The sequence below is a fragment of the Amycolatopsis sp. NPDC004772 genome (assembly GCF_053601215.1).
In genome coordinates this window covers 1-56,323 of sequence record NZ_JBSGBK010000055.1, presented here as the reverse complement: position 1 = coordinate 56,323, position 56,323 = coordinate 1, and the positions used below count along the sequence as shown (strand labels likewise).

The window sequence follows — 56,323 nt, the reverse complement described above, 5'->3', positions numbered from 1 at the left end:
CGGCGCCGTCGTGCACGGCCCGACGCTGCAGGCCGCGGTGGACAACGCACTGCTGCTCGAGTGGGCCTGCGAGCTCTACCGGAACGCCGCCACGATCGGCACCCCCCGGACCCTGGACGCCGCCCAGCAGACCGCGGTGGTCGAAGCCGCGCTGCGACGCGGTTACGGCAGCACCAAACGGATCGAGGAGGATCTGTGACGCAAACGGTGATCACGCTCGGCGCGCACGTGTTCGACGTGCAGGTCCGGCCGGTCGAGGCCATCCCGGACGGGCAGGGTGCCGCCCTGGTCGAGCAGATCCGCTTCAGCCCGGCCGGCACCGCCGCCGGCACCGCGCTGACGCTGGCCAAGCTCGGCGCGGCCGTCCGCACCGCCGGCGCGATCGGCACCGACCCCATCGGCGACCTGCTGCTGGCCATGCTGGCCAAGTTCGGGATCGACACCTCCCTGGTCGTCCGCCGCGAAGCCGTGCAGACCTCGGCGTCGGTGCTGCCCATCCGCCCCGACGGCAGCCGTCCCGCCTTCCACGTCCCCGGCGCCAACCTCACCTACGGCCCCGACGACATCGCCGAAGCCGAAGTCGCCCGCGCGACCCACCTGCACCTCGGCGCGCCCGAGCTGATGGGCGGGGACAACGCGGCGAAGATCCTCTCCCCCGCGCGGGCGGCCGGCGTGGTCACCTCGGCCGACCTGCTCGCCCCGGGCGACCCCGGCGTCCTCGCCTGGATCGCGCCCGCCCTGCCGCACCTCGACTACCTGCTGCCCAACGAACAGCAGGTCCTCGGGCTCACCGGCGCCGAGACCCTCGAAGACGGCGCCCGCGCGCTGATCGGCCAGGGCGTCGGCTGTGTCGCCGTCACCCGGGACGCCCGCGGCGCCCTGGTGATCACCGCGGACGAGGTGATCGCCGTCTCCGCGTTCGCGGTCGACGTCGTCGACACCACCGGCTGCGGGGACGCCTTCTCCGCCGGTTTCCTCCGCGGCGTCGGCCTCGGCCGGTCCCCGCGGGACGCCGCCGTGCTCGGCTCCGCCGCCGCGGCCCTGGTCGCCCAGGGCCTGGGCAGCGACCACGGCGAGTTCGACCTGGCCGCCGCCGACGCCTTCGCCGCGGCCACGCCGACGCTGGAGGCCGCCGATGCGCCGCACTGACGTCGTCGTGGTCGGCGCGGGCCTGGCCGGGCTCACCACCGCCCGCGAGCTGACCGCGGCCGGCCGGGACGTCGTCGTCCTGGAAGCCCGCGACCGGGTCGGCGGCCGCACCGTCAACCACGCCCTCGGCGACGGCAAGGTGGTCGAGGCGGGCGGGCAGTTCGCCGGTCCCACCCAGGACCACGTCCTCGCGCTGGCCAAGCAGGTCGGCGTCGAGACGTTCCCGGCCTACACCCGGGGAGCGTCGGTCTACGTCCACGGCGACCGGGCCCGCCGGTACCGCGGCGACATCCCGCCCGACCCCCTGGCCCTGCCCGACCTCGGCATCGCCATGCGGCGGATCGACCAGCTGGCCCGGAAGATCCCCCTCGACGCGCCGTGGCGCGCCCCCAAGGCACGGGCGTGGGACAGCGTGACGTTCGAAAGCTGGCTCCGGCACACCACGGCCGGCACCGGCGCGCTCGACCTGGTCAACGTGCTGCTCGGCTCGGCCTTCGGCGGCAGTGCCGCCGACACCTCGCTGCTCTACAGCCTCTGGTACATCGCGGGGTTCGGCAACGAGACCACACCCGGCACGCTGGAACGCGGCATCGGCGTCACCGGCGGCGCGCAGGAATCCCGCTTCGCCGGCGGATCCCAGCTGATCTCGCAGCGCATCGCCGAAGAGCTCGACGGCCGCGTGGTGCTCCGCGCCCCGGTGCGGGCGATCGAGCAGGACGCCGGCTCGGTGACCGTCCAGTCCGATGTGGACACCTGGCACGCGCGGCACGTCGTCGTCGCCGTCCCGCCCGCGCTGGCCGCCCGGATCTCCTGGCGCCCGCTGCTGCCGCCGCAGCAGGACGCGCTGTTCTCCCGGATGGCCTTCGGCGCGCTGATGAAGTGCGAAGCCGTCTACCCCGAGCCGTTCTGGCGCGCCGACGGGCTCAACGGCCAGGCCGTGTTCCGGCACCCGTCCCCGATCTGCTCGATGTTCGACAACTCCCCGCCCGACGGCGAACCCGGTGTCCTCATGGGTTTCCTCGGCGGCCCGCAGTGGCACCTCTGGGCGGCCCGGCCGCCCCGCGAACGACGTGCCGCCGTCCTGCGCGCCTTCGCCGCCGCGGTCGGGAAGCCCGCGCTGCGGCCGGTGGAGTACTTCGAACAGGACTGGGTCGGCGAGGAGTGGACCCGCGGCGGGCCGACGTCCGTGCCCGGGACCGGCGTGCTGACCGAGCTCGGCCCCTGGCGCGACCGGCCGTTCGGCCGGGTGCACTGGGCGGGCGCCGAGCACTCCGACCACTGGAACGGGTACCTGGACGGCGCGGTCCGCTCCGGCGAGACCGCCGCCCGCGCCGTCCTCGGCCACGAGTGAAGGGGACGATGGTGCGCGACTACACCGTTTCCGAGCAGGCGATCATCCCCCACCCGGTCCGGCGGGTGTGGGACGTGATCTCCGCGACCCACCGCTACGCCGAGTGGGTCCCGACGGTCCTGGAGGTGACCGACCACCACGGCACCGCGGAGCTCGGCCGGACCTACCGCGAGCACAACAAGTCGCTCGGCCCGCTGACCACCCGGTCCGTCTGGACGGTCCGCGAGATCGAGCCCCTGGCCCGCCGCGTCGACACGGGCACCGGCTTCGCGCCGCTGCAGGACCTGACCAACGTGTTCGAGTTCGAGCCGATCACCCGCGGCGACGGGTCGGAGAGCACGCTGATGACGTACGCGGTCCAGTACCGCCTCGGCCTGGGGCCGCTCGGGCCGCTGGTGCACCGCATCGTCGCGGCGGGCCTGCGAGCCGACATGAAGCGGGCGATGGACAACCTCGCCGACGTCATCCTCGCCGAGGGGGTGCCCTCCTAGGCCCGGCCGTGCAACCCGGGGGCCGGGTCGTTCCGTCTTCGGGGCAACGGACCGAAGGAGGCATCCCATGCGAAGGCTGTCCGCGCTCTCCGGCGTGCTCGTCGTCGCCCTGAGCGGCGTGGCCTGCGGCGCCAACGCCCGGCCCGCGTCGGCCGATCCGCTGTGCTCCGCCTCCTACGAACCCCGCGAACTCGTCGTCAGCGGGCCGCTGTACCCGCCGTTGCCCGGCCCGGCGGACGGCACGCGCGGTGAAGACCGCAGCACCGACGCGGCCGCGATCAAGAAGGTCGCCGCCGCGGCGTGCGATCTGCCGGAAGCGCCGTCCGACCCGGTCTGCACGGCGGACCTGGGACCCAGCTACCGGCTGCGGTTCGCCGACACCCGGAACCGGACCACGACCCTCACCGCGGCCGCGTTCGGCTGCCGGTTCGTCGAAGGGCTCGGCACCAAGCGGGTCGACGCGCGGCCGCTCTGGGACGCGCTGGCCGCGGCCGGCCTGCCCGCGCCGCGGGCCCGCTGACCCACCGTCCACATCGGACATACGCCGGACATTCACCGGACCACCGCGGACAGTGGTCCGGCTACGAAAGGGCACCGTCGAGGGCCGTCCGTACCCGACCCGGCCCGCGGGATGTTGACCCCGCCGCACCGCGTACCTACCGTCCGGGCACCGTTTCCGCTTTCGAGGAGGTGCCATGCTGTCGAGGCGTACGTTCGTCACCAGCCTGGTCGCCGCCGCGGCGAGCACGCCGCTGTGGTCCGCCGTCACCGCGCCGGGCGCCCGCGCCGCCGCGGCCCTGCCGTTGACGCTCAAGAACAATTCGGGCAGCGGCACCGTCTACGCCTACATCAGCGGCGCGGACACCGCGGGCCGCCCCGGTTTCGTGACCGCCGACGGGCGGTTCCAGCCGCTGGCCAACCCGTCGGCGCCGGTGACGCCGATCCCCGACTACGCCATTCCCCTCGGTGGATCGGGTTCCCAGCTCACCGTGACGCTGACCGACTACCTCATCGGCGGCCGGGTGTGGTTCTCGGTCGGCAAGAAGCTCCAGTTCTTCGTCAACCCCGGCCCCGGCCTGGTGCAGCCCGGGTTCGCCACCGCGGACCCGAACTGGCAGACGAACTGGACGTTCTGCGAGTTCACCTACAACAGCGCGAACCTCTACGCGAACATCAGCTACGTCGACATGGTGGCGCTGCCGGTGTCGATGGCCACCACCGGCGCGGCCGGTGCGCAGTCGGTCAGCCCGCTGCCCAACGGCGCCCTCGGCAGCATCGCGGACGGCCTGCGCGCGCAGCACAACGCCGACGGCGCGCCGTGGGACCGGCTGGTCGTCACCGACGCCTCCGGCCAGGTCGTGCGCGTGCTCGCCCCCGGCCACTCCCCGGTCGACTTCGGCGGCTACTGGACCAGCTACCTCAACGCCGTCTGGGACCACTACCGCACGACGCCGCTGACGATCAACGGCCAGGGCGGCATCGGCTCCTACACCGGCACGGTCAGCGGGGACGCGATCGTGTTCGCCGGCCTGAACACCAACGGCGTGCCGTTCACCAAGCCGAGCGCGGCGGACATCTTCGGCTGCGCGAGCGGGCCGCTGTACAACTCCGGCAGCGACGCCCGCGGCGCGGTCGCCGCCCGGCTGGCCGCCGCCCTGAACCGCAGCAGCCTGCTGGTGGCCGGCGGCAACAATCAGCCCGACGGCGTCCCGCCTTCGCAGTACTACCGCGACGCCACCACGAACCACTACGCGCGCCTGGTGCACCAGTACGCGTCGATCGGCTACGCCTTCCCGTACGACGACGTCGGCCCGACCGGCGCCCAGCCGGTCGACGGCCACCTCCAGGACCCGGCCCCGACGTCCTGGACGGTCGCGCTCGGCCCGGGCGCGGGCGGCGGCACCACCCCGCCCGGCTCGGGCGGCACGAGCGCGTACTCGACCATCCAGGCGGAGGCCTACAACGCGCAGAACGGCACCCAGAACGAGTCGTGCGCCGACACCGGCGGCGGCGTCGACGTCGGCTGGATCGCCGACGGCGACTGGCTGAAGTACGCCCGCGTCGACTTCGGCTCGAGCGCGCCGCACCAGTTCGTCGCCCGCCTCGCGTCGGGCGCGGCGGCCGGCGTCAGCGGCGCCATCCGGGCCCGCCTGGACAGCGTGACGGGCCCGGTGATCGCGGAAATCGACTTCGCGAACAACGGCGGCTGGCAGCAGTGGCAGACGGTGCCGGCCAACATCGTCGCGTCCGCCACCGGCGTCCACGACCTCTACCTGACGTTCTCCGGAAGCTCGGCGGACTTCGTCAACGTCAATTGGTTCACCTTCACCCGCTAGGCGGGCTCCGGGACGACGACGACCTTGCCGTGCACCCCGCCTTCGGCCGCGCGGGCGTGCAGGGCGGGCAAGCCGGCCAGGGGCACCCGTTCGGCGACGTCGATCCGCAGCTCGCCGTGGTCGACCAGGTCCACCAGCCGGGACAGCTGCTCGGCGTCGCTGCGGACGAACAGGTCGATGCCGCGGATGCCGCGCTCCTCGTCGGACGGGGCCGGCATCCACACCGTCGTGTTCACCAGGGCACCGCCCGGGCGGATCAGCGTCAGCAGGGCCGCCAGCCGCTCCGGGGTGATCGGGGCGAGGTTCAGCACGAGGTCGACCGGCTCGGTCACCGCTGCCGCCACGTCGCCGGTGGTGCGGCCGACGGCGATCACCTCGGCACCGGCGTGCCCGGCCAGCTGCACCGCATACCCGCCGACCGCGCCCCGGGCGCCGTTGACCAGCACGCGCTGCCCGGCCGTCAGCTTGCCGTGGTCGAACAGGGCCTGGTGCGCGGTGAGCCCCACCAGCGGCAACGCGGCGGCGTCGGCCAGCGGGACGTTCTCGGGCGCCCGGGTCAGCACGTCGGCCGGGGCGAGGACGTACTCCGCGGCCGCGCCGGGCTTGTCCATCGGCAGGAAGCCGATGACCTCGGTGCCGGTCTCCGGGCCGGCCACGCCCTCGCCCAGCGCGTCGACCGTGCCGGCGACGTCGATGCCGGGCGTGTGGGGCAGCACGACCGGGATCGGGCCCTGCATGAACCCGCCGCGGATGTTGCCGTCGACGGGGTTGAACGACGTCGCCGCGACCCGGATCCGGACCTGCCCGGCCCCGGGGACGGGCCGGTCCACGTCCTCGTAGCGCAGGACGCCGGGATCGCCGTACTCGTGGAACCGCACTGCCTTCATCGGGTTGCTCGCCTTCGTCCGTGATCCACTTCGCCCCCAGGATCGCGGCCGCCGACCGGTTCAGCCTGGGCCGGTTTGGCCCACCCTGACGACGGACGGCGGCCCGGCGGCGGCGACGACCTCGCCGAGCAGGGCCGCGTCGCGCGACCCGGGTGCCGCGGTGAGGACCACCGCCATCAGGCCGTCGCCCGGGACTTCCAGGAGGTTGCCGTCGAGGGTGAGGTCGGCGCCGTCGGGATGCCGGAACACGGCCCGGTTTTCGTACGTGCGCACCGGTTCGGGCGTCCGCCACAGGGTGTCGAACGACCGGCTGGTCGTGCGCAGCTCGTCGACGAGCCCGGCGAGCGAGGCGTCCGCGGGGTAGCGCAGGGCGGTGTCCCGCAGCCGGTCGGCGAGCATCGCCCGGAACCCGGCCGCGCCGTCGTCGTCCCGGCTGATCCCGCGGGGTGCGTTGCGGAAGGTGCGCCAGGCGACGTTCCAGTCCCGGTCGTGCCCGGTCGGGCCGCCGGCCTGCAACGCGAACCACGCGCTGTTGACGGCGAGCACGTTCCACGCCGCGTCGGCCAGGAAGGCGGGGGTGTCGGGGAACCGCTGCAGCAGCCGCACGGCGGCCGTCCCGGCCTCGCGCGGGACCTGGCCGTCGACCGCGGCGTACCCGGCCAGCGCGCAGAGCCGCTCGTAGTCCGCCCGCCCGAGCCGCAACGCCCCGGCGATGGCGGCCACCACCCCGGCCGACGGGTGGCGGCGCCCCTGCTCCAGCCGCCGCACGTAGTCCGCCGACACGCCGGCCAGCTCGGCGAGCTCCTCCCGCCGCAGCCCGCGGGTCCGCCGCCGCCCGGACGGCAACCCCGCGGCGGCGGGATCGGTGTTCTCGCGCAGCCGCCGCACCGCCGCGCCGAGTTCGTGCAAAGCCATGGCGCCAGCGTATCCGGTCTCCGGGCTCCTTTGTGGACAGTGCGGCGCGTGACCCACCGCGCCGGGCCGGTGACGGCCGACCGGCCACGCGTGGCCGGTCCACGACCTGGTCTCCCGCCGCTTCCCCGGTCATCATGGAACTCGCGGCCGCGCAGGGACGGACGGGGAGGGCGATTGACCGAGCACTGGGGCGCACGGCTCCGCCGGCACCGGACCCGCGCGGGCTTCACCCAGGAACACCTGGCCGAAGCCGCCGGGGTGTCGATCCGGACCCTGCGGCGGTGGGAGACCGGCGACCGGGGGCACCCGCACGGGCCGTCCGTGCGGCGCGTCGCCCAGGTCCTGGACCTGTCGGCGAGCGAACGCGACCAGCTGCTCGCCCTGGCGGACGGCCCGGAGCCGGCCCAGGGGCGCGCCTTCGCCCCGCCGCGGCTTCGCCCCTTCGACGCCGGGCTGTTCGTCGGCCGGACCGCGGAACTCGACACCCTGACGGCGAAGCTGACCGGGCCCCGCAGCACCGGCATCGTCGTCGTCGACGGCCCGCGCGGCATCGGCAAGTCGTTCCTGGCGCTGCGGTGGGCCGCCGCGCACACCACGGACTTCCCGGACGGCCTGCTCTACGCCGACCTGTGGGGCTCGCGCACCGACCTCGGTGCACAGGCCCCGTCCGACGTGCTGCGCGACTTCCTCCTCTCGCTGGGCGTCCCGCCCGGCGAGGTGCCGGGCGGCAGCGACGAGCGGGCCGCCCTCTACCGGAATCTGGTGGCGGGCACGCAGCTGCTCGTCGTGCTCGACGACGCCCGGGACTCCAACCAGGTGCAGCCGCTGCTGCCGGGGACCGGCGCCGTCCTGATCACCAGCCGGCACCGGCTCAACAGCCTGGTCGTCGGGTCCGGCGCGGACAGCGTCACGCTCGCGCCGATGCCGGACACCGACGCGCGGCAGCTGCTCGCCGGCTCGATCGGGGCGCGCAGCGACGGCGTGGCCGAGCTCCTGGAGTTCTGCGCCGGGCAGCCCCTGGTGCTCAGTGCCGTCGCCGCCCGCGCGGCCGCGCACCCCGAACGTGATCTGCACGCGCTGACCGAAGAACTCCGCGAGCTGGCGGCGGCGTCCCCGGCGCCGCACGACCGGACGTCCGGCCTCGCCGCCGTCCTGGGCGAGTACCACCCGGACGTCGAGCTGATGGAGCTGGGCTCCGACCTGATGACCCAGGCCCACCAGCTCAACGAACTGGGCCGGCCCGAGGAAGCGCTGTCGGCGCTCACCGACGCGGAGGCCGTCTTCCGGCAGCTGGACCGCCAGACCCCGCGGTACTACCAGGCCGGGATGCTGGCCGAATGCCTCATCACCAAGTCACTGCAGCTGCTCGGCCTGGGCTTCGCCGAGGCCGGGGTCGAGGCCAGTGCCGAGGCCGTGGCGCTGCGCCGCCCCCGGGACGACGGCCCCGGGCCCTCGATCCCGACCGGAGCCGCGCTGCGGATGCTGGCGAACAGCCTGAGCAACCACGCCGTGCTGCTGTGCACCGTGGGCCGCCCGGAGGAAGCCCTGGCGGCGCTGTCCGAGGTGGTCGAGCTGCGCAAGCGGTTCATCACCGGGAAACAGGCCGGGCGGGCCGTGTCGGCGAGGGGGTGACACGGCCCGTCCGGCCACCGTGGACGGTGTCCCGGCTCAGCTCACCTGCAGGTCGATGCAGGCGTAGAAGGCGTTCGACGTGTCGGCGATGTTCCACACCGCCAGCACCGTCTGGCGGCCCGTGTGGCTGCCCAGGTTCACCTGGTGCGCGACCGTCGACGGCGGCTGCTGGTCGTTGCCGCTCACCTCCGCGATCTTCTGGCCGCCGATGAAGTATTGGTAGTTCGACGTGCGGTGGCGGGCGGTGAACGTCCAGTTGAAGGTCACCGTGCGGCCGACGTTCGCGGCGCGCCAGCCCTTGCCGTTGTCGTTGAGCTCGGCGAACTGGGCCACGCCGCCGTTGCAGGACCGCAGGCCCTTGGGCCCTTCGACGCTCTGGGGTTCGTACTGGATCTGCCCGCACTGCACGATGTGCTGGGCGCACTGCGCCTGCCGGCTCGCCGGCGAATTCACGTAGCCGTGCGCGCTGGCGATCCCGGCGGGGTTGAGCACCACCAGCACCGGGGCCAGCAGGGTGCCCACGGCGGCCGCGACCAGTTTGCGATTCATTCCAAGCTCCTTCGGGGACAGGCTCGCCTTCCCGCCGCCGGGCACGGCGAAACCGCGGCCCCGGCCTCGCTGGGAGGTCCGCCGCGACGGGAAGGGTTACGAGCGAAGGAAAATTGTGGTCTAGACCATACGTCGAAACGGTACTCAGGTCAACGGCTGGCAAAGTCGGGAACAATGTTGGTAAGGCGCCAACTGTCACCCGGTGTTCCGTTGAGCGGGACCGCGACCGCCGGACCGGCGGCGGGCCGCGAGGCGCGTGCCTCTAGGATCACGCCGGTGACCACCTACGACGACACCTTCGAGCACCTCGACCCCTCGGCCCTGCCGGAGCGGCAGCAGCGGATCCTGGTCGCGATCCGGGACTGGGTGGTCCAGCACGGCTACTCCCCCAGCACGCGCGAGATCGGCGAGGCCGTCGGCCTGCAGTCGACGTCGTCGGTGTCCAAGCACCTGGCCAGTCTCGAAGACAAGGGCTTCCTGCGCCGCGGTGCCACGGTCTCACGCCCGATCGACGTGCGCGCGTTCCTGAACGGCACGGCCGCCGCCGAAGACGGCGATTCGGTGCCGGTGCCCGTCGTCGGCGACATCGCGGCCGGCACGCCGATCTCGGCGGTCGAGCACACCGACGACGTCCTCAAGCTGCCCCGCGACCTCACCGGCCGCGGCACGGTGTTCGGCCTGCGCGTCCGCGGCGACTCGATGATCGACGCGGCCATCTGCGACGGCGACATCGTCGTGGTCAAGCAGCAGTCCGAGGCCCACTCCGGCCAGATCGTCGCGGCGATGATCGACGAAGAGGCGACGGTCAAGGTCTACCGCCGCCGCGACGGCCACGTGTACCTCGAGCCCCGCAACCCGGCCTACGACGTCATCGACGGCGACCGCGCGGTGATCCTCGGCGCGGTGGTGTCGGTGCTGCGGAGCGTCTGACTCACCAGGTGACGGGCAGCTCGTACACGCCGTACACCGACCCGTCGTGCTTGAACGGGATCTGTTCGACGTCGGTGGCCAGCGCCAGCGTCGGGATCCGCCGGTACAGCGTGCTGTAGACGACCTGCAGCTCCAACCGGGCCAGCGGCTGGCCGAGGCACTGGTGGACGCCGAAGCCGAAGGCCACGTGGCGGTGCGCGTCGCGGGTCAGGTCCAGCCGGTCGCCGTCCGGGAAGGCCTCCGGGTCGCGGTTGGCGATGTCGTTCGCCATGATCAGGCCCTCACCCGCGCGGACGGTCTGCCCGCCGATCTCGATGTCCTCCAGCGCGACGCGGCGGCGTCCGTTGTGCGTGATGTTCAGGTAGCGCAGCAGTTCCTCGACCGCCGAAGCGACCAGCGCCGGGTCGTCGGACTCGCGCAGCAGCGCCAGCTGGTCCGGGTGCTCCAGCAGAGCCAGGGTGCCGAGCGCGATCATGTTCGCCGTCGTTTCGTGGCCGGCGATCAGCAGCAGGACACCCATCTGCGCCGCTTCGACCCGGGTCAGCTCCCCCGCCGCGACGCGCGCGGCCAGTCCGGACAGCAGGTCGTCGCCCGGGTTGCCGAGCTTCGACCCCACCAGCTCGTCGAGGTAGCCGATCAGCGCCCGGTGGCCGGCGGCCCGCTCCTCGGGCCGGGCGTCCCGGTGGACGATGACCTTGCTGTTCTCCTGGAAGAAGTCGTGATCGGCGTACGGGACACCCAGCAGCTCGCAGATCACCAGTGAGGGCACCGGCAGCGCGAACGCCTCGACCAGGTCCACCGGCTTCGGCCCGGCCAGCAGCTCGTCGATCCGGTCGTCGACGATCTTCTGCACGGCCGGGCGCATCGCGGCGACCCGGCGGATGGTGAACGGCGCCGTCACCATCTTGCGCAGCCGCGCGTGCTCGGGGTTGTCCATCAGGATGAAGCTGATGCCGGTGCCGCCCTTCGGCAGCGGCGCGGGGCTCGGATACCCGGGCCGGGTGATGTCGGCGCTGATCCGGGGATCGGCGAGCAGCGCCCGCTGGTCGGCGTAGCGGGTCACCAGCCACGGCGTGCTGCCGTCCCACAGCCGGACGCGGGCGAGCGGGCCCTCCTCCTGCAGCGCGCGGGCGGCGGGCGGCGGGTCGAACGGGCAGCCCGCGGCCCGGGTCATCGGGAACTCGGGGATCTCGGTCGTCGTCATCGTTCCTCCGCCGTCGCCGTCGGTTCGTGATCAGTCAACCGAAGACTGCTAGGCTAAGTCAAGCGACTGATTTAATTCAACGTTCTTGGAGGACCCACCCGTGTCCGATCCGTCCAGAGCCGCCGGGGAGGCGTCGCCGCGCGCGAACCTCGTCGTCGCGGTCCTCGCCCTCGCGGGCATCACCGTCTCGCTGATGCAGACGCTGGTCATCCCGCTGATCCCGGCGCTGCCCGGGCTGCTGCACGCCTCTGCGGCCGACGCCACCTGGGCCATCACCGCCACCCTGCTCGCGGGCGCGGTGGCGACGCCGACCATGGGCCGGCTCGGCGACATGTACGGGAAACGGCGGATGCTGCTGATCAGCCTCGGCGCGCTGGTCGCGGGCTCGACGATCGGCGCGCTCTCCGACAGCCTGGTGCCGATGGTCGCCGGACGGACGCTGCAGGGCCTGGCCGCCGGCGTCATCCCGCTCGGGATCAGCATCATGCGCGACGAGCTGCCGGCCGAGCGGCTCGGTTCCGCGACGGCGCTGATGAGCGCGTCACTCGGCGTCGGCGGCGCGCTGGGCTTGCCGGCGGCGGCGCTGCTGGCCGAAAACGCGGACTGGCACGCGCTCTTCTGGACCGCGGCCGGGCTCGGCGTGGTGGTCACGGCGCTGGTCGTCGCGCTGGTGCCGGAGTCGCCGGTCCGCACCGGCGGCCGGTTCGACGTGCCGGGCGCGGCGGGGCTCTCGATCGCGCTCGTGTGCTTGCTGCTGGCCATCTCGAAGGGCGCCGACTGGGGCTGGGGCAGCGCGGCGACGCTGGGCCTGTTCGCGGCCGCCGTCGTCGTCCTGTTCCTGTGGGGCCGCTGGGAACTGCGGACCGCGCAGCCACTGGTGGACCTGCGGACGACCGCGCGGCGCCAGGTCCTGCTGACCAACATCGCCTCGGCGGTGTTCGGCTTCGCGATGTTCGCGATGTCCCTGGTCCTGCCGCAGCTGCTGCAGCTGCCGGCGGCCACCGGGTACGGCCTCGGGAAGTCGATGCTGGCGGTGGGCCTGGTGATGGCGCCGTCGGGGCTGGTGATGATGGCGCTGGCCCCGGTGTCGGCCCGCATTTCGGCGACCCGCGGGCCGAAGACGACGCTGATGCTCGGCGCGGTGGTCGTCGCCGCGGGGTACGGCCTCGGCGTCGTGCTGATGAGCGCGACCTGGCACCTGGTGCTGATCTCGAGCATCATCGGCGCGGGGATCGGGCTCGCCTACGGGGCGATGCCCGCGCTGGTGATGGGGGCCGTGCCGGTGTCGGAGACCGCGGCCGCCAACAGCCTCAACACGCTGATGCGATCGATCGGGACGTCGGTGTCCAGCGCCACGGCCGGGCTGATCCTGGCGAGACTGACGATCTCGTTCGGACCGGCGACCCTGCCGTCGCAGAACGGGTTCCGGCTCGTGCTGGGCATGGGTTCGGCGGCGGCGCTGATCGCCCTGGCCGTGGCGGCGTTCCTGCCGCGGCGGTCGCCGGTCGCCGTCCGGGAGCCGGCCGTCGCGGCCGCGCGCTGACCGCGGCCCGGCCGGCCGGTGCGCGCGTGGTACGCGCCCGGTCAGCGCCGGGCGGAAACCTTCGGTCGACGCCGGGCCACGACGGTCCGGCAACGACCTTGGGGAGCGTGGCATGACGAAGAACGCGTTGGTGACGGGAGCTTCGCGGGGCATCGGGCGGGCGATCGCGCTGCGGCTGGCCGCGGACGGGGCGGTGGTCGCCGTCCACCACGGGGGCAACGAGGGCGCGGCCAAGGAAACCGTGTCACTGATCGAGGACGCGGGCGGGCACGCCTTCCCCGTGGCGGCCCGGTTCGGCGACGCCGGCGCCGTCGAGCGGCTGGTGGACACGGTGACCGCGGCCTTCGGGGACGGCTTGGACATCCTCGTCAACAACGCGGGGATCAGCTCGCACAGCTCGATCGGGGAGCTGACCGAGGACGAGCTGGATCGGCTGCTGGCGGTGAACGTCAAGGCGCCGATGCTGCTCGTCCAACGGTTGCTGCCGGTGCTGAACGAGGGCGGCCGGGTGGTGATGGTGGGATCGATGGCCACGCGGATCGCCGTTCAGTCGCAGATCGGTTACACGGTGAGCAAAGCCGCGGTCGAGGCGTTGGCACCGACGCTCGCCAACGAGCTGGGGCACCGGGGCATCACGGTGAACACGGTGGCGCCGGGTCCGATTCGGACGGACATGACCGAGGCCGTCCTGGCGGTTCCCGAGGCTGCCGCCGGGTTGGCGGCGATGACGGCGCTGGGTCGGGTCGGGGAGCCGGAGGATGTCGCCGAGGTGGTCGGCTTTCTGGCCGGGCTCGGTGGGCGGTGGATCACCGGGCGGACGTTGGACGTCTCCGGGGGGACTTTCCTCGGGCCCATCTCGGCTGGGTGATCAGCTTCGATGCCTCTCTGATCACGTGTGATGCCTCTGCGGCTTTGTGGGTTCTCTGTCTTGAAGTTGCTTTGGGCCCTTCTGCCGGCCCGATCGCCGGATTGTTCAGCGGCCGCGTATCGGGTCGGCAGGGGGGTCTGGTCGTTGGCCGGCCTGGGTGGTTGGCCAGGCTTGGCGGCTGGACGGGCTCGGTCGGGTTGGCAAGCCCGGCTGGTCGGCGGGCCCGGCTGGCAGGATTGGTTGGCGGGCCTGGTTGGCCAAGCCGGTTGGCGGGCCGAGCCCGGCCCGCTGACCAACGATCAACCCGGCGAGATGGCGGCCGCCGTCCCGGTCAGGTCCTTGCCGCCAAGCCGTCCAGGTGGAGGGTTCCTCCTGCGTGGTTCTGCGCCACGTACTCCGGGCCCTTCGTCACCAAACGGGCTATCGCCGTTGCGTGGCCGTGGCCCAGGGCGTGTTCCTGCTTGAGCCAGGCCACGATCTCGCCCGTCTTGGTCAGGTTCTTGGCCGCCGCCAGCTCCAGGAAGCCGCGGGGGGTGATGCCCGTCTGCTTCTCCGCGTTGTCGAGGTAGGCCTGAAAAGACATGGTTACTCCCCAGTTGAGCCGAATAGAGCCGAGGTTGTTCTCGGGTTTCACCACCGTCTCACCGACAACTTTTTTTGTCAATCCCGGATCGCCACCACCGCCAACGTCGCGTACGGCAGCACGAAGCTCCCGCCGAGGTCGTCGATCGCCTCGCCGACTTCGGACAGGACCTCGGCCAGGTCGGACGGTGGCAGGCGGGTCAAGCCGCCCGTTGTCGGCAGGAAGTCGAGCCACTGCTCGCGCGTGTACGTCCTCTCCCACTCGAAGCTCCAACGTTCCGGCGTACCCAGGGCGTCCGCCCGCGCGATTGACTCGGCGAACCCCGTGAACATCACGTCGTAGATCTCCGCCGCCGGGCGGGACTCGCCCGCGAACGGCGCACCCGGGAGCACCCTGCGGCACGCCGTCGCCAAGGCCTCCGCCACCGGCGCGGGCGGCTGGAACACGTGCGCGAACACGGCCAGCAGCCCACCCGGCCGCAGGACGCCCGCCGCCTTGGCCGGGCCCGTGGCCGGGTCCACCCAGTGCCATGCCTGGCCGGCGATGACCGCGTCGAACGTCCGGCCCTTCGGTTGCCAGTCCTCGAACTTCGCCACCTCGACGTCGATTCCGCCGCCGCGGGCGAACTCCGCCATCCGGGCGTCGGGGTCGATGCCGAGCACCCGGCAGCCCGCGTCGCGGAACTGGCGGGCCTCGATCCCCGTTCCGCAGCCGACGTCCAGGACGTCGATACCCGGACTTGCCTCGATGATCCGGTCCACCAGTTCGCGCGGGTACGCCGGGCGCGCTCGGTCGTAGCGTTCGACATCGGTTCCGAAGGACTCCGCCATCGCGCGGGCTTCGTGAGGTTGAGTGGGCATGTGCCCACTCTAATGGGCACTCGCCCACTAGGACAACCGGCGGGGGTACCGGAGAATGGGCACCATGCCGACCGGGGTCCACCTGCGCGATGTGCGCCAGCAGCTGTTCCACGCGGCCGAGCGAGTTCTCCTGCGCGACGGGCCGAACGCTCTGACCAGCCGCGCCGTCACCACCGAGGCCGACGTCGCCAAGGGCGTGCTGCACCGGCACTTCAGCGACTTCGACGACTTCCTGGCCGAACTCGTCCGCGACCGCATCACCCGGCTGGCGGACCAGGACGCCCTCCTGCGAGCGTCCGCCGGCACCCGGACCGTCGCCGACAACCTCGTCGACGCGCTGGTCGAACTCTTCGACCCGATCACGGTCGCGCTGACGAGCCTGGTCTTCTTCCGCGACGAACTGCGGGCCCGCGTGCGCAAGCAATCCGGCCTGCCGATCCTGGCCGAGGCGCGGGACATGCTGACGAACTACCTGTCAGCCGAACGCGAACAGGGCCGCATCGCCGCGGACGCCGATGGGGATTCGCTCGCCCTGTCGCTGATCGGTGCGGCGCACCTGCTGTTCGCGGGCCGCCGCCGCGGAACCCTGCCCGACACCGGGGAATTGACGAAAACGGTCCACACGGTCATCGCCGATGTCGTGCAGCGGCGCCTGTTGTGATCGAGCCGGCAAACGAAGAAGGCCCCGTCCGCGGACGGGGCCTTCTTCGTTGTGGAGTGGGCGATACTGGGATCGAACCAGTGACCTCTTCGGTGTGAACGAAGCGCTCTCCCCCTGAGCTAATCGCCCATGTACGAACTTCCACGAAATCCGGGGTGGACTCGTGGTGCGCGATACTGGGATTGAACCAGTGACCTCTTCCGTGTCAGGGAAGCGCTCTCCCGCTGAGCTAATCGCGCGCTGCGGAACTTCGTACTGGCGGAAGCATATCGGACGCCTCCGGCGGCCGCGCAGGGGGGCCGGTGACCCGAAATCCGCCTGACAGAAGCGGCCCGAAACGGGCACACTGCGAAGGACGTCCGTGTTCGCCACGGCCGTCTCCGGCCGACCAGGAGAGTCCCACCCCGATGACCAAAACCGTGTCCACCCCGCCCGCCGACGTGAACCGTGCCCCGGCGCGCTCGGGACTCCTCATCGGGACTCTCGTGCTCTCCGCGTTCGTGATGATCCTCAACGAGACCATCCTGAGCGTCGCGCTGCGGGACCTGACCGTCGACCTGCGGGTGCCGACGACGACCGTGCAGTGGCTGACCAGCGGGTTCCTGCTGACCATGGCCGTCGTCATCCCCACCACCGGGTTCATGCTCGAACGGTTCTCGCCGCGGCAGGTCTTCCTGTTCTCGATGGCGGCGTTCAGCCTGGGCACGCTGCTGAGCGCGCTCGCGCCCGGGTTCGGGCTGCTGATGGCCGGGCGCGTCGTGCAAGCCTGCGGCACCGCCGTGATGCTGCCGCTGCTGATGACCACGGTCATGCGGCTGGTGGCGCCGGAACGGCGCGGCGCGACCATGGGCACGATCACGATCGTCATCGCGGTCGCGCCGGCGATCGGGCCGACCATCGGCGGCGCGGTGCTGCCGCTCGGCTGGCGCTGGATGTTCTGGATCGTGCTGCCGCTGGCGATCGCCGCACTGGTGGCCGGCGGGCTGCTGCTGCGCATCGGCAGCGAGCGCCGTCAGGTACCGCTGGACGTGCCGTCGGTGCTGCTGTCGGCGATCGGGTTCGGCGGGGTGCTGTACGGCCTGTCCTCCAGCGGCGAGCAGGCCGGGGCCGAGCCGGCGGTGCCGGGCTGGGTGCCGATCGTCGTCGGCGTCGCGGCGCTGGTGGTCTTCACCTGGCGGCAGCTGCGGCTGCAGCGCCGGGACCGCGCGCTGCTCGACCTGCGGCCGTTCACCCACCGCAGCTTCGTCGTCGCGCTGGTGCTGACCGGCCTGCTGTTCGTGTGCCTGATCGGCGCCGCGGCGATCCTGCTGCCGCTCTACCTGCAGACCGTGCTGCACACGAGCACGTTCGTCAGCGGGCTGGCGGTGCTGCCCGGCGGTCTGGTGCTGGGCCTGCTGGGCCGCCCGGTCGGCGCGCTGTTCGACAAGGTCGGCAGCCGCCCGCTCGTCATCCCCGGCGCGGCGGCGATGGCCGCTTCGCTGTGGCTGTTCGCGGTGCTGGGGCCGGATTCGCCGCTGATCGCGGTGATCGGGATCCACGTGCTGATGATGGCCGGGCTGGGCCTGATGATGACGCCGCTGTTCGCCGAGTCGCTCGGGGTGCTGCCCGAACACCTGTATTCGCACGGCAGCGCGATCCTTTCGACGCTGCAGCAGGTGGCCGGCGCGCTGGGCACGGCGATGTTCGTCACGGTGGCGACCATTGGCAGCCACGACACGACGGCGGCCAGCCCGGACGCCTCCGGCCTGCGAGCGGCCTTCATCGTCGCCGGGGTCGTCGGCCTCATCGCCTTCGCCGGCACCTGGCTCATCCGGCGCAGCCCGGTCCCGCAAACCACTTCGCACCACTGAGTCCCGCTTCCACCGGACGAGTGGAAGCGGGACTCCGACGCCGCTACCCGACCTTCGGCGTCGCGCGGACGCCGCTGTGCAGGTAACGCTCCCCCGTCGGCAAGGTGTAGAACGTCGCCGAGATCCACGACCGGGTGCCCGGCTCGCGGAACGCGAACTGCGGGCCGCCCAACGGGATCAGGTCGTGTTCCGTCGTCGGTTCCGGCACCAGCTCGGCGATCGGGCCGGTGATCGACTGCCGCATCCGCAGGCCCGTCTCCCCTTCGAAGACCTCGATGCGCATCGACGCCCGCTCGTACACTCCGACGAACTCGGCCACCTCCACCGACGGCGGCTCGGCGGCCGGCGCAACCGGACGCGGCAGCGCCACTCCCGCCAGCGCAGCGAAGATCTCGCGGTAGAGCTCCTCGTACAGGTCGCGCGTGTTGCCGCCGTTGGTGAGCAGCGTGACCGCCAGGCCGTGCGAGGGCAGCAACCGCAGGAACGCCGACTGCCCGATCGTGTTGCCGTCGTGACCGATCACGCGGTGGCCGTCCCACTCGAAGCGGATCCAGCCGAGGCCCCACGAATCACCCAGCGTGTGTTTGTCCGGCATGTCCGCCTGCCACTCGGTCATCGCCGCCGACGACGCCTCCGACAGCACCTCGCCACCGCCCGCCAGGTGCAGGCCGGCGAACTCCAGGACGTCCGCCGCCGTCGCCGTGATCAGGCCGGCCGGGCCCGCCGAACGCGGGAGGATCCAGGCCGGCGCCGGTGCCGGCGCGCCGTCACCCGCCGCGACGTGGCCCATCGCCGCTCGGTGCAGCAACGCCTCCTCCGGCAGTGTCCCCGTGTGGGTGAGACCCAGTGGGGTGAACAGCCGCTCGCGCAGGGCCGCGTCCCACGTCTGCCCGGTCAGCTTCTCGATCACCCGGCCCACCAGCACGAACCCCGAGTTGCAGTAGGACAGCGTCGCCCCGAGCGGGTGGTTCTGCGCGACCTCGTCGAGGAGGCCGACGAACTTCTCGAGGCAGTCGTCGCCGCGGCCGGTGTCGGTGAAGACGTCGCCGTCGATGCCACTCGTGTGGGTGAGCAGGTGCCGCAGGGTCACCTGCTTGGTGACGTCGGGGTCGGCCAGCCGCAGCTCGGGCAGCACGTCGGCGATCGGCGCGTCCAGCTTCAGCAGGCCCTCGTCGACCAGCTGCATCGCCACCGTGGCCGTCCAGACCTTGGTGATCGAGCCGATCTGGAACACCGAGTCGTCGGTGACCTCGACCCCGGTCGCCGTGTTCAGCACGCCGTGGCTCGCGAGTACCCGCTCGCCGCCGCGCAGGATGCCCAGGGACGCGCCCGGGACGCGGTGCTTGCGCGCGAGCGCGGCCAGGCGCCGCTGCCAGTGCGCGGCGTCCAGCGGCACCTGCGCCGGCCGGCCCGGCTCGCCCGCGTACTGCGAAACCCAGTCGACGATGCGGCGGTTGAAGTCGCGCCGGTGCGACGGCTTCCCGTCGAGGATGAACAGGTGGGACGCACCCGGGTAGAGCACCAGGCGGGTCGGCACGCCCTGCTCGCGCAGCGCGGTGAACCACTGCTCGGCCTGCCCGGCCGGGCACCGGTCGTCGGCGGCACCCTGGACCACCAGGGTCGGCGTCCGCACCTTCTCCACCTGGGCCAGCGGGGAAAGCGCCGCGTAGTGGGCCCGGTTCTCCCACGGGATCGCGCCGAGTTCGGCCACGCCGAGGTAGTGCCCGCTGTCGGACGTGCCGGCCATGCTGACGACGTCGCTGACCACCCCGCCCGCGATCGCCGCGGCGAAGCGGTCGTCCCTGCTGGTGAGGTAGCAGGTCATGAAGCCGCCGTAGCTGTAGCCGGACACGGCGAGCCGCCGCGCGTCGGCCACGCCCTCGGCGACCAGGGTGTCCACGGGCTCGAGGAAGTCCCGGGCGTCGGCGACGCCCCAGGCACCGACCGCGGCGGTGTAGAACGCTTCGCCGTAGCCGTCGCTGCCGCGCGGGTTGAGCAGCAGCACCGCCCAGCCGCGCGCGACGAGTTCCTGGTGGTAGAGGTGCACGGCGTCGGCGGTGCCGTTCCACGCGTTGTGCGGGCCGCCGTGGATGTCCAGCAGCAGCGGCCGCGGGCCGGTGCGGGCCTGGTCGCGCAGCAGCCAGCCGGCCACGACCGTGCCGTCGGAGATGGTGAACTCCCGTTCCTCGCCCGCGAAGGGCTCGAAGCCGGGCCCGTGCGCGGTGCGCAGCTCGATCTCGCCGCCGGGCAGGTCGACCGTCGCGATCTCGCCGTAGGACGTCGGCGTGCCCAGCACGATCGCCGCCGTGTTCCCGGCGACCGACATCGCCGCCACGGCGTTCCCGGTGCCGCCGAGCACGAGCCGCGGCTCGCCCCCGTCGGGGTCGACGGCGTAGAGGTGGGTGTAGCCGCGGTCGCGCGCGCAGAACAGCACGGTGTCGCCCGCGAGCTGCGGCAGCGCGCCGGGATAACCGGGCGCCCCCGGCATGACGTTCCGGTCCAGCGGCGCGGCCAGGTCGGTGGTTTCCCCGCCGTCCAAGGGGATCCGCAGCAGCCCGAGGTGCCCGGGTGCGGTGTCGCGGCGGCCGACGACCAGCAGCGCGCGGCCGTCGGCGGTCCAGGTGACCGTGCCGCACATCCCCTCGCCCGAACCGACCAGGCGCGGCTCGCCGCCCGGCTCGACGACGTACGCGCCGGAGCGGAACGTCAGATCGGCGTCGGCGTCCTGGCCCGCGGGGAAGGCCAGCAGCGCGCCGTCCGGCGACCACGCGGGGTCGCCCGCGTGCCAGTCCCCCGACGTCACCTGCCGGACCTCGCCGGTGGCGACGTCGAGGACGTGGACGTGCTTGCGCAGCGTCCGGAGCAGCCCGGCGCCGTCGGCCTTGAAGTCGAGCCGGTCGGCGACCACGGGAGCGCCCGCACGACGGGCCCGGGCGGCGGCGTCTTCACCCTCGTCCGCGGCGAGGTCGACCGGGGCGGCGAAGGCGATCTCGGCGCCGTCCGGGCGCCAGACCGGGGTGCCCGCGCCGAGCGGCAGCGTGGTGACCCGTTCGGGCTCACCGCCGTCCGCCGGGAGCAGCCAGAGCTGGGCCGGGCCGTCCTGGGCGCGCAGGAACGCCAGGCGCGTGCCGTCCGGCGACCACGCCGGCGCCAGGTCGGCCGGGCCGCGGGTGAGCCGGCGCGGCTCGCCGCCCTCGGTTCCGACGAGCCAGAGCGAGCGGGTGTCCTCGTCCTCGTCGCGGTCGGCGGTGCGCAGGACGTACGCGATCCGGCGGCCGTCCGGCGCCATCGCCGGCTGCTCGGGGGAGACGAAGGCGTCGAGGTCGTCGATGCCGGGACGTCGGGTCATGCGGATCTCCTCGTGGGATGACCGGCGGCGAAGTGGCACGCCGCGGAGTGGGACCGGCCCGCGGCCTCGCCGGCCGGGTCGGTGGTGATGCAGACCGTGCGGTCCGGGTGCGCGAGCGGCCCGATCGGGCAGCGCGGGTGGTAGCGGCAGCCGGACGGCGGGTGGTGCGGATCGGCGGGTTCGGTGTCGGCGAGCGGGTCGTCGCCGGTGTCGTCGAGCAGGCTCCGGTGGGCCGAGGGCGCGGCGGCCAGCAGGTCCCGCGTGTACGGGTGCTGGGGATCGGTGAGGACCTGCGCGGCGGGCCCGGCCTCGACGATCCGGCCGAGGTACATCACCGCGACGACGTCGCTGACGTACCGCACCACGGCGAGGTTGTGCGAGATGAACAGCATCGACAGCGCGAGCCGCCGCTGCACGTCCCGGACCAGGTTGAGCACGGCCCCCTGCACCGAGACGTCGAGCGCCGAGGTGATCTCGTCGGCGATCAGCACCTTCGGCCGTCCCGCCAACGCCCGGGCGAGCGCGACGCGCTGCCGTTGGCCGCCCGAAAGCCGGCCGGGCAGCAGGTCCGCCCGCTCGGGGTCGAGGTTCACCAGTTCGAGCAGCCGGGCCACCTCGGCCCGGCGTCCGGCGCCGCGCGGCATCGCCTCGGCGATCGACTCCCCGATCGCCATCCGCGGGTCCAGCGACGAATACGGGTCCTGGAACACCATCTGCAACGGCCGCCGCCGCGGCAGCCGGCGCACGTCGACGCCGCCGAGCCGGACCCGGCCCGCGCTGACCGGCGCGAGCCCGGCGGCCGCCCGGGCGAGCGTCGACTTGCCGGAGCCGGACTCGCCGACCAGGCCGACGACCTGTCCGGACGGGACGGTCAGGCTGACGCCGTCGACCGCGGTCAGCCGGCCGTAGCGGACGCTCACCGCGTCGAACTCCAGAGCGCTCACGCGGCTCCCTCCTCGTGCGACTGTCCGGAAAGGACGGTGACCTGCGGGTGCCAGCAGGCGACCCGGTGGCCGTCCCCGGCCGGTTCGAGCACCGGGTCTTCGGTGCGGCAGCGGTCCGAGGCCACCGGGCACCGGGCGGCGAACGCGCAGCCTTCCGGCACCTGGCCGGGCTCCGGCGGGCGGCCGGGGATGACCTCGAGGGGCCGGTCGCGGTCGGTGTCGAGGTCGACCGTGGTGGCCAGCAGCGCCCGCGTGTACGGGTGCCGGGCCGCGGCACCGCTCGGGAGGTCCTCGACGATCCGGCCGGCGTACATCACCAGCATCCGTTCGCAGGTCTGGGCCACGACGGCGATGTCGTGGCTGATCAGCAGGATCGCCGCGCCCTCGGCCTCGCGCGTGCGGGCCAGCAGCCGCAGCACCTGCCGCTGCACGGTGACGTCGAGCGCGGTCGTCGGCTCGTCGGCCACGATCAGCTTCGGCCGGCCCATCAGGCCCATGCCGATCATCGCCCGCTGCCGCATGCCGCCGGAGAACTCGTGCGGGTACTGCCGCGCCCGCCGCTCGGGGGCCGGGACGCGCACGGCGGCCAGCCGGTCCACCGCGCGGGCGAACGCCTGGCGCCGCGACAGGCCGTGGTGCTGCTCGGACACTTCGGCGAGCTGGCCGCCGACGCGGCGGGCGGGGTTGAACGACGTCATCGGGTCCTGGAACACCATGGCGAGCGCGGTGCCGAGCTCCCGGTCGGACGCCTCGGCCAAGGCCTTCCCGGCGAATTCGAGCCGGTCGGCGGTGACCAGGCCGGGCGCTTCGACCAGCCGGGACACGGCCAGCGCGGTCAGGCTCTTGCCGGAGCCGGACTCGCCGACCACGCCGATCGCCTCGCCCGCGCGGACGCTGAAGCTGACTCCGCGCACCGGGACCGTCCAGCCGGACGGCCCAGGGAAGGCGACCCGGAGGTTCTCGACCACGAGCACGGCGTCCGCGGGCGGCTCGCCCGGCGCGGGCCGGGCCGCCGGCAGCGGCGGCGCCCCACGCCGGGTCGCCCGGGTCCGGACGCCGACCACCGCGGCGACCGTCTCCCCGACCAGGTTGAACGCCAGCCCGGCGAGCACCACCGCCGCGGCCGGGGCGAGCGCGGCCACCGGGGTGACGTAGATGCCGTCCAGGCCCTCGCGCAGCAGCCGTCCCCAGTCGTAGTCCGGTGCCTGCACGCCGATGCCGAGGAACGACAGCCCGGCGAAGGCCAGCAGCGCCGAGCCCGCCCCGATGGTCGCGTTGACCACCAGGGGTTCGCCGATGTTCGGCAGCACGTGCCGGGCCAGCAGCCGGATCCGGCCGACGCCGGCGATCCGGGCCGCGGCGACGAAATCGCGGCCGCTGACCGACGCCGAGAGCGTCTGCACGAGCCGCGCGAACGCCGGCGCCGTCGCGAACCCGATCGCCAGCACCGCGCCCTGCGTGCCGACGCCGAAGATCACCGCGAGGAACAGGGCCAGCAGCAGGCCGGGGAACGCGACGGCGATGTCGACGACCGCCGTCAGCAACCGGCCCACGCGCCGGGGCAGCACCGACGGCAGCGTCCCGAGGACGACGCCGGTGCCGGCGCCGATCGCGGTGGCGAGCACGGCCAGGCCGACCGAGAGCCGGGTCGCGACCAGGGTGCGCAGCAGCAGGTCGCGGCCGAGGGAGTCGGTGCCGAACGGGTGCGCCCCGGACGGGCCCTGGCCGATCGCGTCGGTGTCGATCGCCGCCGCGCCCTCGCCCCACAGCAGCGGGCCCAGCGCGGCCAGGACGACGACCAGGGCCAGCAGCACCGCCGAGCACGCGCCCACCGGGGTGCGCAGGGCCGCCGCCCAGGTACCGCGTCGCGCCATGTCACGCCTCCCGAATGGCCGAGCGCGGGTCGAGCAGCCCGAGCACGACGTCGACCAGCAGGTTCACCAGCAGCACGCCGACGCCGTAGACGAGCACGATCCCCTGCACCAGCGGGTAGTCCTTCTGGAGGATCGACTGCACGATCGTCGAGCCGAGACCGGGCCAGGCGAAGACGTTCTCGACCAGCACCGTGCCCGCGACCATCCCGGTCAGCATCAGCCCGCCCAGGGTCAGGGTCGCGGTCAGCGCGTTCGGCAGGGCGTGCCGGACGTAGACCAGCCGCGCGGGCAGCCGTTTCGCCCGCGCAGTGCGGACGAAGTCGGCGCCCAGCACCGAAAGCAGTTCCACCCGGACGATCCGGGCGAGCACCGCCGACGGCCCGGTGGCCAGGGCCGCGACCGGCAGCACGTACGCGCTCGCGCCGTCGCCTCCGGCCACCGGGAACCAGCCGAGGCCGACCGCGAGCAGCGCCACCAGCGCGACCGCCACCAGGAATTCCGGGACGGCGGCGAGGAAGGCGCTCACCGAGGTGAACACCAATTCGCTGCCGCGGCGGCGGCCACCGCGGGTCAGCACCGCGAAGACCACGCCGACCGGGATCGCGACGGCGACGACGACCGCGAAGGCCGGCACCGCCAGCTGCAGGGTCGCCGGCAGCCGGTCGCCGATCACCTGCGTGACCGGCTGGCCGCTCGCCATCGACGTCCCGAAGTCGCCGGTGACCAGGCCGCGCAGGTAGTGCCCGTACTGCACCCACAGCGGGTCGTCGAGGCCGAGTTCCAGCCGCTTCGCCCGCACCAGGTCGGCCGGGGCGGTCATCCCGAGCGCGGCCCGCACGGGGTCGCCGGGGACCAGGTGGATCATCAGGAAGGCCGCGGTGACCAGCGCCCACAGCGAGACGGCGAACCGGGTCAGCCGCCGGGCGGCGAACGCCGGCCACGGTCCGCCGCGCAGCCGCGCGGGCGCCGCCGCCGTGGTCATCGCGCGTACATCCGGATCGTCGACGGCGTGATGGCGCCCTGGCTGACCTCGAACCGCGACGCGCTCGCGTAGTACGGCACGACGGAGTCGATGTACGGCACGACGTCGACGCGCTTGATCAACGCGGTCTCGGCGGCCTGCCAGGCCGGGCAGCTGGCCTCGCCGCTCATCGCGGCCGCCTGCTTCACGCCCTGGTCGTAGCCGGGGTTGGCGATGTGGCCGAAGTTGGTCCCGTCCGGCGCGGCCGGGCCGGACACGAACGGCACCAGCTGGCTGGGCAGGGTGAGCCCGAGCGGCCCGAGGGACACCTCCCACTCGCCGGTGCCGAACAGCACCTGCGACAGGCCGGGACTGTCGACGGCCTTGAGCGTGACCTCGGCGCCGAGGGACTTCCACGTCTGCTGGGCCAGTTCGGCGGTGGGCGCCATGGTCGGGCCGAGCTGGGTGCCGTACAGGACGGTGAGGGTCAGCCGCTTGCCGCCCTTGACGCGCACGCCGTCCGGGCCGGCCTTCCAGCCCGCGGCGTCCAAAGCGGACGCGGCGGCGGCCGGGTCGTGGTTGGGCAGGTGGCCGGTGACGGTGTCGCCCGAGCACGCCTTCGGCTCGGCGGTGACCAGGCCCTGCGACGGTTTGCCGGTGCCGTTGGTGAGCACCTTGCCGAGCTGGGCGAGGTCGAGCGCCTGGGTGAGCGCGCGCCGCACGGCCTCGTCCTGGCCGGGGCGGCCGGGGGCCTGGTTGTAGAAGATCTCCCCGAGCGGGGCGAGGTAGTCCGCGTGGAAGAGTTTGCGCGCTTCCAGCCGCTGACGGTCCGGCCCGTTGATCTGACCGGCGTTCACCTCACCGGACAGCAGCAGGTTCGCCGCCGTCGCGGTGTTCGGGACGACCCGGGCGACGACCTTGTCCGGCAGGCCCGGCTGCTGCGCTTTCCAGTCCCCCGGCCCCCACGCGTAGTCCTTGCGGCGGGTGAACGTGTAGTGGTCGTTCGGCACGATCTCGGAAACGGCGAACATGCCGGTGCCGCTGCCGCCCGTGGCCAGGAGTTTCCGGTCGGCCAGCCCCTTGCCGCAGACGATCGGCAGTTCGCCGACGTTGCGGAGCAGGAACGCGTCCGGTCCGCCGCTGGTGACGGTGATCGTCCGGGTGGCTTCGTCGGCGCTGGCCTTGGTGCCGGGCGCGATCGTCAGGCCCGCGAACGGCGACTTGTTGGCCGGGTCGCCGACGAAGACGATGTTCGCGGCGACGTCGGCGGCGGTCAGCGGGGCCCCGTCCGCGCAGGTGATGCCGGGCCGCAGGGTGAACTTCGCCGTGGTGTTCGTGGCGTCCCACTTTTCGGCGAGGTTCGGGAGCGGCTTGCCGTCGGGGGTGAGGTCGAGCAGGGAGTCGTAGAGGAACCGGTCGACCTGCGCGGTCACCGCCAGCACCGACATGTGCGGGTCGAGGTTGCCCGGGTCGGAGGGCAGCCCGAGGGTGAAGGTCTTGCCGTCGGCGAGGGTGCCGCCGGCCGCGCTGCCGCCGCCCGGTCCCGCGCAGGCGGTGGCCGCGAGGGCAAGCGCGCCGAACAGGACCACCACCGTTCCGGTGTCGAACCGGGGCTTCGCCCCGGGCCGGGGGCTCCGCCACCCGGACCCCCGCAGGAAATGGTGGTGCGTCATCGCTTCTCCTTCCGCAGGTGGTCCACGGCGAGCCGGCCGGCCCGGCCGATCGCCGCGTCGATGGCGGGTTGGCGCTCGGCCAGGGAGTTCGCGCGGGTGAACACCGCGACGGCAAACCGGCGACCGTCCGGATAGGACACGACACCCGCTTCGTTGCGCACCGCGGGCAACGTGCCGGTCTTGGCCGCGACCCCGACGTCCGAGGGGAATCCGGACGACAGGCGGTGCGGCCAGATCTGCCGCGCCAGCATCGAGCGCACCCGCTCACAGGCCGCCGGGTCGCCCGCCCGGTCGGTCCACACCGCGTCCAGCAGCTCGGTGATCTCCCTCGGCGTCGACGACGTCGTGCGCTCGGGGTCCAGCACCGCGAGCTTCCAGGTCTGCTCGGGCGTCGCCTCCGCGAAGACGGCGTCGATGTCGGCGTCTTCGGGCGCCCCGACGTCGGCGAGCGCGGAGGCGAACAGGTCCTCGCAGCAGCCGATCAGCCGGGTGCGGTGCAGGCCGAGGTCGGTCAGCACGCGGTCGACGGCCTGCTGCCCGATCCGGTGGTAGACGACGTCGGTGGCGGCGTTGTCGCTCATGGTCAGCATGAACAGCGCGAGGTCGCGCCAGCTCATCTCGACGTCGTCCGCACAGCCCGCGGTGCCGATGCCGCCGATGCGGTAGCGGCGGCCGACGCGGGTCCGGGCCGTCTCGTCCAGCCGTCCCGCCGCGGCTTCCCGCGCGTAGGCGACGGCGACCGGGATCTTGAACACCGACGCCAGCACCACCGGATCGTCGGCGCCGACGGCCACCGACGGGCCGCCGCCGATCTCCCGCGCGTGCAGGAACCCGCGCGCGTCCGCCCGGGCGAAGACCTCGGCGATCTCCGCCTCCACCGCGCTCACGCGTCGACCCGCCGATCGGCGCGGCCGGTGTGCAGGTACAGCGCCCGGCCGGTGCCGTCGTCGCCGACGAAGGCGTGCGGCACGTACATGCCCTGCATCGGCTCGGCCAGGATCAGCGTGTCACCGTTCAGCGCGACCAGCTCGGTCTTCTCCGGCTTGGCCAGCTCCGCGAGGATCCCCTTCGGGATGCGCTCGACCCAGACCCGGCCGTCGTCGTCCTGGCTGACCACGATGTCCGCCACCGACGACGAGTACTCGCCGACGTACCGCGAGGCGTCGAACCGCGGCGCGGCCGGGTCGGGCACCGGCGGCACCCGCAGGGCGATGCCGGTCAGCTCGCGCAGGACGTGCCCGACGACCTCGGTGTAGACGGCGATCGGGTCGCCGCCGTTGGTCAGCAGGGCCACCGCGACGTCGTGCTCCGGGGCCACGCGCAGGAACGCGGACTGGCCGATCGTGCCGCCGTCGTGGCCGACGACCTCTCCGCCGGGTGCGTCGAACAGCGACCAGCCGAGGCCCCACGCGTCGCCGAAGAGACCGAGATCGGGCAGCTCGACCAGGCGCTCCCGCATCGCGCGGGCGCTCTCCGCGCCGAGCACGCGGGTGCCGTCGGCGCCTTCGCCGTCCCGCAGATGCATGGCGGCGAACGTGACGAGGTCCCGCGGGCGCATCGCGAGCATCGAGCCCGCCGGGGCGTTCGACGGCGCCAGCGCCCAGGTGCTCGCGGGTTCCGGCGCCGCGCCGGGCGAGGGCGTCAGGTGTCCCAGTGCGGCGCGGAAGCGGATCGCCTCGTACGGGCTCGGCGCCGCGTGCGTCAGGCCGAGCGGCGAGAACAGGTGGTCCTGCAGGCAGGCGTCGTAGGTCTTGCCGCGCAATACTTCCACGAGCCGGCCGAGCACGCAGAACCCGGCGTTGTTGTAGGAGAACATCTCGCCGGGGGCGAACAGCTGCGGGACGTCGCCGAGGGTGGCGACGTACTTCTCGACGCAGTCGGCGCCGCGGCCGGTGTCGGTGAAGATGTCGCCTTCGAAGCCGGCGGTGTGGCACAGCAGCTGCCGGACGGTGATCCGCGCGGCCGCCGCCTCGTCGCCGAGCACGAACTCCGGCAGGTACTCCCGGACCGGCCGGTCGAGGTCGAGGACGCCGTCGTCGACGAGCTGCAGCACCAGGGTGGCCGTCCAGACCTTGGTGATCGAGCCGATCTGGAACAGCGAGTCGACGTCCGCTTCGACCCCGGTGGCCTTGTTGAGCACGCCGGCGGCGTGGTCGACGATCTCGCCGCCGGCGTACACGGCGACGGCCGCACCGGGGACGTGGTGCTCGGCCAGCAGGGCGGGTAGCCGGGTCTGCAGCCAGGCGGAGAGTTCGGGGAGCTTCGACATGGGGACCTCTCGTTTCGCTAGGCGAGCCAGGACTTCGCGGTGGTCACCTCGGCCAGCCGCCCGGGGACCGGGGTGACGCCGAGGCCGGGCCCGGACGGCACCGGCAGCCGTCCGGCTTCGAGCACGAACGGCTCGGTGATGTCGGTGCGGTAGAACCGGTCCGACGCCGAGGTGTCGCCGGGCAGGGTGAACCCGGGCAGCGCCGCCAGCGCGACGTTGGCGGCCCGGCCCAGCCCGGTTTCGAGCATCCCGCCGCACCAGACGGGAATGCCGTGCGCGGCGCAGACGTCGTGCACCCGCCGCGCCTCCAGGTAGCCGCCGACCCGGCTGGGCTTGATGTTGACGATCCGGCAGGCGCCGAGCCGGATCGCGTCGGCGGCCGACCGCGCCGACACGACGGTTTCGTCCAGGCAGATCGGCGTCCGGAGGTGCTTGGCCAGTTCGGCGTGGCCGAGCACGTCCTCCTCTTCCAGGGGCTGCTCGATCAGCAGCAGCCCGAACGGGTCCAGCCGCTGCAGCTGCGGCACGTCCGAGAGCGTGTACGCCGTGTTCGCGTCGACCTGCAGCAGGACGTCGTCGCCGAAGCGCTCGCGGACCGCGCGCACCGGCTCGACGTCCCAGCCGGGTTCGATCTTCAGCTTGATGCGCAGGTAGCCCGCGTCGAGGTAGCCGCCGACGACGTCCAGCAGCTGCGGGATCGAGTCCATGATCCCGACCGACACCCCGCACGGCACGGAGTCCTTTGTGGACCCCAAAGCGGTGCCGAAGGACATGCCGTGCGCGCGCAGCTCGGCGTCGAGCACGGCCATTTCCAGCGCGGCCTTGGCCATCCGGTGGCCCTTGAACTTCGCCAGCAGCGGCGCGACCTTGTTCGCCGTCAGGTCGCCGGCGGCGAGGAGCGCGGGCACGAGGAAGGCCTGCAGCACGTGCTCGACGCCGTCGATGTACTCCGAGGAGTAGAGCGGACCGGCCATCGCCCCGCACTCGCCCCAGCCTTCGCCTTCGGACGTCACCGCGCGCAGGAGCAGCAGTTCGCGGTCGGCCTGCGTCCCGAACGACGTCCGGAACGGGGCGACCAGGGGCATCCGCACGCGCAGCAGTTCCACACCGGTGAGCTTCATCGGGACTCCTTGGTGAGCACGTACCAGCCGGCACGATCGAATCCGGTGACCGAAGCGCCCTGCGCGAGCAGGCCGCCGAGCACCTCGCGCAGCGCGACCCGCCAGGCCCGGCCCTGGTCCGGGTCGGTGCGCCGGAGCGCCTCGATGTCCGGCGGGACGGCGACCCGCACCACCGGCGTGTCCGCGGCCCCGATGACCGGGCCTCCGTCCGGACCGGCCGCCAGGGCGACCGCGGCGCCCCTCAATGTCGCCGCGTCCACCCGGTCCGGCCGGCCGGCGGCGGCCGTCCGCACGGACGGGCTCGCCAGGTCCCAGGTGACCATGAGGCGGTCGGTGTCGCCGGTGCCGTTGATGCCGTCCTGCATCGGGCCGTAGAAGTCCGGAAGGTAGTGCGCCGGGCGGGCGGCGAGCTTGGTCAGGTTGAAGTGGGCGTTGCGGCGCACCAGCGGGTCGAAGGTCCAGGAGATCTCCGCGACGCCCTGGCGCAGGGCCCACGCGCGCTGGTGCAGCTTCAGCGCGAAGCCGATGCCGCGGCCGTGCCCGGCCGTCGCGACGCCGGCGATGTGGCTGTGCAGTCCTCCCTTCGCGGGTTCGCCGAAGAACCCGAAGCAGGCACCGAGCAGCTCAGGCCCGTCGAACGCGCCGGCCACGTAGTTGCCCGCCGACACCATGGCCCGCAGCAGCTCGGCCGTCACCAGGGGGTTTCCCGGGGCGGGCCGCCAGATCGATTCGAAGAGCCGGGACACCGCGGCCAGGTCGGCGACCTCGGCCAGGGTGCGGATCCGGACGCCCGAGGCGAGCGCGGCGCCGGCCGCCGCGGCGGTGGCCTCGTCCCGCAGCGGCGGGGCTGTGTTCGTCACGACTTCTGTCACGCCCACCATCCTTTCCGGACGTTCGCCGCCGGTCACCGTTGTCCCGCACGGGATTCGTCGCCGGTGTTCGTCGGCGCGGACGAACTCCGCCGGGTCAGGACGGCTTCGGTGAGCGCGGTGAGCAGCGCGGTTCGCCGGGGCAGTTCGGCGACGACGACGTGTTCGTCGTCGGCGTGCGCTCCCCCGCCGACCGCGCCGAGGCCGTCGAGCGTCGGAATGCCCAGCCCGGCGGTGAAATTGCCGTCCGAGGCGCCGCCGACCGCGGCCTCGGTGAGCGTCCCGCCCGCGAGTTCGTTCGCGAGCACGAACAGCTCCGCGGACGCTCCCGCGTCCAGAGGCGGGCGGTTGATGCCGCCGGAGATGTGGATCCGGGCCTCTTCGTGCACCGGGGCGAGGCTTCTGATGGCGCGGTCGACGCGCTCCTGTTCGGCGGCGTCCCACACCCGCACGTCGACGGCGACGCTCGCCTGGGCGGGCACGGTGTTCGTCGTGGTCCCGGCCGTCAGCGCGGTCGGCACGACGGTGGTGCCGCGGTCGGCGTCGGCAAGCGCGGCGATCGCGAGGATCTGGTGGGCGATCTCGATCCCCGCGTTGACGCCCTTTTCCGGTTCGAGCCCGGCGTGCGCGGCCCGGCCGTCGACCTCGACGCGGTAGAGGGAAACGCCTTTGCGGCGTGTCTTCAGCGCGCCGCCGTCGGCTGAGGCTTCGAGCACGAAGACCGCGTCGCAGCTCTTGGCTTCCTCTTCGATCAAGGTGCGCGACAGCGGCGAGCCGATTTCTTCGTCGCCGGTGACGAGGATCGAGAGGCCGTCGCGGTCGGGCAGCGCGGCAGCGGCGTGCAGGGCCATCACGACCCCGGCCTTCATGTCGAAGCAGCCGGGTCCGCGCAGGATCCCGTCGCGGACCTCGAAGGGGTGCGTGCGCAGGGATCCCAGTGGCCACACGGTGTCGTGGTGGCCGAGCAGCAGGACCCGCGGCTCGCCGTCGCCGAACCGCCAGCGCAGGTGCGTGCAGCCGCCGATGACGATCCGTTCGGGTTCGACGCCGAGCACGCGGCCGCCGATCCCGGCGACCACCTCGGCGCTGCGCGCGACGGCTTCGTGGTCGGCCGACGGTGACTCGCACCGGACGAGTGTCTCGATGTCGTCGATCACCGCGGCTCACCCCGCAACGGCCGGCCGGGCAGTGCGCCGGTGTCCAGGGTCCCGTCGCGGACCACCGGAACTCCGGCGACGTACAGGTGCCGGACGCCGTGGGAGGGCCGGGTGGGGTCGGCGTAGGTGGCGGCATCGGTGATCCGGTCCGGGTCCAGGACGACGACGTCGGCGTCGGCTCCGGCGCCCAGGTGGCCCTTGCGGCGGGCGTCGGGCGCGACGTCGTCGAGGAGCCGTGACGGCAGGTAGGAGCAGCGCCGGAACGCCTCGAGCCAGCTCCAGGCGCCGGTCTCGCGGACCATCAGGCGCAGGGTCTTGGCGAAGGTGCCCGCGGTGCGCGGGTGCGTCCGGCCGCCGGGCGGCAGCGGCCACTCGGTGCTCTCGCTGCGGCCGTCCGGCCAGGACACGGGCATCGCGTCGCTGGCGACGACGGCGTCGGGGAAGGCCAGGGCCCGGTGCAGCAGCGCGCGTTCGCGGGGGTTGTCCTCGTCGAGGAACTCCAGGAGGCACGGCGCACCCGGGTCGTCCCGGCGCAGCTGACGCAGGCGGGCTTCGTCGCGCACGCGTTCGCCGGTTTCGAGGATGACCACACTGGACGGCCGGAGTCCCTTGAGCCGCAGGCGGTCCGGCTCGATGAAGGCGGCACCGACCGCGGTGCTGCCGGCGCCGTAGGGGTAGGCCTCGACGGTGACGCGGGAACCGGCGCGCCGGGCGTCGTCGAGCGTGGCGAGGACGCGGTCGACGTGGTGGCCGGAGGTGCTGTTGACGTGGCAGTGGTGCATCGCGGCACCGGTCTCCCCCGCGGCGGCGGCGATCTCGGCCGAGCCGTCGACCGGGATCGCGGGATCGACCTCGACGAGTTCGCGCACGTGGGTGTAGGTGGGCACGCCGGCCCGCGCGGCGAGGTGGGCGACGGCGAGGAACTCCGCGGGCGCGGACTGCGGCGCGTACCCCATGAGGACGCCGATGCCCAGGGCGCCCGCGGCCAGCTCGGTGTCCAAAAGGGACAGCCAGGCGGTCAGCTCGGTGGGGGTGGAGGACCGCTGCCAGGCGGGGTTGCCGAGGACGGCCAGGCCGCTGTCGATGTTCGCATCGGGCTCGATCCCGGCCAGGACCTGCGCCCGGGCAGCACCCCAGGAGGCGGAGAAGCCGTAGTGCAGCGGCCGCCCGGCCGCGGCGGCCTCGGCGTAGGCGCGCTCGACGGGCATCAGGCCGGCTTCGAGGTCGAGGGCGGTGGTGACGCCGTCCATCGCCTGCAGCCGCTGCCCGGCGACGGAGTGCACGTGACTGTGCAGGTCGACGAACCCGGGCCCGACGACGAGCCCGGTGACGTCGACCTCGGTGTCCGCTTCCAGCCCGGCCCCGACGGCCTCGATCCCGTTCTCGGACAGGACCACGTCGGCGACGCCGTCGAACCCGGTCCCCGGATCGACGACCCGGCCGCCCCGCAAGAGTGTCCGCACCCGCCGCCTCCTCGTCACCGCCCGATCGAGGTGACGTTAGGAGGATTTCCGCACTCGCCGTTCGTCCCCGGCCACGAACTCCGGCCGCCCGAATTATCCGCGCGGACGAACCGCACCGGACGGCACGTGTGATCGAACGGACGACACGGCCGGCTGGGTCAAGAGGCGGGGGTCACCGGGGCGAGGAGGAGGCCGGTGATCGCGTCGATCAGACCCGTGCCCGCGTCGTTCCAGCTCGCCCTCGGGGTCGGCGTTCCCTCGGCCAGGGCTCGCTCGCGCTCGGCCGTCATGTGGATCATCAGCTGGCGGGCCATGTCGCCGCGCTCGGCGCGGACTTCCGGGGGGAGGCCGTCCAGGCAGCGGTCGAGGCCCTCGACCGCGCGGGCCAGCGCCGGGGAGGACAGGGACTCCTCCACGACGATCACGCGCAACGCCGGGTCGGTCATCACCTGGGCGCTGAACCGCGCGAACCACGTCGGCGCGCCCAGCTCGTGCAGGTAGCTCGTCGACGGGCGGACCAGGCACGCCACCCAGTCGCGCAGCTCGCCGTCGCCCTCGATGGCGTCGACCAGCTCCTCGCGCAGCCGCTCGATCCGGCCGAAGTGCTTGCGGGCGATCGCGCGGACCAGGTCCACTTTGGTGCCGAAGTGGTAGTTGACCGCGGCGTTGTTGCCCTGCCCGGCCGCCTCGCTGATGTGCCGGTTGGACACCGCGTGCACGCCGTTCTCGGCGAACAACCGCTCCGCCGTCACGAGGATGCTCTCCCGCGTGGCACTCGCGCGATCCGCCTTGACGTTCATCCACCCACCCGGTCACCCCGACGTTCTGCCGGCCCCCACCTTACGGACGCCGTCACCGGAACCGGCCCAGCCACGCCCGCGCGGTGGCCAGGTAGCCGCGGCTGAACCCGGTCGACGGCGCCCAGGCCTCGAACCCGTGCGGGCCGCCGGGCACGACGTGGAACGTCGTCGCCACGCCGGCCGACCGCAGGCGCCGGGCGTACTCGGCGGCCTCGTCGTGGAACAGGTCGATGTCGCCGACGCCGATCCAGGTGTCCGGCAGCCCGGTGACGTCGTCGCGGCGCGCGGGCACGGCGTAGAGCGGCACCACCGCCGCGCCGGGCTCGGTCCCGAGGTAGGAGCGCCAGCCGAAGCGGTTGAGGCGGTTGTCCCAGACCCGGTGCCCGGCGCCGTCGAGGTCGCGCCGGGCGGCGGTGCGGTCGTCGAGCATCGGGCAGAACAGCCACTGCGCCCGCGGCCGCTCGCCCTCGTCGCGCAGGCGCTGCACGAGGGCCGCGGCGAGCCCGCCGCCGGCGCTCTGGCCGCCGACGACCACCCGGTCCGCGGCGACGTCGCCCCGCAGCCACGTCCAGGCGGCGTGGCAGTCGTCGAGCGCCGCCGGGTACGGGTTTTCCGGGGCGAGCCGGTATTCGGCCGAGACGACGGTGATGCCGAGCTCGGCCGCCGTCGCGGCGCAGAACCGGTCGTCCTGGGCCGCGCCGCCGATGACCAGGCCGCCGCCGTGGATCCACAGCAGCGTGAGGTCCGACCGCGGGGTCCGCGGCCGGTACACGCGCAGGCCGGGGCGCAGTTCGACGGCGACGTCCGGCCGCGACGGCGGCCGCATCCGCGCGGTCCCCGCCCGCACCAGGCGCCGCACCCAGGCCCGGTGCAGCGGCAGGCGCGGCACCCGCCGGACCCGGCCGCGCAGTTCGGGCGCCACCGCGGACAGCGCGGTCACTGCACCGACCAGCCGCCGTCGGACGGCAGCAGGGCACCGTTGACGTTCACGCCGTCGTCGGCGAGCAGGAAGGTGATCGACGCCGCGAGCTGCTCGGCCGTGGCGATCGGCGGGACGAGACCCAGGAACTGCCCGACCCGGCCCTGCCCGAACTCCGACGGCTCCGCGTGCATCCCCATCCCGGTCGCGACCCCGCCCGGCGCGACGGCGTTGACGCGGATGCCGTGCGGCCCGTACATGAACGCGCAGCTGCGGGTGATGCCGACGACGGCGTGTTTCGAGGCGGTGTAGGCGATCCCGGCGGCCGAACCGCGCAGCGCGGCTTCCGAAGCGACGTTCACGATGGCGCCCGAACCCGCTTCCAGCATCGCCGGGACGACCGCGCGGATCAGCCGGAACGTCCCGTCGACGTTCACGGCGAAGACGCGCCGCCACAGCTCGTCGCGCACCTCGTGGGCCGGGGAGAAGTCGTCGACGACGCCGGCGACGTTGGCCAGCCCGTCGATGCGCGGCCCGGCGGCGGCGAGGATCCGCGCGACGCCGTCCTCGTCGGTGATGTCGGCCGCCACGGCGACCAGCTCCGGCGAGCCGATCTCCGCGGCGAACTCGTCCAGCCGGCCGGCCGAGACGTCGACCGCGACGACCCGGCCGCCTTCGCGGGCGATGCGCGAGGCGGTGGCCCGGCCGATGCCGGAGGCGGCGCCGGTCACCACGACCGTCCGGCCCTCGAACCGGCCGGGCACGATCCGCTCGCGCCAGCCCGTCCGGCCGGCCCCGGGCGCCGGGGTCACCCCGTGGTTGGCCCGGGTCACCAGGTCGTCGACGACGTCCTGGGCGAGCCGTCCCCGGCTCAGGGCGACCAGCTGCCGCAACGGCAGCAGCCGGACCGGCGCGAGGACGGTTTCGTCCACGCCCGCCTCCGCGAGCAGGGCGCGGACGAGCGGGCCGCCGTCGGGGTGGGCGACCCAGTCGCCGATCGGGCTGTCCGCGGTGAGCGGTTCGGTCGTGGTCATGGCCGCAGCGTACCCCAATTTAAGTCAAGCGCTTGAGTTAATTGCTCGTGGCGAGATCCCGGCAGCCCTTGGCCATCGAGCCACTGGCCGCCCGGGCGGCCGGTTCCTAACGTCGGGTTCCGTGCTCGAGATCCTGGCGCCGATCCTCATCGGCCTCGTCTACGTCCTGCTCAACTCGCTCATCCCGGACCGGCACCGGCAGCGGTTCAACGCCGTGGTGGTGGGCGGCGCCGGCGCGGCCTACCTCTCCGGCGGCGCGCTCGGGCCGTGGGAGCTGGTGTTCTGCGCGATGCTGACCTACGTCGCCTTCCGCGGGCTGGACTCGTGGACGTTCATCGGCATCGGCTGGCTGCTGCACACCGGCTGGGACGTCGTCCACCACCTCAAGGGCCAGCCGATCCTGCCGTTCGCCCACGATTCGTCGTTCGGCTGCGCGATCTGCGACCCGGTCATCGCGATCTGGTGCTTCACCGGCGGCCGGACGGTGTGGACGTGGCGGCGGGTGGGTAACCGGGTGGCATGAGCGCCGACGTCGAACGCGCCGCCCACGCCTACTGCCCCCGGTGCCACCCGGACCCGCGCCCGGGGGACGTGATCAAGGCACTGTGCGGCGCCACCCACCCGTACTACGGCCGCCGCGACCGGCCGGTCAACACCTGCCCCGCCTGCGTGCAGCTGGCCTCGGCGAACATCTACGCCTGCGGTCACCCCGGCGTGTGAAGGCCGCCCCGGGGTGATTCCCCCGGGGCGGCGGCATTTCAGGGCCGGATCACGCGGGCAGCGAGGACAGTGGCACCGCGAACACCGAACGGCCGCAGGTCTGGCTCTTCGCCGCGCACTCGGCCGTGGACCACTCCGCCATGGACCACACCAGGCCCGTCGACGAGTCGTACGTCAGCGCCTCCGGGTGCATGGCCCAGCAGGCCGTCGTGCCGGTGCCGCACGTCGCCGAGGTGCTCTTCGCCGTCGTCTGGGCCCAGAGCTGGCCGTTGATCGTCGCCGAGCTGTGGGCCACGTACCACTTGCCGGCGTTGGACAGGACGCCCTGGACGTTGCCCACGTTGCTGCGGAACGCCTCGGTCGCGGGGACCGTGCCGGACGAGGCCGCCAGCAGGAAGTCCTCGCCCATCGGGTAGCGGTAGAGGCGGCCGTGGAGGTTCGTCTCCTTGAAGTACTCCGACGTCACGATGCTCGCCGGGCTGGTGCTGCGGTCCAGCGACATCGACGAGAAGCACGGCACCGCGGTGTCCGAAGCCATGGTGCAGGTGCCGCCGGTGTAGCTGTAGTAGCCGATCTGCATCATCGCGTACTTGTACGTCCAGGCCGCGTAACCGGACGACGTCTTGCCGATCGCGTTCGACGTCGTGTCGGTCATCTGCAGGATGTGCTTGGTGCTGAAGACCCGGATCGCGGTCGAGGTGCTGCCCACGGCGGTCACGTAGATCTTGTCGCCGTACCAGGCCATCCCGCCCATGTGCGCCTCGGCGGCGGCGAAGGTGCTGCCGGTGCTGTTGGGCACGGCCAGGTACAGCATCCGGTACGACGGCTTGGCGGGATCGTTGTAGTTGATCGCCTGGATCCGCGCGTCGTTGTACCGGTTCTCGTTGGCGGTGCTGAGTGCGTCGGTGCCGTGCCAGCCGGACAGGATGACCTTGTCGTCGCCCCACTTCCCGTCGTCGTCGGCGTCGCCGGAGGTCGTGATGGACTGGGGGACCCACGTCGTCGTCCCGGCGCGGTCGGCGTCCCAGCACATCGCCTTGGTGGCCACCGGCGCCTTCGGCAGCGACGCCTTCTCCGCCGTGGTGCAGCCGGTCATGCTGTAGCTGGGGTCGTTGACCACGGTGTTGAGGCTGACGTTCGGCAGCGCGTTGTCCAACGCGGTGAGCGCCGCGGCCGGCGTGGCGTGCCACACCAGGTTCTGCTTGGTGGTCGTCGTCAACGGGTCGCTGTAGGCGGCGCTCGCCGTCCCGGGCAACGCCACCACACCGGCCGCCACGGCCAGCGCGAGGAGGATCGCTTTCGGAGTTCGCATGGGAGCAGTACGCCAGCCGGCAATCCAAAATCCGTACACCGGCCTTGTACGGCGGTTGTACCGCCGGCTCACTCCTCCCGCAGGTGCTCCAGGCTCGACGTCCGCCACAGCGCCGGCAACGTCACCGCGGTCACGGCCGGCACCGCCGCGGCCGCGGTCACCGCGAGCAGCCCGATGGTCGCCACGTCGACCACCATCGGGCGGTGGACGACCAGCGTGAGCAGCAGCCAATCGAGGCCGAGCCCGGCGAGCACGGCGACGACCACCGCCACCGCCACCGGGATCGCCAGCTGCCACAACAACGACCGGGCGAGCACCCCGCGCCCGACACCGCCCGCCCTCAGCGCGGCGAGGCTACGCCGCCGTTCCCGCAGCTGCTCCGCCGCGGCGATCAGCAGGCCGGCCGCCGCGAGCAGCAGCACCACGAGCGAGCCCACCGACAGCACCCGGGTGATCAGCGCGTAGGTGCCGTCCCGTTCGGTGCCCAGGGAGCTGACGACGCCGGTCCAGCCCGCGGCGTTGCGCACCTGCTCCACCAGGTCCGGCCCGGCCGCGGGAATCCGCGCGGTCGAGCTCAGCCCGACGCTCGTCGCCGTGCGCAGGGCCGCCGTCGTGACGAGCAGGGCCGGCGCCTCGCCGACGCCGCCGGTGACGTGGTAGCCCGCCGGGACCGTCCACTGTGGAGGTGCCGCCGGGTCGGTCCGCCGGGCGTCGTAGAACCACAGCCGGTCCCCCGGTGCGGGCCGGTAGGCCCCGGGCGCCGCGGCGCCCGTCGCGTAGACGTCACCGTCGCGGCAGTCCGCGACCTCGAGCTCGGCGCACGTGCCCACGACGGCGGAGACCTTCCGGCCCGCGGCGTCGTACAGGATGGCGCGGGTCTGCACGGGGATGCCGCCCAGCCCGGGCAGGGCGTGAAGGGCGGTGGCGAAGGCCGGGACGTCGGCGAGCGTGGTGGCGAAGGCGGTCGCCAGCACCCGGACGTCCCGATCCACCGGCCGGTCGCTTTCGGCGCGGGCGTAGACACCTTGCAGCGCAATGGATCCCGCCAGCACCACCGCAATCCCGCTGACCAGGCGCGCGGCCGTCGCGCTGTCCAGCTGGAGCCGCCGCACGGCCAGCAGCCAGGCCGGCGAACCCCCGCCGAGCACGCCCGCGACGCGCTCGACCAGCCACGGCAGCACCAGGGGCACGGCCACGAGGACGAGCACCACCCCGCCGACCACCAGCGGGTCCCGGGTGTCTTCGGTGCCCGGCTTGCCGGCCAGCAAGGCCCCGCCGGCCACCAGGGGCACGAGGCGCCACCAGAGCTTCCGCCGCAGCCGCGTCCCCCGCCGCACCACCCCGAGCGGCTCGATGACGACTCCCCGCAGCGCGAAGACGGCCGTCGCGCACGCCAGCAGCGGCAGCGCCAGCAAGGCCGGCAGGCCCAGGCGCCAGTCGGGTACGACGTCGGCGGCGAAGATCCCGCCGCGGAAGGCGGACACGGTGATCCGCGGGACGAGCGCCCGCACGAGCAGGAAGAGGCCCGCGCCGGCCACGAGCCCGGCCAGCGAGGCGAGCAGAGCCTCCCCGGCGGCGATCCGGCGCACCTGGCCGCGGTCCGCGCCGACCAGCCGCAGCGCGGCCAGCCGCCGGTCGCGGGACGCGGCGGCGAGCCGGGTGCTCGTGACGACGAAGACGAACACCGGCACCAGGCACGTCGTCGCGCCCAGCACGACCAGCAGCAGCTCGATCGGTTCGAGGGCGCGCCGCTGGTGCGGGCGGCCGAATTCGCTCACCGCAACGGCTTGCGGCTGCCGGGCGACGGTGTCGGAGCCGAGGTAGAAGTACAGCTCGTTCGGCCCGGTCAGCCCGGCGTCGCCGATGGTGCCGGCCACCCGCTGCGGGAACCGCGGGCGGAGCAGTTCCCCCTCCGGTGACCGCAGCAGGTCCAGCAGGGCCGGGGACAGCACGGCCTCGCCGGGCCCCGGCAGCCGGTCGACGCCCGGCACCGCGGGCGGGTGCGGCCCGGTCGGCTGCACCAGGTACCCCTGGATCCCGCGCCCGCGGAACTCGTCGCCGCGGCCGACGACGTGGACGGCGTCGACACCGGGGATGGTCGCGGCGAGCGGCGTGCGCTCGGCGGACCGCTCGCCGCGGGCGGTGAGCATCTGCGGCAGCGACGTCGCGGTGAGCAGGACGGCGACGCCGAGGCCGACGCCGACGGTGATCAGGGTGAGCCGCACCAGCGCGGTCCGGGCTCCGCCGCCGCCGATCGCCAGCCGTACGCCGAGGAGCAGATCGGCCACCCAGCGCCGGATCACCGGGTCACCTCGAGCTGCCGCGTCCGGCCGTCGCGCACGACCACCTCGCGGTCGGAGTAGGCCGCGACGCGCGCCTCGTGCGTCACCAGGACGACCGCGGTGTCCCGCTCGCGGGCGACGGTGGTCAGCAGCCGCATCACCTGCTCGCCGTTGAGCGAGTCCAGCGCGCCGGTCGGCTCGTCGGCGAAGACGACCCGCGGCGCGGTCACCAGCGCACGGGCCACCGCCACCCGCTGCCCCTGCCCGCCGGACACCTCCCCCGGCCGCTTCCCGGCGACACCGGACAGGTCGAGTTCGGCCAGCATCGCCCGCGCCCGCTGCCCGGCCGCGCGGCCGCGGTCGCCGTTCAGCCGCAGGGGCAGGGCCACGTTCTCCAGGCAGGTGAGCTCCGGGACGAGCTGCCCGAACTGGAAGACGAACCCGAACTCGGTGCGGCGCAACGCCGAGCGCGCCCGGTCGGAGATGGTGGCCAGGTCCGCGCCGAGGTAGCGGACGGTCCCGGCGTCCGGCCGGACGATCCCGGCCAGGCAGTGCAGCAGGGTCGACTTGCCGGCTCCCGACGGCCCCATCAGGGCGACGATCTCCCCCGCGCGCACCTGCAGGCTCGCCCCGGCCAGCGCCTCGGTGGGGCCGAACGCCTTGCGGACGTCGGTGGCCTCCAGCAGCAGCTCGCTCATCGGATCGCCTCCGCCAGCCGGTCGAGCCGGGCGGCGGTGAGTTCGAGCCACCGGAGGTCGGCTTCCAGGTGGAACAGCGCGTGGTCGCAGACGAGCTGGTCGACGAGGTCGCCGCCGGTCTTGCGGCGGGTGAGCGCGCGCATGGCGTCGAGGTGGGCGGCCCGCTGGACGTCGAGGACGTCCGCCGCGGGCCGCCCGGACAGCAGCGCGAGCACCACCTTGGTGTAGAGCGTGTTGTGCAGGTAGGCATCGGGCTTTTCGGGCGTGGCCAGCCACCCGGCGACGTCGGCGACCCCGGCATCGGTGATGGCGTACCGCTTCCGCTCGGGGCCACCGTCCACCTCGACGCCGTCGGCCTCGACGAGCCCCTGCTTCAACAGCCGCGCCAGCGTCGAATAGACCTGGCCGTAGTGCACCTGCCGGTCGTGCCCGAAGCGGTCGTCGTAGGCGCGTTTCAGGTCGTAACCGTGCCGGGGGCCGTTTTCCAGCAACCCGAGCAGGGTGAGTCCGATCGACATGGCGACGACTGTACACGGTGTGTATAGCCGGAGTTTATACACCCGGTTTATAGCTTGAGAGCCTCGGCGAGGACGGTCCGGAGCGGGGTGGCCGGACGGCCCAGGAGGGCTTCGAGGTCCGGCCCAGCCGCGGCGAACTCACCACGACGAGCCGCCCGGAACATTCCCAGCAACAGCTCGGCCCGCTCCGCCGGAACCCCGTGCCCGACCAACCCGGCCGCCCAGGCGTCATCGGACACCACGACCCGCCGGACGGAACGCCCGGTCAGCTCGGTCAGCAGCGCGGCGACGTCCTCGAGATCAAGGGCCACCGGGGCGGTCAGCGGCGGCGTCGGCCCGTCGAACCGGCCCTCCTCCGCCAGGATGATCGCCGCGGCTTCGGCCAGGTCGGCGTGCGCCGTCCAGGAGACCGGGCCGTCGGCCGGGGCCGCCAGCTCGCCGGTCTCCAACGCCCCACCCAGCAGCAACGGCACCGTGCTCGCGTAGAAACCGTTGCGGAGCGCGGTGAACGGCGCCCCTTCGAGCCGACCCTCCGTCGTGGCGTGGTCGGCCATCGGCGCGAACCGCGAATCGGCCGCCGCGGCCTGGTGGCTCGTGTACAGGACCCGCTTCGCCCCCGCTGCGCGTGCGGCTTCGATCGCCGCGACGTGGTGCGCCACCGCTTCGGCGCCCGCCTTGTCCGTCGACACGACGAGGACCTGGGTTGCCCCCTCGAACGCCTCGGCGAGCGATTCCGGGTCGGCGAAATCACCGCGCCGGACCCGGACCCCCCGCGCGGCAAGCTCCCCGGCCCGGCGGGGATCGCGGACGCTGACCCCGATCTCGGCGGCGGGCACCCGCGCGAGCAGCCGGTCGGCGATGCGCGATCCGAGCTGGCCGGCGCCCCCGGCGATGACGATCATGGCGTACCCCTTCTCGACGTTCACACTGATACTAACTACGTTATCGTCAGTGATACCATGATCGAGTTACCACTGGAACCAGACGGCCGCACGGCGGCAAGTCGTTGACCCTTAACGGGATTGAGCTGTTCGTGCGTTTTTCTTGCGTCGGCGTAACAACTTTCGGACGCCGGGCGCCATACCGGACGGCGTTCGCGCCAGTCCGGTCCCCGCCGCAGGAGGAGTTCGTGATGGGTCCACGTCGTTCCCTGGTTTCGCGAAGATCAAGACGCGCGCTGGCCGCGGGGGTGGTCGTGCCGCTCGCCGTGGCGCTCGCCGTCGCGGCACCCGCCGCCGCGGCCGTGCCCGCCGGCTTCAGCGACACGCTCGCCATCGGTGGCCTCAGCTCGCCGACCGCCGCCGCGTTCGCCCCCGACGGGCGGGTGTTCGTCGCCGAGAAGAGCGGTCTGGTCAAGGTGTTCGACAACCTGGCCGATCCGACCGCGACCGTGTTCGCCGACCTGCGCACGCCGACCCAGGACTTCTGGGACCGCGGCCTGCTCGGGCTCGCGGTCGACCCGGCCTTCCCCACCCGGCCGTACGTCTACGTCTCCTACACCCTTGACGCCCTCCCAGGCGGCACCGCACCGAAGTGGGGCGACACCTGCCCGACGCCGCCGGGCGCGACCGACGCCGGCTGCGTCGTGACCGGCCGCGTCTCCCAGCTCACGATGGGCCCGGGCGGGACGGCGGTCAGCGAGAAACCGCTGGTCACCGGCTGGTGCCAGCAGTACCCGAGCCACTCGGTCGGCGCGCTCGCCTTCGGCCCGGACGGCGCCCTGTACGCGGGCGGCGGCGACGGCGCCAGCTTCAACTTCGCCGACTACGGCCAGGTCGGCAACCCCTGCGCCGACCCGCCTTCGCCGGCCGGCACGAACCTCAGCCCGCCATCGTCCGAAGGCGGCGCGCTGCGGTCGCAGTCCCCGCGCCGCGCCGCCGGGCAGCCGGTGCTGCTCAACGGCGCGCTGCTGCGGATCGACCCCGACACCGGTGACGGCCTGCCCGGCAACCCGTTCGCGAGCAGTTCCGACGCCAACGCCCGGCGCGTCATCGCCTACGGCTCGCGCAACCAGTTCCGGTTCGGGTTCCGGCCCGGCACCGGCGAACTGTGGGCCGGGGACGTCGGCTGGAACACCTGGGAGGAGATCAACCGGGTCGCCAACGCCGGCGACGCCGTGGCCGAGAACTTCGGCTGGCCCTGCTTCGAAGGCGCCGGCCGTCAGGCCGGGTACGACGGCGCGAACCTCGACCGCTGCGAATCGCTGTACTCGGCGGGTGGCCAGACCGCGCCGTTCTACGCCTACAACCACAGCGCCAAGGTGGTGGCCACCGACCCGTGTCCCACCGGCGGCTCCTCGATCAGCGGGATCGCCTTCGAATCCGGCAGCAACTACCCGGCCGAGTACGCCGGCGCGCTGTTCTTCGCCGATTCCTCCCGCGGCTGCATCTGGGCGATGCAGACGGTCTCCGGCCAGCCGAGTCCCAGCAAGCTGGTGCCGTTCGTGACCGGCGTCAACACTCCGGTGCAGGTGCTCACCGGTCCCGGCGGTGACCTCTTCTACGTCGCGCTGGGCGCCGGGGAACTGCGCCGGGTGAGCTACGCGGGCAGCGGCAACCGGCCGCCGGTCGCCGCGGCCACCGCGACGCCGTCCAGCGGCCCGGCGCCGCTGACCGTCCAGTTCGACGGCACCGGTTCGACCGATCCGGACGCCGGCGACACGTTGTCCTACGCGTGGGACCTCGACGCGGACGGCGCCTACGACGACTCCGCGGCCCCGAAGCCCACCTGGACCTACACCACCGCGGCGGCGGTCGACGCCGGGCTGCGGGTCACCGACTCCCACGGCGCTTCGGCGACCACGACGGTCCGGGTGACCGTCGGAACCCCGGCCGGGCTCGACCCGGTGCCGGTCATCGACACCCCGGCCGCGACGCTGAACTGGTCGGTCGGGCAGACGGTGCCGTTCTCCGGCCGTGCCGTCGACGCCCAGGACGGCGAGCTGCCGCCCTCGGCGCTGTCCTGGCGGCTGGCCATCCGGCACTGCGCGGCCAACGGCACCTGCCACACCCACAACGTCCAGGACTTCCCGGGCGTCGCTTCGGGGTCGTTCGTCGCGCCGGACCACGAGTACCCGTCGTACCTGCAGCTCACGCTGACCGCGACGGACTCCACCGGCCGGACCGGGTCCAAGACGATCGACCTGCAGCCGAAGACGGTGACGCTGAACTTCACCTCGAGTCCCAGCCAGGCGATGCTCACCGTCGGCGGGACCCAGCAGCGGACGCCGTTCTCCCGGACGGTGATCGCCGGATCGACCAATTCGATCAGCGCGAACAGCCCGCAGAACGTGCCGCCGCTGAACATGAAGTACGCCTTCACCGGCTGGGCGCACGGCGGGGCGCGGACGCAGAACGTCGTCGCGCCGGCGACGGGCGCCACGTACCAGGCGAACTACCGGCTCTGCTGGCTGCTGCAGCCCTGCTGAGCGGGAGGACCCGGCGCCACGCGGCGCCGGGTCACTCCCCGGGGTTCTTCGTCTTCTCGGCCTTCCGCGACTCTTTCGCGGACGACTTCGCGGCCTTCGACGACTCCTTGGCCGCCTTCTTGGACTCCTTCGCGGCCTGCTTGTCCGGGTTGTTGCCGACGCCGTTGCCGTTCCCGTCGCCTGCCGCCACCCCGGTTTCCGAGGCCCCGGCGGACTCGCCCGCCGACTCGCCCGCCGGCTCCGCGCCAGTCGGCTGTACGTCCGTGGCGCCGGGCACCGTCCCCGCCGCCTCCGACGTCGGCGCGACACCGCCGGGCGGGAGTCCGGCGCGGGAACCGGCCTGCGGCCCGGTCTGCACGGGCTGGGTCGTCGTGCCCTCGCTGCCGGACAGCGGCGGCGGAGCATCGCTGGACGTGCTCGCGCCGATCGTCACCGTCGTGACCAGCGCCGCGCCCGCGGCGGCCACCTTCGCCGCCGTCGCCCACGACAGGACGGAAACGCCGGTGCCGGCGGCGCCGGACCCGGTCGCCGTCGCGGTGAGCCAGTGCGTCGCGACCGGGATACCCAGGATGAGCGGGGCGACGGAGGCCGGCAGTTCCTCGTTGAGCTCCCGGAGACCGGTGGCCAGGCTCCGGCAGTCGGCACAGCGGTCGAGGTGGGCGGCGATCCGCTGCGCCTTGTGGTCGGAGATGCCGTCGCGCACGAACTTGGCCAGCTGCGCGGAGACGTTCTTGCAGGTGCGCCGCCGCGCTTCGGGGACGTGCTGGTCCAGGTAGGCCTGGCGCAGGCCCTCCCGGGCGCGGTAGGCCAGCGCCGCTACTCCGTTCGGGGTCATCCCGAGGTCTTCGGCGATCTGCGCGGGCGACTCCCCGACGATCTCGGTCCGCCACAGCACCGCCCGCCACCGCTCGGGCAGGCTCGCGAACGCGTCCGCGGCGACGTTGGCGTGCAGCCGGTCGCCGACCGGCTCGTCACTCCCCGCACTCGGCGTCACATCCGGAACCTCGGCCACCACCGAGACGGCCGCGTCGCGGCGGCGCCAGCTGATCATCGTGTTCCGGATGGTCGTCAGCAGGTACGGCCGGAAATCCTCGTCCGGGCCTTCGCCGGAACGCAGAATCCGTAGTACGCGGGTGAATCCCTCGGCGACCAGGTCGTCCCGCTCCGCCGGGTCGGCCGCGATCGCGGCCGCCACCCGCCGGGCCGCGGCGAGGTGCCGGTCATAGAGCTCGCCGTAGGCCGCGATGTCGCCACCACGGACCGCTGCGATCAAAGCCGCGTCGCCAGGGACGTCCGTCGTCCCGGCCACCGCCGGCGCCACTTCGGTCACCACACCCCCTCGCCGTGCGGATGCACGTGCAGAACGTCCCGAGATAGTCGCGCAACGAGCGACCCATGCGCAAGGTTGCGGCGCCGAAAGGACATTCTGTGAATTCGCTTTCCGCCGAGTGCCGGGCCCGTCGAGTTGTCACATCCCTGAGCGATCCCGGGTGGATTCCCCCCGGTGCGCGGGCCGGACGTTGCCTCCGGCCATTACCGGCGGGTAAAGACAACGGCGGTGACCGGGCCGGTCGCCGCCTCAGTGTCCGATGTGGACGGTTCGGGGAGCCGGGAGCCGCTTCGCGGGCCGTCGCCCACCAGAAGGGTTTACCCATGCGCAGAGCCCTGCTCGTGCTGCTGACCGTGCTCCTGCCGTCCTTGGTGCTTCCCGGGGTCGCCCAAGCCGGACCGTCCGCCGCCGCGCCCACCGTGACGGCGGTGCCCGCGGACGCCGGGCGGGGCTGGCCGGTGAGCGGCGCCCACGGCGTCCTCGACCTCGCCGCCCGCGGGTACGTCGAAGAGGAGTACCTGCTGTCCGGCCAGGCCGACACGTTCGACCAGGTGGGACTGTGGACCGAAGACGGGCGCTGGGCCACGCGCGTGGCCTCCACCGGCACCCCGTACACGACCCGGATGGTCGTCGTGCGGCCGCGCGACGCCGCCCGGTTCACCGGCACGGTCGTGGTCGAATGGCTCAACGTCAGCTTCGGCGTCGACATCCCGGTGGACTTCTCGCAGTCCTACGAGCACTTCATCCGCGAGGGCTACGCCTACGTCGGCGTGACGACCCAGAAAGCCGGTGCCGACAAGCTCAAGAGTCTCGACCCCGCCCGGTACGCCGCGGTGAACCTCAGCGGGGACGCGCTGTCCTACGATGTCTTTTCGCAGGCCGCGCAGGCGGTCCGGGCGAACCCGCAGCTGCTGGGCGGGCGGACGCCGGCCGTCGTGCTGGGCAGCGGACACTCGCAGTCCGCGCTGCGGCTGACCACCTTCGCCAACGCGATCCAGCCGGTGCGGCGCAGCTATCAGGGCTTCCTGATCCACGGCCGGGCCGCGCTCGCGGCCCCGATCGGCGACGGCGTCGCCGGGCCGCTGTCGGCGAAGATCCGCACCGATCTCGGCGTCCCGGTGTTCGTCCTGCAGTCGGAGACCGACGTCATCGCGTCAGCCTCGGTCCGGCAGGACACCGCGCAGGTGCGGACCTGGGAGGTGGCCGGCACCGCGCACGCCGACCAGTACGGGCTGAACCTGTACAACGCGGCCAACGCCCGGGACGGGTCCATCAACGACGGCGCCCCGACGACGTGCGACAAGCCGGTCAACAGCATGACCTTCCGGTATGCGGAAAACGCGGCGTTCCGCTACCTGGACCGGTGGGCCCGCGGTGGCGCGGCCCCGCCGGCGGCGGCACCGATTTCGATGCTGCTCAACCTGATCATCCTGCGCGACGGCGACCAGAACGCCCTCGGCGGCGTCCGGCTGCCCGACCTGGACGTCCCGGTGGCGTCCTACGCGCCCAACAACAGTGGCGGCAACGTGCCGGGCGCGTGTCTGCTGCTGGGCACGACCTCGCCGCTGACGCCGGCCCGGATCCGGCGGCTGTACCCGGACCACGCCACCTACGTCGCCAAGTTCACCGCGGCGGCCGACCGGGCCCTGCGCGCGGGCTACCTGCTGCAACCCGACCGCGACGAGGCCGTGGCCCGGGCCCAGGCGGCCCCGGTGCCGTAACCGTCCACAAAGGAGTGTCCACGGCGAGCCCGTCCCGGTCCGGGGCGGGCTCGCCGGCGAAACCGCCGAAACACCCCCTCGCCACCGCCGTTCTCGCTACCCTGGCCCCGCCGATTCCGAACGATTGAGTTTCCGAACGAATGAGGAGGTGGCGATGCGGTTCAAGGCTTTGCGCGTCGCGGTCGCGGCGGTGGTTGCCCTGTCGCTGGCCGTGCCCGCCCAAGCCAGCCCGCGGCCCGATCAACCGGTTTCGCTGGGGGGCAAGAAGGTTCTGCTGGTCAACGACGACTCGGTGCAGGCGGCGAAGCCCGACGGGTCGGACGGGCGGGGCATCTACGTGCTCCGGCAGGCGCTGTGCCGGGCCGGAGCCGACGTGGCGATCGTCGGCCCGTGGGCGGTCCAGGGCGGCAAGGGCCGGTCCACGGCGGTGTCGTTCACGTCGTCCGTCGCGCCGCCGCCGGCGGTGCCGGCGGAGTTCGCCGCGGACTGCGCGAGCGCGCCGGGGCACGGGCTCGTGCTGGGCGCGTGCCAGGGTGCCACCCCGTGCGGCCCGGGCAGCGCGTCCCTCACCCCGGCGGACGTGACCGAGCTGGCGCTGACCGGCATCCTGCCGCAGCGGCTCGGCTGGACGAGCGGGCCGGACCTGGTCCTTTCCGGGATCAACGCGGGCCAGAACACCGGCCTCCCGATCAGCATGTCCGGCACGGTCGGCGCCGCTTCGGTGGCGATCGAGCGGGGCCTGCCGGCACTGGCGGTCAGCGCGGGTTCGGGCGCCACGCCCCCGTCGACGGAGACGTACCAGGCCGCGGCCGACGTCACCCTCCGTCTGCTGGCGTCGCCCCGGACGTGGAAGTTCGTGCAGGACATGGCGCTGGTCAACGTCAACCAGCCGGACGTGGCGCCGGGCGCGGGGGCGTCGCCGGTGCGCTGGACGAAGGTCAGCCGGGTGGCTTCGGGCTGGGTGAAGTACGTCCCGGCCGCGGACGGGACGTACCAGCTGTCCTACGACGTGGTGCCGTCGCCGGCGTACGAGGCCGACAGTGACGCGAAGGCCCTGCTCGACGGGTACGTGAGCGTGTCCCTGGTCGCGGTGGACCGCGGCTACCTCGGCCGGCTGCACGGCTGAGGTCGTTCCGGAGGGCGCGTCGCAGCCTGCGGCGCGCCCTCCGGGCTCACTGAAACCTGTTCCACCGCACCGCCGAGCTGACAAACCCCGCCCAACCGCCGTATCTTGTCGAGAACAGTAACGTGTTCTAGTCTGGCGCCGTGGAAGGGACCGGGATGGACGAGCAGGCGATGCGGTATCCGAACCACCTCGGCCACCTGGTCGTCTCCGCCCTGAAACGGCACCGGGACAAGCCCGTCATGGTGCTGGGCGAGACCACGATGACCGGGGGCCGGACCGCCGAGCAGGTCAGCCAGTACGCCCAGGCCTTCGAGGCACTCGGCGCGGGCACCGGCGCGCCGGTCGCGCTGCTGTCGCTGAACCGGCCGGAAGTGCTGCTCATCATCGCCGCCGGGCAGCTGCAGGGCTCGCGGCGGACCGCGCTGCACCCGCTCGGGTCGCTCGACGACCACGCCTACATCCTCGGCGACGCCGGCATCACCACGCTGATCATCGACCCGGTGCCCGCCTTCGTCGACCGCGCGCTCGGCCTGCTCGACAAGGTCCCCGGCCTGACGCAGGTGCTCACCATCGGACCGGTGCCGGAGCCGCTGGCCCACGTCGGCAAGGACCTCACCGCGGCCGCCGCGACGTTCGAACCCCGGCCGCTGGCGCCCGCCGTGCTGCCGCCGGACCAGGTCGTCTCGATCACCTACACCGGCGGGACCACCGGCAAGCCCAAGGGTGTCATGGGCACCGCGCAGGCGATGACCACGATGACGCAGATCCAGCTGGCCGAATGGGAGTGGCCCGAGGCGCCGAAGTTCCTGATCTGCACCCCGCTCTCGCACGCCGGCGCCGCGTTCTTCGCCCCGACGCTGATCAAGGGCGGGTCCCTGGTCGTCGTGCCGAAGTTCGACCCCGCCGACACCCTGCGGATCATCGAAGAGCAGCGGATCACCGCGACCATGCTGGTGCCCACCATGCTCTACGCGCTGATGGACCACCCCGACTCGCGCACCCGCGACCTGTCCTCGCTGCAGACGGTCTACTACGGGGCCGCGTCGATCAACCCGGTGCGCCTGCGCGAGGCGATCGACCGGTTCGGCCCGATCTTCGCCCAGTACTACGGCCAGTCCGAGGCCCCGATGGCGATCAGCTACCTCGCCAAGGGCGACCACGACGACGCCCGGCTCGCCTCCTGCGGCCGTCCGTCGGCCTTCCTGCGCACCGCGCTGCTCGACGCCGACGGCAACCCGGTGGCCCCGGGCGAGCCGGGCGAGATCTGCGTGGCCGGGCCGCTGCTGGCCGGCGGGTACTGGAACCTGCCGGAGATCACCGCCGAGACCTTCCGCGACGGCTGGCTGCACACCGGCGACGTCGCCCGCGAAGACGAGGACGGCTTCTGGTTCATCGTCGACCGGGTCAAGGACATGATCGTCACCGGCGGGTTCAACGTGTTCCCCCGCGAGGTCGAGGACGTCGTGGCCGAGCACCCGGCGGTCGCCCAGGTCGGCGTGATCGGCACCCCGGACGAGAAGTGGGGCGAAGCGGTGACGGCGGTCGTGGTCCTGCGCGAGGACGCCGGCCACGACCTCGAGCGGCTCACCGCCGAGATCCAGGCCGCGGTGCGCGAGCGCAAGGGCCCGGTGCACGTGCCCAAGCAGGTGATCGTGGCGGAGTCGCTGCCCATGACCGGGCTGGGCAAGCCGGACAAGAAGGCCCTGCGCGCGCAGTACGAGCCCCGCCGGGCCGGCGTGTAGCGCCCTCCTCCGTTCGAGCGAACCCCGCTGCGCTGTCACGGACCGGCGCGCAATCTCGTCTCCGGGATGCGCAGCCGTCCGGGGCCACCGGGCGGCGCCGGACGGAGGGAACGGACACATGAAGGTCGTCGTCATCGGCGGGACCGGGCTGATCGGCCGGAACGTGGTGACCTGGCTGGCCGAGCAGGGCCACGAAGCGGTGCCCGCGGCGCCGAGCACCGGGGTGAACACGATCACCGGCGAGGGGCTGAAGGAGGTGCTGCAGGGCGCCGACGTCGTGGTGGACGTCTCGAACTCGCCGTCGTTCGCCGACGACGACGTGCTGGCCTTCTTCCGCACGTCGACCGCCAACCTGGTCGACGCGGCGAAGGAGGCGGGCGTCCGGCACTACGTCGCGCTGTCCGTGGTGGGCACGGACCGGCAGCCGGACGTCGGGTACTTCCGGGCCAAGGTCGCACAGGAGGAGCTGATCGCCGGATCGGGGCTGCCGTTCTCGATCGTGCGCGCCACCCAGTTCTTCGAGTTCGCCGGCGGCATCGCGGACGGCTCGACCACCGACGGCGTCGTCCGCCTGCCCGGCGCCGGCGTGCAGCCGATGGCCGCGGCCGAGGTGTCGGCCGCGGTGGGCCGGGCCGCCGCCGGGCCGGCCACCGGCGGGGTCGCCGAGATCGCCGGGCCGGAAGTCTTCGGCCTCGACGAGTGGGTGCGCACCGTGCTGACCGCGCGCTCCGATCCGCGGCCGGTGGTCACCGACCCGCGGGCACCGTACTTCGGGGCGGTGCCGGGGCCGGAGGACCTCCTGCCGGGACCGGGCGCGCGGCTGGCCGACACGACGCTCGCCGAGTGGCTCGGGCGGGCGTGAGACGTTATACGCCGTCGTGGTCCGGGTCGGCGTTGAGCACGATGCAGCCCACGTGGCCGTCCCGGGCCCGGGTCACCTTCAGCAGCATGCTCGGCTGGTAGATCGAGTCGCCGTCGTTGAAGGTGTCCCGGCCGGTGTGCTGCGCGTAGGGCTGGGTGGCGAACACCCGCGCGTTCAGCGTTTCGTCGAACATCAGCTGCGTCGTGAGCGTCTTCTCGTTGCCGGCGTGCACCATCACGTGGACGTGCACGGTCCGGCCGCGGTACCAGCCTGGCCAGATCGTGGTGAACTCGACGATCCCGCGCTGGTTGGTGACCTGGGCGCCGCGCAGGTACCGCTTGTCGTCGGTGGGGACGAGATCGGTGTCCCCGCCGCCGGGCGGCGGCGAGCCGGTGGGCGGGGTTCCGGTGGGCGGCGTCCCGGTCGGCGGGGTCCCGCCGCCGCCGGACGCCGCCTCCGCGCCGGAGTACAGGCCGCCCGCGTCGCAGTGCCAGATCTCGACCACCGCGTGCGGGATTGGCTTGCAGGTCTCGCTGTCCTGCACCTGCAGGGCGAGCCGCAGCTTCGTGCCCTGCTTGTCCTCGCGGATGTCACTGCGGATCTTGTCGGCGTCGAAGTAGTACGGCCCCTGCGTGGTGGACGCGGTGAGGGTGCACGTCCGCGCGCCGGTGAACAGGGCGGTGAGGTCCGCGTCGGTGACGGCCTCCAGGGCGACCGTCTCGCCGGTGGACGTCGTCGTGACGGCGCTCGTGCCCGCGCTCCGGCCCGCGCACGCCGTGACGAGCGCGCCCAAGCCGACCGAGCTCACGCCGGCGAGCAGCCGGCGCCGGCTGACCCGCTGTCCCTCGTGATCGTTTCCCATGCCTGTCCCTTCGTGGTGGGTAATGGCCGGTTGACTTCCGCCTGACCCGGCCTTGGGCCAGCGTGGCGAGGGCAGCTGTGGCCGGGCTGTGGTGAAGCTGTGCGTCGCCGAGCGGTCACCCAAGGCGAACGGGTACGCTGTCCCTGATAGTCAACAAGTTGAATAGGTGAGGTGCGCATGAGCAGCTTCCGCAAGGCCGTCGAGGCCCGCGATCCCGACGCCATGGCCGCGACACTGGCGGCAAACGTCGTCTTCCGCAGCCCGGTCGCGTTCAAGCCGTACCCGGGCAAGGCGATCACCGCCGCGATCCTGCGCGGCGTGCTGCGCGTGTTCGAGGATTTCCGGTACGTGCGCGAGCTGACCGGCGACGAAGGCCGAGATCACGCGCTCGTCTTCGAAGCCCGGATCGGGGACGTGCGGGTCGAGGGCTGCGACTTCCTGCACCTCGACGAAAACGGCCTGATCGACGAGTTCACCGTGATGGTCCGGCCGCTCTCGGCCGCGCAGGCGCTGGCCGAAGCGATGGCGGCGCAGTTCGAGCAGATCCAGCGCGAAGCACTCAACTAGTTGAGCATGGCACTGCGCAACGCGCTGATGGCGGCGCTGCTCGAAGGCGAGGCGTCGGGCTACGACCTGGCGAAGGGGTTCGACGCCTCGGTGGCGAACTTCTGGGCGGCCACCCCGCAGCAGCTCTACCGGGAACTCGACCGCATGGCGGCCGACGGCCTGGTGCGGGCCCGGGTGGTCCGCCAGGAGCGGCGCCCGGACAAGCGGCTGTTCTCGCTCACCGACGCCGGGCGCCGGGCACTGCACGAGTTCACCGCGCGCCCGCCCCGCCCCGGCGTGATCCGCGACGAGCTCCTGGTGCAGGTGCAGGCGGTGGACGTCGGCGACGAAGGGGCGGTCCGGCAGGCGCTGGCCGAGCGGATGGCCCGGGCGGAAGCCAAGATCGCGGGCTACGAACGGCTTCGCGCGCGGCTGCTGGACGGGCGCTTCGAGGACGACTACCTCGCCGAGGCCGAGCGGATCGGCCCGTACCTGACGCTGATGCGGGGCCTGTCGTTCGAGCGCGAAAACCTGCGGTGGTGCGAACAGTCGCTGAAGGTGCTCGACCGGCGCGGGCGCGGGTCAGCTCAGGCCGGCGTCGTGGATTAGGATCGCCACCTGGGTCCGGTTCGCCGCCTCGAGCTTCGCCATGATGTGTCCGATGTGGACTTTGACGGTGGACGCGCTGACCGCCAGCGCCGTGCCGATCTCGGCGTTGCTCAGCCCGCGTCCGATGTGGACGGCCACGTCGTGTTCGCGCGGGGTCAGTACTGAGAGCTTCGCCCGGGCCCGCGAAGAGCCGCCGCCGGCGGCGAATTCGGCCAGCAGCCGCTTGGTGATCTTCGGCGACAGCATCGCCTCGCCGCGGGCCACGACGCGCACCGCGTCGACCAGCTCGCGCGGCGGGGTGTCCTTCAGCAGGAACCCGGCCGCGCCGTGGCGCAGGGCCGTGTAGACGTACTCGTCGACGTCGAAGGTCGTCAGCACCACCACCGCCGGGGCCGCCGGGTGCTCCGCCAGCCGCCGGACCACTTCGAGCCCGTCGACCTCGGGCATCTGGACGTCGGTCAGCACGACGTCCGGCCGGTGGCGGTCGGTCAGCTCGACCGCCCGCACGCCGTCGGTGTCCTCGGCGACCACCTCGACGTCGCCCGCCGACTCCAGGATCATCCGGATGCCGCTGCGGACCAGTTCCTCGTCCTCCAGCAGCACGACCTTGACCGTCACCGCCGTCCTCCCACCGGGAACCGCGCCAGCACCCGGAACCGGCCGTCGCCGGTCGGCCCGGTCTCCAGGTCGCCGCCGGCCAGCTCCACTCGTTCGCGCATCCCGACCAGACCGTAGCCGGACCCCGGGACGGTGCTGCCACGCGGGGTCAGCCGGTTGGTCACCGCCACCTCCAGCCGGCCACCGGTAACCGCGAGCCGGACCCCGACGGCGGCGTGCGGCGCGTGCTTGCCCGCGTTGGTCAGCGATTCCTGCACGACCCGGTACACGGCCCGGCCGACGTCGCCGGGCACCACCGGCAGCGGGTCCGGCAGGGCCAGCTCGACCCGCGCCCCGCTCGCGGCGACCCCGTCGACGAGGCGTTCCAGCGAGGCGAGGACACCGGGGCCGGCGTCCCCGGCCGGGGCGTCGTCGCGCAGCACCCGCAGGATCCCGCGCAGCTCGTCGAGCGCGAGCGCGCTGGTGGCACGGATGGTTTCGGCGGCCTGCTCGGTTTCTTCGTCCGGCGCCCGCATCGAAAGGGCGCCGGCCTGCAGCGCGACCGCGGTCACCCGGTGGGCGACGACGTCGTGCATCTCGCGGGCGATCCGCCGCCGTTCGGCGAAGACGGCCCGGTCGGCCAGCAGGGTCCGGGTGCGCTCGGCTTCGTCGGCGCGTTCGCGCAGCACGGCCAGCAGCGCGGCGCGCTGGTGCATCCACAGCCCGGCCAGCACCGGCCCGAGCACGAAGGTGGCGAGCACGATCACGACGAGGGTGAAGCTGCCGGGGTCCCGCAGCACCGGCACCACGTTCCCGGCGACCCCGGCGACGACCACGGCCACCCCGGTCACGACACTCACGCCGTGCCGGGCGGCGACCGAGTACTGCGCCACCACCAGCGGGATCAGCGTCACCCCGGCGGGCATGCAGGCGACGGCGACGAGCAGCACGAGGAAGGGCCACCGGCGCCGAGCCAGCAGGGCGAGCCCGGAGACGACGACGGCGGGGACGTACAGCGCGGGGTGCGGGTCCCGCGGGTCACCGCCGGTCAGCGACACGACGATGACGGCGGCGGCCACCGCGACATCGAGCGCCAGCAGGAGGAGGCGGCCGTCCCACCAGCTCAGCCATCGCTTCACCGTGATCAGCCTAGGCTCCCGTGACGGCCCGCGCCGACCGCGGCGGCCGTCAGCACCACGGCCGGCCTCGCGAAGGCACCGTCCCGATAGGACTTGCCGAGTCCGTCCGCGACGATCACCGCCGGACCGCCACGGCGGCGTCGCGGCGGCCGAACAGGAACCACAGCACGCTGCCCAGGAACGGCGCGCAGAAGGCGAAGACCACCCAGACGAGCTTCATCCCGCCGGTCAGCGGGGACCGCAGGATGCCGACGAGCGCGGCCAGGAACAGCACGGCGAAGGCCAGCACGGCGACGCCGGCCACGCCCAGCAGGATCCAGGCCTGCGTCGTCTCGGATGCCACGGACATGCGAACTCCACTTCGGACTCGGCGATCACACCACGATCGCCGATCCGGCGGGCTCGCGCATCGGAAGTTCGGACGTCATGAGCTAGGCAGAAAGTCTTAACCCGCGGTTGTACGACTCTTGTACGGCCGCGTCCCACGATGGCTCCCATGTCACTCCACCGTCTGGCCAAGGCCGCACTGGCCGCCGGCGTGCTGGCGGGCCTGGCGGCCGCGCCGGCCTCCGCCGCCGCGGCCGCGCCGT

At 73.3% G+C, this 56,323-nt stretch carries 51 protein-coding genes and 2 tRNA genes (1 of these 53 cut by a window edge); 21 read left to right on the top strand and 32 right to left on the bottom strand.

The features are described from left to right. The 6 genes from ACWEF6_RS28275 to ACWEF6_RS28250 all read left to right on the top strand — a co-directional run. Positions 1–199, top strand: the 3' portion of a protein-coding gene (locus tag ACWEF6_RS28275; protein WP_449685707.1) for a class II aldolase/adducin family protein. It extends 476 nt beyond the left edge of the window; 199 of the gene's 675 nt are visible here — the last part of the coding sequence; the start codon falls outside the window, past its left edge; the stop codon is at positions 197–199. Further along, positions 196–1,149, top strand: a complete 954-nt coding sequence (locus tag ACWEF6_RS28270) for a carbohydrate kinase family protein (protein WP_449685706.1) — start codon at positions 196–198, stop codon at positions 1,147–1,149. The genes ACWEF6_RS28275 and ACWEF6_RS28270 overlap by 4 nt, the downstream gene beginning before the upstream one ends. Continuing rightward, a complete protein-coding gene (locus tag ACWEF6_RS28265; protein WP_449685705.1) occupies positions 1,136–2,500 on the top strand; it encodes a flavin monoamine oxidase family protein in 1,365 nt (454 codons plus the stop codon). Before ACWEF6_RS28270 ends, ACWEF6_RS28265 begins: the two co-directional genes overlap by 14 nt. Before the next feature lie 11 nt (positions 2,501–2,511). After that, a complete protein-coding gene (locus ACWEF6_RS28260; protein ID WP_449685704.1) occupies positions 2,512–2,991 on the top strand; it encodes an SRPBCC family protein in 480 nt (159 codons plus the stop codon). Between the two features lie 67 nt (positions 2,992–3,058). Next, the gene (locus ACWEF6_RS28255; protein WP_449685703.1) at positions 3,059–3,511 is read left to right on the top strand and encodes a hypothetical protein; all 453 of its coding nucleotides are present in this window, start codon (positions 3,059–3,061) and stop codon (positions 3,509–3,511) included. A gap of 175 nt (positions 3,512–3,686) precedes the next feature. Beyond that, positions 3,687–5,327 (top strand): beta-1,3-glucanase family protein, encoded by a 1,641-nt coding sequence (locus ACWEF6_RS28250; protein ID WP_449685702.1) that lies wholly within the window; start codon positions 3,687–3,689, stop codon positions 5,325–5,327. Here ACWEF6_RS28250 and ACWEF6_RS28245 read toward each other — a convergent pair. Continuing rightward, complete coding sequence (locus ACWEF6_RS28245; protein WP_449685701.1) at positions 5,324–6,214, bottom strand: NADP-dependent oxidoreductase; 891 nt, start codon at positions 6,212–6,214, stop codon at positions 5,324–5,326. The genes ACWEF6_RS28250 and ACWEF6_RS28245 overlap by 4 nt on opposite strands. A 60-nt stretch (positions 6,215–6,274) precedes the next feature. Beyond that, positions 6,275–7,129 (bottom strand): helix-turn-helix domain-containing protein, encoded by an 855-nt coding sequence (locus ACWEF6_RS28240; protein ID WP_449685700.1) that lies wholly within the window; start codon positions 7,127–7,129, stop codon positions 6,275–6,277. A gap of 174 nt (positions 7,130–7,303) precedes the next feature. Here ACWEF6_RS28240 and ACWEF6_RS28235 point away from each other — a divergent pair, with 174 nt between their 5' ends. Continuing rightward, on the top strand, positions 7,304–8,761 hold the full coding sequence (locus tag ACWEF6_RS28235) for a helix-turn-helix domain-containing protein (protein ID WP_449685699.1): 1,458 nt from the start codon (positions 7,304–7,306) through the stop codon (positions 8,759–8,761). A gap of 36 nt (positions 8,762–8,797) precedes the next feature. Here the strand turns inward: ACWEF6_RS28235 and ACWEF6_RS28230 are convergent, their stop codons facing one another. Beyond that, on the bottom strand, positions 8,798–9,310 hold the full coding sequence (locus ACWEF6_RS28230) for a lytic polysaccharide monooxygenase auxiliary activity family 9 protein (RefSeq protein ID WP_449685698.1): 513 nt from the start codon (positions 9,308–9,310) through the stop codon (positions 8,798–8,800). 276 nt (positions 9,311–9,586) lie between these two features. Here ACWEF6_RS28230 and lexA point away from each other — a divergent pair, with 276 nt between their 5' ends. Continuing rightward, positions 9,587–10,240, top strand: a complete 654-nt coding sequence (lexA, locus tag ACWEF6_RS28225; protein ID WP_176176834.1) for a transcriptional repressor LexA — start codon at positions 9,587–9,589, stop codon at positions 10,238–10,240. A 1-nt stretch (position 10,241) separates the two neighbouring features. Here lexA and ACWEF6_RS28220 read toward each other — a convergent pair whose 3' ends face one another. Further along, on the bottom strand, positions 10,242–11,444 hold the full coding sequence (locus tag ACWEF6_RS28220) for a cytochrome P450 (protein ID WP_449685697.1): 1,203 nt from the start codon (positions 11,442–11,444) through the stop codon (positions 10,242–10,244). A gap of 100 nt (positions 11,445–11,544) precedes the next feature. Here ACWEF6_RS28220 and ACWEF6_RS28215 point away from each other — a divergent pair, with 100 nt between their 5' ends. Both ACWEF6_RS28215 and ACWEF6_RS28210 read left to right on the top strand, forming a co-directional pair. After that, a complete protein-coding gene (locus ACWEF6_RS28215; RefSeq protein WP_449685696.1) occupies positions 11,545–12,987 on the top strand; it encodes an MFS transporter in 1,443 nt (480 codons plus the stop codon). 112 nt (positions 12,988–13,099) lie between these two features. After that, a complete protein-coding gene (locus ACWEF6_RS28210; RefSeq protein ID WP_449685695.1) occupies positions 13,100–13,855 on the top strand; it encodes an SDR family NAD(P)-dependent oxidoreductase in 756 nt (251 codons plus the stop codon). A gap of 331 nt (positions 13,856–14,186) precedes the next feature. On the opposite strand, the gene ACWEF6_RS28205 is transcribed toward ACWEF6_RS28210, so the two are convergent. Beyond that, complete coding sequence (locus ACWEF6_RS28205; protein WP_449685694.1) at positions 14,187–14,438, bottom strand: DUF4287 domain-containing protein; 252 nt, start codon at positions 14,436–14,438, stop codon at positions 14,187–14,189. A 77-nt stretch (positions 14,439–14,515) separates the two neighbouring features. Then, on the bottom strand, positions 14,516–15,268 hold the full coding sequence (locus ACWEF6_RS28200; protein ID WP_449685710.1) for a class I SAM-dependent methyltransferase: 753 nt from the start codon (positions 15,266–15,268) through the stop codon (positions 14,516–14,518). 94 nt (positions 15,269–15,362) lie between these two features. Here ACWEF6_RS28200 and ACWEF6_RS28195 point away from each other — a divergent pair, with 94 nt between their 5' ends. After that, the gene (locus tag ACWEF6_RS28195; RefSeq protein ID WP_449685693.1) at positions 15,363–15,959 is read left to right on the top strand and encodes a TetR/AcrR family transcriptional regulator; all 597 of its coding nucleotides are present in this window, start codon (positions 15,363–15,365) and stop codon (positions 15,957–15,959) included. Between the two features lie 57 nt (positions 15,960–16,016). On the opposite strand, the gene ACWEF6_RS28190 is transcribed toward ACWEF6_RS28195, so the two are convergent. Then, positions 16,017–16,088 (bottom strand) — tRNA-Val (locus ACWEF6_RS28190). 35 nt (positions 16,089–16,123) lie between these two features. Next, positions 16,124–16,198: transfer RNA gene (locus ACWEF6_RS28185), tRNA-Val, on the bottom strand. A 168-nt stretch (positions 16,199–16,366) separates the two neighbouring features. Here ACWEF6_RS28185 and ACWEF6_RS28180 point away from each other — a divergent pair. Further along, positions 16,367–17,809, top strand: coding sequence for a DHA2 family efflux MFS transporter permease subunit (locus tag ACWEF6_RS28180; protein WP_449685692.1), 1,443 nt, complete (start codon positions 16,367–16,369; stop codon positions 17,807–17,809). Between the two features lie 43 nt (positions 17,810–17,852). Here the strand turns inward: ACWEF6_RS28180 and ACWEF6_RS28175 are convergent, their stop codons facing one another. From ACWEF6_RS28175 to ACWEF6_RS28110, 14 genes are all read right to left on the bottom strand, one after another. Then, positions 17,853–21,158: a serine hydrolase gene (locus tag ACWEF6_RS28175; RefSeq protein WP_449685691.1), complete on the bottom strand. Its 3,306-nt coding sequence runs from the start codon at positions 21,156–21,158 to the stop codon at positions 17,853–17,855. Further along, entirely contained in the window at positions 21,155–22,102 is a 948-nt protein-coding gene (locus ACWEF6_RS28170) for an ABC transporter ATP-binding protein (RefSeq protein ID WP_449685690.1), read from the bottom strand. Before ACWEF6_RS28170 ends, ACWEF6_RS28175 begins: the two co-directional genes overlap by 4 nt. Beyond that, a complete protein-coding gene (locus ACWEF6_RS28165; RefSeq protein ID WP_449685689.1) occupies positions 22,099–23,976 on the bottom strand; it encodes a dipeptide/oligopeptide/nickel ABC transporter permease/ATP-binding protein in 1,878 nt (625 codons plus the stop codon). The genes ACWEF6_RS28170 and ACWEF6_RS28165 overlap by 4 nt, the downstream gene beginning before the upstream one ends. Position 23,977: 1 nt before the next feature. After that, the gene (locus ACWEF6_RS28160) at positions 23,978–24,958 is read right to left on the bottom strand and encodes an ABC transporter permease (RefSeq protein WP_449685688.1); all 981 of its coding nucleotides are present in this window, start codon (positions 24,956–24,958) and stop codon (positions 23,978–23,980) included. Next, complete coding sequence (locus tag ACWEF6_RS28155; RefSeq protein ID WP_449685687.1) at positions 24,955–26,610, bottom strand: ABC transporter substrate-binding protein; 1,656 nt, start codon at positions 26,608–26,610, stop codon at positions 24,955–24,957. Before ACWEF6_RS28155 ends, ACWEF6_RS28160 begins: the two co-directional genes overlap by 4 nt. Continuing rightward, positions 26,607–27,497, bottom strand: coding sequence for a serine hydrolase (locus ACWEF6_RS28150; RefSeq protein ID WP_449685686.1), 891 nt, complete (start codon positions 27,495–27,497; stop codon positions 26,607–26,609). The genes ACWEF6_RS28155 and ACWEF6_RS28150 overlap by 4 nt, the downstream gene beginning before the upstream one ends. Next, positions 27,494–28,879 (bottom strand): serine hydrolase domain-containing protein, encoded by a 1,386-nt coding sequence (locus ACWEF6_RS28145; RefSeq protein WP_449685685.1) that lies wholly within the window; start codon positions 28,877–28,879, stop codon positions 27,494–27,496. The genes ACWEF6_RS28150 and ACWEF6_RS28145 overlap by 4 nt, the downstream gene beginning before the upstream one ends. Positions 28,880–28,896: 17 nt before the next feature. Beyond that, positions 28,897–30,000, bottom strand: coding sequence for an o-succinylbenzoate synthase (menC, locus tag ACWEF6_RS28140; RefSeq protein WP_449685684.1), 1,104 nt, complete (start codon positions 29,998–30,000; stop codon positions 28,897–28,899). Beyond that, positions 29,997–30,881, bottom strand: coding sequence for a GNAT family N-acetyltransferase (locus tag ACWEF6_RS28135; protein ID WP_449685683.1), 885 nt, complete (start codon positions 30,879–30,881; stop codon positions 29,997–29,999). The genes menC and ACWEF6_RS28135 overlap by 4 nt, the downstream gene beginning before the upstream one ends. A gap of 23 nt (positions 30,882–30,904) precedes the next feature. Further along, positions 30,905–32,026 (bottom strand): M20 family metallopeptidase, encoded by a 1,122-nt coding sequence (locus ACWEF6_RS28130; protein ID WP_449685682.1) that lies wholly within the window; start codon positions 32,024–32,026, stop codon positions 30,905–30,907. After that, entirely contained in the window at positions 32,023–33,507 is a 1,485-nt protein-coding gene (locus ACWEF6_RS28125) for an amidohydrolase family protein (RefSeq protein ID WP_449685681.1), read from the bottom strand. Before ACWEF6_RS28125 ends, ACWEF6_RS28130 begins: the two co-directional genes overlap by 4 nt. Before the next feature lie 140 nt (positions 33,508–33,647). Then, positions 33,648–34,289, bottom strand: coding sequence for a TetR/AcrR family transcriptional regulator (locus ACWEF6_RS28120; protein ID WP_449685680.1), 642 nt, complete (start codon positions 34,287–34,289; stop codon positions 33,648–33,650). A 52-nt stretch (positions 34,290–34,341) separates the two neighbouring features. Continuing rightward, positions 34,342–35,229 carry an alpha/beta hydrolase gene (locus ACWEF6_RS28115; RefSeq protein ID WP_449685679.1) on the bottom strand — a complete coding sequence of 296 codons (888 nt, stop codon included), beginning with the start codon at positions 35,227–35,229 and terminating at the stop codon, positions 34,342–34,344. Beyond that, the gene (locus ACWEF6_RS28110; protein WP_449685678.1) at positions 35,226–36,242 is read right to left on the bottom strand and encodes an SDR family NAD(P)-dependent oxidoreductase; all 1,017 of its coding nucleotides are present in this window, start codon (positions 36,240–36,242) and stop codon (positions 35,226–35,228) included. The genes ACWEF6_RS28115 and ACWEF6_RS28110 overlap by 4 nt, the downstream gene beginning before the upstream one ends. 121 nt (positions 36,243–36,363) lie before the next feature. Between ACWEF6_RS28110 and ACWEF6_RS28105 the strand changes: the two genes are divergently transcribed. Then, positions 36,364–36,765 (top strand): DUF6010 family protein, encoded by a 402-nt coding sequence (locus ACWEF6_RS28105; protein WP_449685677.1) that lies wholly within the window; start codon positions 36,364–36,366, stop codon positions 36,763–36,765. Further along, positions 36,762–36,962 carry a hypothetical protein gene (locus ACWEF6_RS28100; protein ID WP_449685676.1) on the top strand — a complete coding sequence of 67 codons (201 nt, stop codon included), beginning with the start codon at positions 36,762–36,764 and terminating at the stop codon, positions 36,960–36,962. Before ACWEF6_RS28105 ends, ACWEF6_RS28100 begins: the two co-directional genes overlap by 4 nt. Positions 36,963–37,011: 49 nt before the next feature. Here the strand turns inward: ACWEF6_RS28100 and ACWEF6_RS28095 are convergent, their stop codons facing one another. The 5 genes from ACWEF6_RS28095 to ACWEF6_RS28075 form a co-directional block, all read right to left on the bottom strand. Then, a complete protein-coding gene (locus tag ACWEF6_RS28095) occupies positions 37,012–38,274 on the bottom strand; it encodes a hypothetical protein (RefSeq protein WP_449685675.1) in 1,263 nt (420 codons plus the stop codon). A gap of 68 nt (positions 38,275–38,342) precedes the next feature. After that, a complete protein-coding gene (locus tag ACWEF6_RS28090; RefSeq protein ID WP_449685674.1) occupies positions 38,343–40,577 on the bottom strand; it encodes an ABC transporter permease in 2,235 nt (744 codons plus the stop codon). Next, a complete protein-coding gene (locus ACWEF6_RS28085; protein ID WP_449685673.1) occupies positions 40,574–41,254 on the bottom strand; it encodes an ABC transporter ATP-binding protein in 681 nt (226 codons plus the stop codon). The genes ACWEF6_RS28090 and ACWEF6_RS28085 overlap by 4 nt, the downstream gene beginning before the upstream one ends. Then, positions 41,251–41,772 (bottom strand): PadR family transcriptional regulator, encoded by a 522-nt coding sequence (locus tag ACWEF6_RS28080; RefSeq protein ID WP_310969988.1) that lies wholly within the window; start codon positions 41,770–41,772, stop codon positions 41,251–41,253. The genes ACWEF6_RS28085 and ACWEF6_RS28080 overlap by 4 nt, the downstream gene beginning before the upstream one ends. 47 nt (positions 41,773–41,819) lie before the next feature. Beyond that, the gene (locus ACWEF6_RS28075; protein WP_449685672.1) at positions 41,820–42,698 is read right to left on the bottom strand and encodes an NmrA family NAD(P)-binding protein; all 879 of its coding nucleotides are present in this window, start codon (positions 42,696–42,698) and stop codon (positions 41,820–41,822) included. Between the two features lie 206 nt (positions 42,699–42,904). Between ACWEF6_RS28075 and ACWEF6_RS28070 the strand changes: the two genes are divergently transcribed. After that, a complete protein-coding gene (locus ACWEF6_RS28070) occupies positions 42,905–45,199 on the top strand; it encodes a PQQ-dependent sugar dehydrogenase (RefSeq protein WP_449685671.1) in 2,295 nt (764 codons plus the stop codon). 31 nt (positions 45,200–45,230) lie between these two features. Here ACWEF6_RS28070 and ACWEF6_RS28065 read toward each other — a convergent pair whose 3' ends face one another. Then, positions 45,231–46,529, bottom strand: a complete 1,299-nt coding sequence (locus ACWEF6_RS28065; protein WP_449685670.1) for a sigma-70 family RNA polymerase sigma factor — start codon at positions 46,527–46,529, stop codon at positions 45,231–45,233. A 323-nt stretch (positions 46,530–46,852) separates the two neighbouring features. Here ACWEF6_RS28065 and ACWEF6_RS28060 point away from each other — a divergent pair, with 323 nt between their 5' ends. The 4 genes from ACWEF6_RS28060 to ACWEF6_RS28045 all read left to right on the top strand — a co-directional run bounded on the left by ACWEF6_RS28060 (position 46,853) and on the right by ACWEF6_RS28045 (position 51,980). Continuing rightward, positions 46,853–48,250, top strand: coding sequence for an alpha/beta hydrolase domain-containing protein (locus ACWEF6_RS28060; RefSeq protein WP_449685669.1), 1,398 nt, complete (start codon positions 46,853–46,855; stop codon positions 48,248–48,250). A gap of 154 nt (positions 48,251–48,404) precedes the next feature. Further along, the gene (gene surE, locus ACWEF6_RS28055) at positions 48,405–49,376 is read left to right on the top strand and encodes a 5'/3'-nucleotidase SurE (RefSeq protein ID WP_449685668.1); all 972 of its coding nucleotides are present in this window, start codon (positions 48,405–48,407) and stop codon (positions 49,374–49,376) included. Positions 49,377–49,516: 140 nt separating this feature from the next. Further along, entirely contained in the window at positions 49,517–51,118 is a 1,602-nt protein-coding gene (gene fadD8 / locus ACWEF6_RS28050; RefSeq protein ID WP_449685667.1) for a fatty-acid--CoA ligase FadD8, read from the top strand. A 118-nt stretch (positions 51,119–51,236) separates the two neighbouring features. Then, entirely contained in the window at positions 51,237–51,980 is a 744-nt protein-coding gene (locus tag ACWEF6_RS28045) for an SDR family oxidoreductase (protein ID WP_449685666.1), read from the top strand. Positions 51,981–51,984: 4 nt separating this feature from the next. Here ACWEF6_RS28045 and ACWEF6_RS28040 read toward each other — a convergent pair whose 3' ends face one another. Further along, entirely contained in the window at positions 51,985–52,842 is an 858-nt protein-coding gene (locus tag ACWEF6_RS28040) for a dioxygenase family protein (RefSeq protein WP_449685665.1), read from the bottom strand. A 177-nt stretch (positions 52,843–53,019) separates the two neighbouring features. Between ACWEF6_RS28040 and ACWEF6_RS28035 the strand changes: the two genes are divergently transcribed. Both ACWEF6_RS28035 and ACWEF6_RS28030 read left to right on the top strand, forming a co-directional pair. Continuing rightward, positions 53,020–53,409: a nuclear transport factor 2 family protein gene (locus ACWEF6_RS28035; protein WP_449685664.1), complete on the top strand. Its 390-nt coding sequence runs from the start codon at positions 53,020–53,022 to the stop codon at positions 53,407–53,409. 6 nt (positions 53,410–53,415) lie between these two features. After that, positions 53,416–53,997, top strand: a complete 582-nt coding sequence (locus tag ACWEF6_RS28030) for a PadR family transcriptional regulator (RefSeq protein ID WP_449685663.1) — start codon at positions 53,416–53,418, stop codon at positions 53,995–53,997. Here ACWEF6_RS28030 and ACWEF6_RS28025 read toward each other — a convergent pair. The 3 genes from ACWEF6_RS28025 to ACWEF6_RS28015 all read right to left on the bottom strand — a co-directional run bounded on the left by ACWEF6_RS28025 (position 53,971) and on the right by ACWEF6_RS28015 (position 56,082). Next, the gene (locus ACWEF6_RS28025) at positions 53,971–54,615 is read right to left on the bottom strand and encodes a response regulator (RefSeq protein ID WP_449685662.1); all 645 of its coding nucleotides are present in this window, start codon (positions 54,613–54,615) and stop codon (positions 53,971–53,973) included. The two genes, ACWEF6_RS28030 and ACWEF6_RS28025, sit on opposite strands and share 27 nt — an antisense overlap. After that, complete coding sequence (locus ACWEF6_RS28020) at positions 54,612–55,733, bottom strand: sensor histidine kinase (RefSeq protein ID WP_449685661.1); 1,122 nt, start codon at positions 55,731–55,733, stop codon at positions 54,612–54,614. Before ACWEF6_RS28020 ends, ACWEF6_RS28025 begins: the two co-directional genes overlap by 4 nt. Before the next feature lie 115 nt (positions 55,734–55,848). Next, a complete protein-coding gene (locus ACWEF6_RS28015; RefSeq protein WP_449685660.1) occupies positions 55,849–56,082 on the bottom strand; it encodes a PLD nuclease N-terminal domain-containing protein in 234 nt (77 codons plus the stop codon). Positions 56,083–56,323: the final 241 nt, after the last annotated feature.

Excerpts from the sequence above, each read along its gene's own strand:
- ACWEF6_RS28265 (WP_449685705.1), top strand. The coding sequence starts at position 1,136 with ATGCGCCGCACTGACGTCGTCGTGGTCGGCGCGGGCCTGGCCGGGCTC.
- ACWEF6_RS28255 (WP_449685703.1), top strand. The coding sequence starts at position 3,059 with ATGCGAAGGCTGTCCGCGCTCTCCGGCGTGCTCGTCGTCGCCCTGAGC.
- ACWEF6_RS28250 (WP_449685702.1), top strand. The coding sequence starts at position 3,687 with ATGCTGTCGAGGCGTACGTTCGTCACCAGCCTGGTCGCCGCCGCGGCG.
- ACWEF6_RS28245 (WP_449685701.1), bottom strand. The coding sequence starts at position 6,214 with ATGAAGGCAGTGCGGTTCCACGAGTACGGCGATCCCGGCGTCCTGCGC.
- ACWEF6_RS28240 (WP_449685700.1), bottom strand. The coding sequence starts at position 7,129 with ATGGCTTTGCACGAACTCGGCGCGGCGGTGCGGCGGCTGCGCGAGAAC.
- ACWEF6_RS28230 (WP_449685698.1), bottom strand. The coding sequence starts at position 9,310 with ATGAATCGCAAACTGGTCGCGGCCGCCGTGGGCACCCTGCTGGCCCCG.
- ACWEF6_RS28220 (WP_449685697.1), bottom strand. The coding sequence starts at position 11,444 with ATGACGACGACCGAGATCCCCGAGTTCCCGATGACCCGGGCCGCGGGC.
- ACWEF6_RS28210 (WP_449685695.1), top strand. The coding sequence starts at position 13,100 with ATGACGAAGAACGCGTTGGTGACGGGAGCTTCGCGGGGCATCGGGCGG.
- ACWEF6_RS28205 (WP_449685694.1), bottom strand. The coding sequence starts at position 14,438 with ATGTCTTTTCAGGCCTACCTCGACAACGCGGAGAAGCAGACGGGCATC.
- ACWEF6_RS28200 (WP_449685710.1), bottom strand. The coding sequence starts at position 15,268 with ATGGCGGAGTCCTTCGGAACCGATGTCGAACGCTACGACCGAGCGCGC.
- ACWEF6_RS28195 (WP_449685693.1), top strand. The coding sequence starts at position 15,363 with ATGCCGACCGGGGTCCACCTGCGCGATGTGCGCCAGCAGCTGTTCCAC.
- ACWEF6_RS28180 (WP_449685692.1), top strand. The coding sequence starts at position 16,367 with ATGACCAAAACCGTGTCCACCCCGCCCGCCGACGTGAACCGTGCCCCG.
- ACWEF6_RS28175 (WP_449685691.1), bottom strand. The coding sequence starts at position 21,158 with ATGACCCGACGTCCCGGCATCGACGACCTCGACGCCTTCGTCTCCCCC.
- ACWEF6_RS28165 (WP_449685689.1), bottom strand. The coding sequence starts at position 23,976 with ATGGCGCGACGCGGTACCTGGGCGGCGGCCCTGCGCACCCCGGTGGGC.
- ACWEF6_RS28160 (WP_449685688.1), bottom strand. The coding sequence starts at position 24,958 with ATGACCACGGCGGCGGCGCCCGCGCGGCTGCGCGGCGGACCGTGGCCG.
- ACWEF6_RS28155 (WP_449685687.1), bottom strand. The coding sequence starts at position 26,610 with ATGACGCACCACCATTTCCTGCGGGGGTCCGGGTGGCGGAGCCCCCGG.
- ACWEF6_RS28145 (WP_449685685.1), bottom strand. The coding sequence starts at position 28,879 with ATGTCGAAGCTCCCCGAACTCTCCGCCTGGCTGCAGACCCGGCTACCC.
- menC (WP_449685684.1), bottom strand. The coding sequence starts at position 30,000 with ATGAAGCTCACCGGTGTGGAACTGCTGCGCGTGCGGATGCCCCTGGTC.
- ACWEF6_RS28135 (WP_449685683.1), bottom strand. The coding sequence starts at position 30,881 with ATGGTGGGCGTGACAGAAGTCGTGACGAACACAGCCCCGCCGCTGCGG.
- ACWEF6_RS28120 (WP_449685680.1), bottom strand. The coding sequence starts at position 34,289 with ATGAACGTCAAGGCGGATCGCGCGAGTGCCACGCGGGAGAGCATCCTC.
- ACWEF6_RS28110 (WP_449685678.1), bottom strand. The coding sequence starts at position 36,242 with ATGACCACGACCGAACCGCTCACCGCGGACAGCCCGATCGGCGACTGG.
- ACWEF6_RS28100 (WP_449685676.1), top strand. The coding sequence starts at position 36,762 with ATGAGCGCCGACGTCGAACGCGCCGCCCACGCCTACTGCCCCCGGTGC.
- ACWEF6_RS28095 (WP_449685675.1), bottom strand. The coding sequence starts at position 38,274 with ATGCGAACTCCGAAAGCGATCCTCCTCGCGCTGGCCGTGGCGGCCGGT.
- ACWEF6_RS28085 (WP_449685673.1), bottom strand. The coding sequence starts at position 41,254 with ATGAGCGAGCTGCTGCTGGAGGCCACCGACGTCCGCAAGGCGTTCGGC.
- ACWEF6_RS28080 (WP_310969988.1), bottom strand. The coding sequence starts at position 41,772 with ATGTCGATCGGACTCACCCTGCTCGGGTTGCTGGAAAACGGCCCCCGG.
- ACWEF6_RS28070 (WP_449685671.1), top strand. The coding sequence starts at position 42,905 with ATGGGTCCACGTCGTTCCCTGGTTTCGCGAAGATCAAGACGCGCGCTG.
- ACWEF6_RS28060 (WP_449685669.1), top strand. The coding sequence starts at position 46,853 with ATGCGCAGAGCCCTGCTCGTGCTGCTGACCGTGCTCCTGCCGTCCTTG.
- surE (WP_449685668.1), top strand. The coding sequence starts at position 48,405 with ATGCGGTTCAAGGCTTTGCGCGTCGCGGTCGCGGCGGTGGTTGCCCTG.
- ACWEF6_RS28045 (WP_449685666.1), top strand. The coding sequence starts at position 51,237 with ATGAAGGTCGTCGTCATCGGCGGGACCGGGCTGATCGGCCGGAACGTG.
- ACWEF6_RS28040 (WP_449685665.1), bottom strand. The coding sequence starts at position 52,842 with ATGGGAAACGATCACGAGGGACAGCGGGTCAGCCGGCGCCGGCTGCTC.
- ACWEF6_RS28035 (WP_449685664.1), top strand. The coding sequence starts at position 53,020 with ATGAGCAGCTTCCGCAAGGCCGTCGAGGCCCGCGATCCCGACGCCATG.
- ACWEF6_RS28030 (WP_449685663.1), top strand. The coding sequence starts at position 53,416 with ATGGCACTGCGCAACGCGCTGATGGCGGCGCTGCTCGAAGGCGAGGCG.
- ACWEF6_RS28015 (WP_449685660.1), bottom strand. The coding sequence starts at position 56,082 with ATGTCCGTGGCATCCGAGACGACGCAGGCCTGGATCCTGCTGGGCGTG.